This window comes from Neobacillus sp. BF23-41 (assembly GCF_041106275.1).
Map to the genome: position 1 here is coordinate 115343 of NZ_JBGBPR010000013.1, position 52917 is coordinate 168259.

62 protein-coding genes and 1 other annotated feature (1 of these 63 running past the window's edge) are annotated in these 52917 nt (G+C 37.2%); of the genes, 18 read left to right on the top strand and 44 right to left on the bottom strand.

The genetic code is table 11. The features are described from left to right. On the top strand, positions 1-496 hold the 3' portion of the coding sequence (modB, locus tag AB7942_RS19425; RefSeq protein ID WP_369448184.1) for a molybdate ABC transporter permease subunit. The gene continues 161 nt to the left of window position 1, outside the view; only the last 496 of its 657 coding nucleotides appear in the window; the start codon falls outside the window, past its left edge; the stop codon is at positions 494-496. Positions 497-538: 42 nt separating this feature from the next. Here the strand turns inward: modB and AB7942_RS19430 are convergent, their stop codons facing one another. Both AB7942_RS19430 and mprF read right to left on the bottom strand, forming a co-directional pair. Then, positions 539-1696, bottom strand: coding sequence for a D-alanyl-D-alanine carboxypeptidase family protein (locus AB7942_RS19430; protein WP_369448147.1), 1158 nt, complete (start codon positions 1694-1696; stop codon positions 539-541). A 145-nt stretch (positions 1697-1841) separates the two neighbouring features. Beyond that, complete coding sequence (gene mprF, locus AB7942_RS19435; RefSeq protein WP_369448148.1) at positions 1842-4370, bottom strand: bifunctional lysylphosphatidylglycerol flippase/synthetase MprF; 2529 nt, start codon at positions 4368-4370, stop codon at positions 1842-1844. A 291-nt stretch (positions 4371-4661) separates the two neighbouring features. On the opposite strand from mprF, the gene AB7942_RS19440 reads away from it, so the two are divergent. The 5 genes from AB7942_RS19440 to yidC all read left to right on the top strand — a co-directional run bounded on the left by AB7942_RS19440 (position 4662) and on the right by yidC (position 9786). After that, positions 4662-5114, top strand: a complete 453-nt coding sequence (locus AB7942_RS19440; RefSeq protein ID WP_369448149.1) for a cupredoxin domain-containing protein — start codon at positions 4662-4664, stop codon at positions 5112-5114. A 335-nt stretch (positions 5115-5449) separates the two neighbouring features. Continuing rightward, positions 5450-7675: a formate C-acetyltransferase gene (pflB, locus tag AB7942_RS19445; RefSeq protein WP_369448185.1), complete on the top strand. Its 2226-nt coding sequence runs from the start codon at positions 5450-5452 to the stop codon at positions 7673-7675. A 96-nt stretch (positions 7676-7771) separates the two neighbouring features. Beyond that, positions 7772-8521 (top strand): pyruvate formate-lyase-activating protein, encoded by a 750-nt coding sequence (gene pflA / locus AB7942_RS19450; protein WP_369448150.1) that lies wholly within the window; start codon positions 7772-7774, stop codon positions 8519-8521. 147 nt (positions 8522-8668) lie between these two features. Next, positions 8669-8959 carry a hypothetical protein gene (locus AB7942_RS19455; RefSeq protein WP_088088624.1) on the top strand — a complete coding sequence of 97 codons (291 nt, stop codon included), beginning with the start codon at positions 8669-8671 and terminating at the stop codon, positions 8957-8959. 32 nt (positions 8960-8991) lie between these two features. After that, positions 8992-9786, top strand: coding sequence for a membrane protein insertase YidC (gene yidC / locus AB7942_RS19460; RefSeq protein WP_369448151.1), 795 nt, complete (start codon positions 8992-8994; stop codon positions 9784-9786). Between the two features lie 39 nt (positions 9787-9825). Here yidC and AB7942_RS19465 read toward each other — a convergent pair whose 3' ends face one another. Further along, on the bottom strand, positions 9826-10176 hold the full coding sequence (locus AB7942_RS19465) for a fluoride efflux transporter FluC (RefSeq protein WP_088088626.1): 351 nt from the start codon (positions 10174-10176) through the stop codon (positions 9826-9828). Continuing rightward, positions 10173-10565 carry a fluoride efflux transporter CrcB gene (crcB, locus tag AB7942_RS19470; protein ID WP_369448152.1) on the bottom strand — a complete coding sequence of 131 codons (393 nt, stop codon included), beginning with the start codon at positions 10563-10565 and terminating at the stop codon, positions 10173-10175. Before crcB ends, AB7942_RS19465 begins: the two co-directional genes overlap by 4 nt. Positions 10566-10683: 118 nt before the next feature. On the opposite strand from crcB, the gene AB7942_RS19475 reads away from it, so the two are divergent. Further along, positions 10684-11277, top strand: coding sequence for a YhcN/YlaJ family sporulation lipoprotein (locus AB7942_RS19475; protein ID WP_369448153.1), 594 nt, complete (start codon positions 10684-10686; stop codon positions 11275-11277). Positions 11278-11332: 55 nt separating this feature from the next. Here the strand turns inward: AB7942_RS19475 and AB7942_RS19480 are convergent, their stop codons facing one another. Both AB7942_RS19480 and AB7942_RS19485 read right to left on the bottom strand, forming a co-directional pair. After that, positions 11333-11920, bottom strand: a complete 588-nt coding sequence (locus AB7942_RS19480) for a GNAT family N-acetyltransferase (protein WP_369448154.1) — start codon at positions 11918-11920, stop codon at positions 11333-11335. Between the two features lie 87 nt (positions 11921-12007). Further along, on the bottom strand, positions 12008-12211 hold the full coding sequence (locus AB7942_RS19485) for a DUF6501 family protein (protein WP_088088630.1): 204 nt from the start codon (positions 12209-12211) through the stop codon (positions 12008-12010). Positions 12212-12459: 248 nt separating this feature from the next. On the opposite strand from AB7942_RS19485, the gene sda reads away from it, so the two are divergent. Then, positions 12460-12594 carry a sporulation histidine kinase inhibitor Sda gene (sda, locus tag AB7942_RS19490; RefSeq protein ID WP_088088631.1) on the top strand — a complete coding sequence of 45 codons (135 nt, stop codon included), beginning with the start codon at positions 12460-12462 and terminating at the stop codon, positions 12592-12594. Positions 12595-12709: 115 nt separating this feature from the next. Here sda and mnmH read toward each other — a convergent pair whose 3' ends face one another. The 8 genes from mnmH to trpE all read right to left on the bottom strand — a co-directional run bounded on the left by mnmH (position 12710) and on the right by trpE (position 20532). Continuing rightward, the gene (gene mnmH / locus AB7942_RS19495) at positions 12710-13789 is read right to left on the bottom strand and encodes a tRNA 2-selenouridine(34) synthase MnmH (RefSeq protein ID WP_369448155.1); all 1080 of its coding nucleotides are present in this window, start codon (positions 13787-13789) and stop codon (positions 12710-12712) included. A gap of 343 nt (positions 13790-14132) precedes the next feature. Then, positions 14133-14918, bottom strand: a complete 786-nt coding sequence (gene trpA, locus AB7942_RS19500; RefSeq protein ID WP_369448156.1) for a tryptophan synthase subunit alpha — start codon at positions 14916-14918, stop codon at positions 14133-14135. A gap of 3 nt (positions 14919-14921) precedes the next feature. Further along, positions 14922-16121, bottom strand: a complete 1200-nt coding sequence (gene trpB / locus AB7942_RS19505; protein ID WP_369448157.1) for a tryptophan synthase subunit beta — start codon at positions 16119-16121, stop codon at positions 14922-14924. Positions 16122-16126: 5 nt separating this feature from the next. Next, entirely contained in the window at positions 16127-16744 is a 618-nt protein-coding gene (locus tag AB7942_RS19510; RefSeq protein WP_335713118.1) for a phosphoribosylanthranilate isomerase, read from the bottom strand. Beyond that, positions 16741-17532, bottom strand: a complete 792-nt coding sequence (trpC, locus tag AB7942_RS19515) for an indole-3-glycerol phosphate synthase TrpC (protein WP_369448158.1) — start codon at positions 17530-17532, stop codon at positions 16741-16743. Before trpC ends, AB7942_RS19510 begins: the two co-directional genes overlap by 4 nt. After that, positions 17533-18561 (bottom strand): anthranilate phosphoribosyltransferase, encoded by a 1029-nt coding sequence (gene trpD, locus AB7942_RS19520; RefSeq protein ID WP_369448159.1) that lies wholly within the window; start codon positions 18559-18561, stop codon positions 17533-17535. Beyond that, positions 18533-19144: an anthranilate synthase component II gene (locus AB7942_RS19525; protein WP_369448160.1), complete on the bottom strand. Its 612-nt coding sequence runs from the start codon at positions 19142-19144 to the stop codon at positions 18533-18535. The genes trpD and AB7942_RS19525 overlap by 29 nt, the downstream gene beginning before the upstream one ends. After that, positions 19141-20532 carry an anthranilate synthase component I gene (gene trpE / locus AB7942_RS19530; RefSeq protein ID WP_369448161.1) on the bottom strand — a complete coding sequence of 464 codons (1392 nt, stop codon included), beginning with the start codon at positions 20530-20532 and terminating at the stop codon, positions 19141-19143. The genes AB7942_RS19525 and trpE overlap by 4 nt, the downstream gene beginning before the upstream one ends. 60 nt (positions 20533-20592) lie before the next feature. Then, positions 20593-20843: a binding site (T-box leader), on the bottom strand. Between the two features lie 181 nt (positions 20844-21024). On the opposite strand from trpE, the gene bcbE reads away from it, so the two are divergent. Further along, positions 21025-22311, top strand: a complete 1287-nt coding sequence (bcbE, locus tag AB7942_RS19535; RefSeq protein WP_369448162.1) for a bacillibactin exporter BcbE — start codon at positions 21025-21027, stop codon at positions 22309-22311. A 28-nt stretch (positions 22312-22339) separates the two neighbouring features. On the opposite strand, the gene AB7942_RS19540 is transcribed toward bcbE, so the two are convergent. The 4 genes from AB7942_RS19540 to AB7942_RS19555 all read right to left on the bottom strand — a co-directional run bounded on the left by AB7942_RS19540 (position 22340) and on the right by AB7942_RS19555 (position 26273). After that, on the bottom strand, positions 22340-24202 hold the full coding sequence (locus AB7942_RS19540) for a PTS fructose transporter subunit IIABC (protein WP_369448163.1): 1863 nt from the start codon (positions 24200-24202) through the stop codon (positions 22340-22342). Positions 24203-24215: 13 nt separating this feature from the next. Beyond that, the gene (pfkB, locus tag AB7942_RS19545; RefSeq protein WP_369448164.1) at positions 24216-25130 is read right to left on the bottom strand and encodes a 1-phosphofructokinase; all 915 of its coding nucleotides are present in this window, start codon (positions 25128-25130) and stop codon (positions 24216-24218) included. Then, entirely contained in the window at positions 25127-25879 is a 753-nt protein-coding gene (locus AB7942_RS19550) for a DeoR/GlpR family DNA-binding transcription regulator (protein ID WP_369448165.1), read from the bottom strand. The genes pfkB and AB7942_RS19550 overlap by 4 nt, the downstream gene beginning before the upstream one ends. Before the next feature lie 238 nt (positions 25880-26117). Beyond that, positions 26118-26273 (bottom strand): hypothetical protein, encoded by a 156-nt coding sequence (locus AB7942_RS19555; protein ID WP_369448166.1) that lies wholly within the window; start codon positions 26271-26273, stop codon positions 26118-26120. A gap of 280 nt (positions 26274-26553) precedes the next feature. Here AB7942_RS19555 and AB7942_RS19560 point away from each other — a divergent pair, with 280 nt between their 5' ends. After that, positions 26554-26847: a DUF6509 family protein gene (locus AB7942_RS19560; RefSeq protein ID WP_088090517.1), complete on the top strand. Its 294-nt coding sequence runs from the start codon at positions 26554-26556 to the stop codon at positions 26845-26847. 43 nt (positions 26848-26890) lie between these two features. Here the strand turns inward: AB7942_RS19560 and AB7942_RS19565 are convergent, their stop codons facing one another. The 4 genes from AB7942_RS19565 to ku all read right to left on the bottom strand — a co-directional run bounded on the left by AB7942_RS19565 (position 26891) and on the right by ku (position 29724). Continuing rightward, entirely contained in the window at positions 26891-27094 is a 204-nt protein-coding gene (locus AB7942_RS19565) for a cold-shock protein (protein WP_179195903.1), read from the bottom strand. Between the two features lie 187 nt (positions 27095-27281). Next, positions 27282-27482, bottom strand: a complete 201-nt coding sequence (gene cspD / locus AB7942_RS19570; RefSeq protein ID WP_088088644.1) for a cold-shock protein CspD — start codon at positions 27480-27482, stop codon at positions 27282-27284. 325 nt (positions 27483-27807) lie between these two features. Beyond that, positions 27808-28773, bottom strand: a complete 966-nt coding sequence (locus AB7942_RS19575) for a nucleoside hydrolase (RefSeq protein ID WP_369448167.1) — start codon at positions 28771-28773, stop codon at positions 27808-27810. Between the two features lie 120 nt (positions 28774-28893). Further along, positions 28894-29724, bottom strand: a complete 831-nt coding sequence (ku, locus tag AB7942_RS19580; RefSeq protein ID WP_088088646.1) for a non-homologous end joining protein Ku — start codon at positions 29722-29724, stop codon at positions 28894-28896. Between the two features lie 131 nt (positions 29725-29855). Here ku and AB7942_RS19585 point away from each other — a divergent pair, with 131 nt between their 5' ends. Further along, complete coding sequence (locus tag AB7942_RS19585; protein ID WP_369448168.1) at positions 29856-31697, top strand: DNA ligase D; 1842 nt, start codon at positions 29856-29858, stop codon at positions 31695-31697. 7 nt (positions 31698-31704) lie between these two features. Here AB7942_RS19585 and dapF read toward each other — a convergent pair whose 3' ends face one another. The 6 genes from dapF to AB7942_RS19615 all read right to left on the bottom strand — a co-directional run bounded on the left by dapF (position 31705) and on the right by AB7942_RS19615 (position 35960). Next, on the bottom strand, positions 31705-32688 hold the full coding sequence (gene dapF / locus AB7942_RS19590) for a diaminopimelate epimerase (RefSeq protein WP_369448169.1): 984 nt from the start codon (positions 32686-32688) through the stop codon (positions 31705-31707). A gap of 79 nt (positions 32689-32767) precedes the next feature. Beyond that, on the bottom strand, positions 32768-33544 hold the full coding sequence (locus AB7942_RS19595) for a hypothetical protein (RefSeq protein ID WP_335402179.1): 777 nt from the start codon (positions 33542-33544) through the stop codon (positions 32768-32770). Positions 33545-33652: 108 nt separating this feature from the next. Beyond that, on the bottom strand, positions 33653-34432 hold the full coding sequence (locus tag AB7942_RS19600; protein WP_369448170.1) for an ABC transporter permease: 780 nt from the start codon (positions 34430-34432) through the stop codon (positions 33653-33655). Next, complete coding sequence (locus tag AB7942_RS19605; RefSeq protein ID WP_369448171.1) at positions 34429-35337, bottom strand: ABC transporter ATP-binding protein; 909 nt, start codon at positions 35335-35337, stop codon at positions 34429-34431. The genes AB7942_RS19600 and AB7942_RS19605 overlap by 4 nt, the downstream gene beginning before the upstream one ends. Further along, positions 35337-35534, bottom strand: a complete 198-nt coding sequence (locus AB7942_RS19610; protein ID WP_088088652.1) for a PLD nuclease N-terminal domain-containing protein — start codon at positions 35532-35534, stop codon at positions 35337-35339. The genes AB7942_RS19605 and AB7942_RS19610 overlap by 1 nt, the downstream gene beginning before the upstream one ends. A gap of 102 nt (positions 35535-35636) precedes the next feature. Further along, positions 35637-35960, bottom strand: coding sequence for a DUF4870 domain-containing protein (locus tag AB7942_RS19615; RefSeq protein ID WP_088088653.1), 324 nt, complete (start codon positions 35958-35960; stop codon positions 35637-35639). Positions 35961-36130: 170 nt separating this feature from the next. Between AB7942_RS19615 and AB7942_RS19620 the strand changes: the two genes are divergently transcribed. Further along, a complete protein-coding gene (locus AB7942_RS19620) occupies positions 36131-37258 on the top strand; it encodes an amidohydrolase (protein ID WP_369448172.1) in 1128 nt (375 codons plus the stop codon). A 303-nt stretch (positions 37259-37561) separates the two neighbouring features. Then, entirely contained in the window at positions 37562-38122 is a 561-nt protein-coding gene (locus tag AB7942_RS19625; RefSeq protein WP_088088655.1) for a GNAT family N-acetyltransferase, read from the top strand. Positions 38123-38182: 60 nt separating this feature from the next. Here the strand turns inward: AB7942_RS19625 and AB7942_RS19630 are convergent, their stop codons facing one another. Beyond that, a complete protein-coding gene (locus AB7942_RS19630; protein WP_179195904.1) occupies positions 38183-38341 on the bottom strand; it encodes a hypothetical protein in 159 nt (52 codons plus the stop codon). A gap of 91 nt (positions 38342-38432) precedes the next feature. Continuing rightward, the gene (locus tag AB7942_RS19635) at positions 38433-39203 is read right to left on the bottom strand and encodes an SDR family oxidoreductase (protein ID WP_335438469.1); all 771 of its coding nucleotides are present in this window, start codon (positions 39201-39203) and stop codon (positions 38433-38435) included. A gap of 183 nt (positions 39204-39386) precedes the next feature. Between AB7942_RS19635 and AB7942_RS19640 the strand changes: the two genes are divergently transcribed. Continuing rightward, positions 39387-39872 carry an Hsp20/alpha crystallin family protein gene (locus AB7942_RS19640; RefSeq protein ID WP_306298960.1) on the top strand — a complete coding sequence of 162 codons (486 nt, stop codon included), beginning with the start codon at positions 39387-39389 and terminating at the stop codon, positions 39870-39872. A gap of 44 nt (positions 39873-39916) precedes the next feature. On the opposite strand, the gene AB7942_RS19645 is transcribed toward AB7942_RS19640, so the two are convergent. After that, the gene (locus AB7942_RS19645; protein WP_098931803.1) at positions 39917-40375 is read right to left on the bottom strand and encodes a FixH family protein; all 459 of its coding nucleotides are present in this window, start codon (positions 40373-40375) and stop codon (positions 39917-39919) included. Positions 40376-40387: 12 nt separating this feature from the next. After that, a complete protein-coding gene (locus AB7942_RS19650; RefSeq protein WP_369448173.1) occupies positions 40388-40666 on the bottom strand; it encodes a hypothetical protein in 279 nt (92 codons plus the stop codon). Positions 40667-40765: 99 nt separating this feature from the next. Here AB7942_RS19650 and AB7942_RS19655 point away from each other — a divergent pair, with 99 nt between their 5' ends. Continuing rightward, a complete protein-coding gene (locus tag AB7942_RS19655) occupies positions 40766-41011 on the top strand; it encodes a DNA alkylation repair protein (protein WP_088088659.1) in 246 nt (81 codons plus the stop codon). A 64-nt stretch (positions 41012-41075) separates the two neighbouring features. On the opposite strand, the gene AB7942_RS19660 is transcribed toward AB7942_RS19655, so the two are convergent. The 6 genes from AB7942_RS19660 to deoD all read right to left on the bottom strand — a co-directional run bounded on the left by AB7942_RS19660 (position 41076) and on the right by deoD (position 48060). Next, entirely contained in the window at positions 41076-41897 is an 822-nt protein-coding gene (locus tag AB7942_RS19660; RefSeq protein ID WP_369448174.1) for a hypothetical protein, read from the bottom strand. Positions 41898-41982: 85 nt separating this feature from the next. After that, positions 41983-42897, bottom strand: a complete 915-nt coding sequence (locus AB7942_RS19665; protein WP_369448175.1) for a CobW family GTP-binding protein — start codon at positions 42895-42897, stop codon at positions 41983-41985. 75 nt (positions 42898-42972) lie between these two features. After that, the gene (locus AB7942_RS19670; protein WP_483310887.1) at positions 42973-44466 is read right to left on the bottom strand and encodes a lmo1851 family serine protease; all 1494 of its coding nucleotides are present in this window, start codon (positions 44464-44466) and stop codon (positions 42973-42975) included. 246 nt (positions 44467-44712) lie between these two features. Then, the gene (gene copZ / locus AB7942_RS19675) at positions 44713-44919 is read right to left on the bottom strand and encodes a copper chaperone CopZ (RefSeq protein WP_088088662.1); all 207 of its coding nucleotides are present in this window, start codon (positions 44917-44919) and stop codon (positions 44713-44715) included. 21 nt (positions 44920-44940) lie between these two features. Continuing rightward, on the bottom strand, positions 44941-47133 hold the full coding sequence (locus tag AB7942_RS19680; RefSeq protein WP_369448177.1) for a heavy metal translocating P-type ATPase: 2193 nt from the start codon (positions 47131-47133) through the stop codon (positions 44941-44943). Between the two features lie 222 nt (positions 47134-47355). Continuing rightward, positions 47356-48060 (bottom strand): purine-nucleoside phosphorylase, encoded by a 705-nt coding sequence (gene deoD, locus AB7942_RS19685; protein ID WP_088088664.1) that lies wholly within the window; start codon positions 48058-48060, stop codon positions 47356-47358. 151 nt (positions 48061-48211) lie between these two features. Here deoD and AB7942_RS19690 point away from each other — a divergent pair, with 151 nt between their 5' ends. Continuing rightward, positions 48212-48340: a hypothetical protein gene (locus AB7942_RS19690; RefSeq protein ID WP_088088665.1), complete on the top strand. Its 129-nt coding sequence runs from the start codon at positions 48212-48214 to the stop codon at positions 48338-48340. A 40-nt stretch (positions 48341-48380) separates the two neighbouring features. Here AB7942_RS19690 and AB7942_RS19695 read toward each other — a convergent pair whose 3' ends face one another. From AB7942_RS19695 to AB7942_RS19710, 4 genes are all read right to left on the bottom strand, one after another. After that, on the bottom strand, positions 48381-48689 hold the full coding sequence (locus AB7942_RS19695) for a YodL domain-containing protein (protein ID WP_282599728.1): 309 nt from the start codon (positions 48687-48689) through the stop codon (positions 48381-48383). A gap of 192 nt (positions 48690-48881) precedes the next feature. Beyond that, entirely contained in the window at positions 48882-49652 is a 771-nt protein-coding gene (locus AB7942_RS19700; RefSeq protein WP_335713294.1) for a sporulation protein, read from the bottom strand. Between the two features lie 11 nt (positions 49653-49663). After that, the gene (locus tag AB7942_RS19705) at positions 49664-50461 is read right to left on the bottom strand and encodes a serine/threonine-protein kinase (protein ID WP_369448178.1); all 798 of its coding nucleotides are present in this window, start codon (positions 50459-50461) and stop codon (positions 49664-49666) included. Positions 50462-50858: 397 nt separating this feature from the next. Next, the gene (locus AB7942_RS19710; protein WP_066256754.1) at positions 50859-51032 is read right to left on the bottom strand and encodes a YozD family protein; all 174 of its coding nucleotides are present in this window, start codon (positions 51030-51032) and stop codon (positions 50859-50861) included. A 194-nt stretch (positions 51033-51226) separates the two neighbouring features. On the opposite strand from AB7942_RS19710, the gene AB7942_RS19715 reads away from it, so the two are divergent. Continuing rightward, positions 51227-51394, top strand: coding sequence for a hypothetical protein (locus tag AB7942_RS19715; RefSeq protein ID WP_179195906.1), 168 nt, complete (start codon positions 51227-51229; stop codon positions 51392-51394). Positions 51395-51402: 8 nt separating this feature from the next. Here AB7942_RS19715 and AB7942_RS19720 read toward each other — a convergent pair whose 3' ends face one another. After that, positions 51403-52098: a hypothetical protein gene (locus tag AB7942_RS19720; protein WP_088088670.1), complete on the bottom strand. Its 696-nt coding sequence runs from the start codon at positions 52096-52098 to the stop codon at positions 51403-51405. Positions 52099-52224: 126 nt separating this feature from the next. After that, positions 52225-52449: a YozE family protein gene (locus tag AB7942_RS19725; RefSeq protein WP_210427180.1), complete on the bottom strand. Its 225-nt coding sequence runs from the start codon at positions 52447-52449 to the stop codon at positions 52225-52227. Positions 52450-52625: 176 nt separating this feature from the next. On the opposite strand from AB7942_RS19725, the gene AB7942_RS19730 reads away from it, so the two are divergent. Continuing rightward, the coding region (locus AB7942_RS19730; protein ID WP_369448179.1) for a helix-turn-helix domain-containing protein at positions 52626-52917 on the top strand (292 nt) is incomplete at its 3' end.

Here is a 52917-nt window from a genome sequence, read left to right on the forward strand (position 1 = left end):
ATTGCCTCCTACAGTGATCGGATTTTTACTGATATTCTTTTTTGGTGGGAATAGTCCGGTTGGTTCAATAATAAATAAACTATTTGATAGTTCCATTATTTTTACACCTTTTGCTGCAGTGATTGCTTCAACCATTGTTGCTTTTCCCTTAATGTATCAAACGGTAAAGATTGGTTTTCAATCTGTTGATAAGGGAATAGAAGAAGCAGCAAGAGTTGATGGTGCTCACGAACTGAATGTATTTTTACTTGTAACCCTGCCATTATCTACAAGATCGATTATTACGGGCCTTATTCTTAGTTTTGCAAGAGCATTAGGTGAATTCGGAGCAACCTTCATGTTCGCCGGCAATATTCCTGGAAAAACACAAACCGCTCCCACAGCCATTTATATAGCCATGGAATCTGGGAACATGAAATTAGCCTGGCTCCTTGTCATATCGATGATTATTATCTCATCCTTAATGTTACTTGCTACCAATGTAACACAAAAATAGCCATGAAAAGGTTTCATCCTTCCCATGGCTTTTATGATAAGATTAGTATTTTTTTATGAATTTCTTCCTTACACCTATAAAAATTCCCGCAAATGCGATGATAATGATCCCATATATCGCATTAAAATGGGAAACCTGTTGTTTCTTAACACTAATTTTATCGCTTTTAATTGTAACCTTCTCCGGAATTGGCTCTTTATATTTTAATGGTACTAACTGGACCACTTGCCCGTTAGTATTTTTTATCGATAGTTTCCCCTCAGTATTTACCTCTTTAATGGTCCCATTTATTGATTCAGTGATCAGGGTGTCCATTTCAGGGCAAAATTCTTTATTATCCTTTATGTAAATTTCATCTTGCTTTAATATTGAATGCTGAAAGTTCTTAAAACCATAATCAAACAAACGGGCTGTATCATCATATTTCTCTCTTTGTTGTTCAGAATTTAAAACGACTGCTGTCAACCCTAATTTTGCATTTCTAGCTGTAGTAGCCAGAGTTTGTTTTGCCTCACTTGTATACCCTGTTTTGCCGCCAGTTATTCCTGGATAAGCTAACTCTCCTTTAAGCATGCGGTGGTGGGTTAGGATATTCGTTTTCCAAGATTGCCCCTCCCATTTGAGGACTTTTGTTCCAAAGATGTCAGCAAAAATGGGATTCTTAATTGCATAATTAGTTATTATTGCTAAATCCATTGCTGTCGTATAGTGGTTTTTATCAAACAAACCGTTGGGATTGATAAAATGGGTGTTCTTGACGCCAATCGTTGATTTTAAATACCCATTCAAATGAACAGCAAACTGTTCGACACTTCCATCTAAATGTTCCGCAATTGCTACAGCTGCATCATTTCCGGAATTAATTAGCATGCCTTGGATCAATTTCTTTAAAGGGATCTTTTCCCCTTCATCTAAATATACCCTTGTTCCCTCTTGTCTAACTGCATTACCACTAACAGTTACGATACTGTCCAAGTTTCCCTTTTCAATTGCATAGATTGCAGTTGCTATTTTCGTTAGACTTGCAGGGTACATTCTTTGATTGGCATTTTTCGCAAAGAGAATAGCACCTGTATCTGAATCTAACAGAACAGCCCCCTTACTTTTCAGTTCTATCGGACCATTTATTGCCGCAAAGGTGTTTAAATGGTTAGAACAAATAAGTAGGATAAAAATAATTAACGATATTAACTTTTTCAATAGATAACACCCAACTTATACATTATTTCCTAATTAATATTACCAGATAGTTTTGCAAAATAATAGTTTCAAAATAGAAATTATTAATTAAAGATCAATTATAGGAAAAAGAAAAGCCGGCAGGTATCTTCCGCCGGTAATAGTTCTAATTTCTTTTTTTTGATATCAATAAAGTTATTTGAGCCATTATTAATGGTAATGACGATTTTCTGCGATAAGCCAAGTATTTAGGCTCCCATATGTTTGTATATTTCTGCTTAAATTTTCTCAGACCTTGGAAATGATAAATAAAGTGTCCGTGCAAGAAAATTTGAGCAGCAATTTTCTCGCCTAGAAAAGAAAACCTTGATAATCCTACATTCGCAAGTGGGGCCATCCCCATATTAAAGCGGCCGTACCCTTGTTCCTTTGCCCAATCAAATAAACAAAGGAAGAGATAATCAACAGTTCCTGATGATACTTCGGGTCTAAATCTCATTAAATCAACAGATATCGTCTGATAGTCATCGTATACATACATAATGCTCATAAAGCCAAGTGTTTGCATATTTTCATCTTTTAAAATAGCAATCGGCGCCTTATTTAAATATTCTTCATCAAAGAACCCCAAAGAAAAACCCTTCTCAGTTCGCCCTAGAAGCCACTCATTAGATATTTCTCTAAGTTCTTCCACCAGCCCTGGTGTAAATGGAGGGCCAACTACTTCAAAAGAATAGTTTGCTCGAGCAAATTTATTTCTTAATGTCCGTAAGCCCTTCATTTTGTTTCCAGAAAGGGAAAAATTCTTCAGATCAACAAACGCCTCTTCACCTAATTTAAAAAAAGCAAAGCCATGGCCGTGGAGATACGGAAGCATATCATCACTTACCTGATAAAAAACAGGAGTAAAACCATGTAAATCGGCTATTTCCTGAAATTCCTCAATTGCATTAGATAATTCGTTTTTTTCCCCAATCGGGTCGCCGAGAATAACTAACTTGTCTGCATATTGTTGATAGGATAATAAAACATTCTTTTTACTGTTCCAAAAGATTAATTTGTCATGTAAAAAAATTAAATGGGAAAGTACCTTTCCTTGATACTTGGTTAAATGAGCAATAATTTCTTTATCTCGACCATAGGACTTCTCCAATGACCACTTTTTAGGCAAACTGATTAAATAGCCAAACATAAGTATTAATAAAGCAATGACAAGTCCTATAACAGCACTCGTAAATAAATCCCGATAATCGACAATTACATAAGGCAAAAGCTTGGAAGGGATTTCTATTTTTGAGATCGGCAGGTTTGCATACCCTATTAAGAGATACATTGCAGTAATCATTAGAATAATCGTAATATCAAAGATCGTTTTTCCCCAAGTCAGTACATAACTCTCACGATAAAATTGACCTTTTGACATCCGTAGTAAAAGGGCGACAATAATTAAAAATATCGCTTCCTCATAATCAATCCCTTTAAAAATAGAGAATAGTGCCGCTAGAATTAGGGCGAACATTGTCAACTCATACGCTCTCTTCACACTATATTCAATTCCTCGAGATAATCCTAGTAATAAAAACCCTGCAGCCACCGATAATTGGTGTGATACGTTAATGATTGGAAACGATAAAAGCTCCTGGGCTACCTTTAGTCTGGACATAATTCCAGGGATACTTGCAGATAAAAGCAAGATTAAACCTGATAAAAAAACAAGCATCGTTAACAAGACATGACTAAGTCCTTGGACAACAGCTTTAGGAAGATCATTCCAGGTTTGGTTCCATTTTTCCCAATAAAGCTTAACAAAGAATACAAGGCTTAAAAGGAATGGTAAAAAATAATACCCAATCCGATAAAATAAAAGCAAAACAAGCACTTTTTCTTCGGGAATAAATAACTCTTGCATCCCCCAAATAAACACTAAATCAAAGGATCCTAGCCCTCCTGGAATCATACTTATGATGCCTGCACAAGCAGCTACAATATAGACAGGAAATAGACTGTCTGCAGTAATTGAAATCCCCAAAATCCTGCATAAGATCAAAATTGCAAAAAATACTGCGAGCCATTCGATAATTGAAACCAAGATAAGCTTCAATGTAATATTTGTACTTAATAGTGACTGACTGCCCTTATTTGATTTAATCATATGGATGATTATAAAAAGCGGTAAGTATAAACCGACTCCAAGAACAGCAAAATAGAGCCATCTTGTATCAACAAACAGTGGAAAATTTCGATGCTTTATTATAACGATCCATGATAAAACTGATACCCCTGTTAAATAAAATAAGGATACAGAAGCAATAACCCCCAAAAGCTTTCGCTTGTCCTGTTCGAGCTTATGAAAGAAGTACGTCCTTAACATTCCCCCTATTAATCCACCGAAGCCGATTAAATTTGAAAAGGAATTCGCAATGAATGATTGTTCCAAAAGATCCCGAATTGGGACTTTCAATTTTAATATCCTGACTAATATCACATCATATAGCAACATTGGTAAAACAGCGACAAAGGTGATTGCTATTATTAATAGAAGAAGCCCGATATTAAGCTGATTAAGTTCATCCTTCAGTAACTGTATATTTAAGTTTTGGGTGAATTTTTTTATTTCAATAATTGCAAAGATTAACAGTAACAACGGGAAAATAAATTTAGCGATTTTTAAAATCTTTTCTTTTCGAATCCCCAACAAGCTAACCACCTAATTTTTCAGCTAATTCAACCTAGTCTCCGCAAGTGTTCTTTTAATTCCTGATTTTACTATAAACTTTTCTATAGGAAAAACAAAGAAATATTTCCTCACATTGCTGGATATTAATACTCATTGTAGACATTTTTTTAAATGTTCAACCATTGATAGAGAACCAAGAGTAAAGAGATTTATTTATCAAAAGGAGTACAAAAATAATAAAAAAGAGACAAGTTTACTCACCTAATAGGCATATGAATAAAGTAGGACAAATATACGAGGGGGTACCAAATGAAATTTGTAGTATTTAAAAAGGAAACACTACTATTTTTTGCAGCTATTGGTGTTGTACTTGTTTCGCTATCGGCATGGTTCATATTAAAAGCTGGAGATACAACTGTCTTTAATCAGCAAGGAAAAGCAAATATCCGTGAAATTCACATGGTTACTGCGGAATTCAGTACAAAAATGAAAAACGGAAGAGAAATGGAGGCTTACCGCTGGGATCCTGGTACAGTTTTCTTAGAAAAAGACGAAAAAGTAAGGTTATTCATTAATGGGATTAACGGTGAAGAGCATCCTTTTTATATAGAAGGAACAAAAATAAAAGGGATAGTGAAAAAAGGAGAAGAAACCATTGTTCCTCTCCAGTTTGAAAAAGAAGGAACCTATCGATTGATTTGTGAGGTTCATTCAGACCGGTCACAAAATGGCCCAATGATTGCTTATATTGTGGTAGATTAACGCAGGAGATCTTTCTCCTGCTTTTTTTATTTCAATTGTAGTTCTGTTTTAATAATTAATACCATTGACACCTTGTTATTATTGGATTTTTTCTATATAACAGTTTATCTGTTACCCTTAATAATTATAGTACAGTTTTTATTTTTTAATCTAAATGTCAGAACGAATCAGCCTAGGATAATGAAAAATATCCCTTTAAATCAGACTTCACAAAACCTTAACAATTAGTTACTAATATGCGTACCTTTTTTTACAATATATCTGTTATACTCTATTCGTAAAGTAAATACCAAAACTGTTATATAGCTTTTATAAAAAATATGAGGTGAAATATGATGGAAAAATGGAATGGATTTACCAAAGGTGCATGGTCAAAAGAAGTTAACGTTCGCGATTTTATCCTAAAAAACTTTACTCCTTTTGAAGGAGATGAATCTTTCTTAGCAGGTCCAACTGCAGCAACTACTAAACTTTGGGATCAAGTAATGGAATTAACAAAGCAAGAGCGTGAAAATGGCGGAGTATTGGATATGGACACAGAAACCGTTTCTACTATTACTTCCCATGGTCCTGGATATCTTAATGAAGATCTTGAAAAAATAGTTGGTGTACAAACTGATAAACCTTTTAATCGTTCTATGCAGCCATTTGGCGGCATTCGCATGGCGAAAGCGGCTTGTGAGGCTTATGGTTACGAATTAAACCCTGAAATTGAAAAAATCTTTACTGAGTTCCGTAAAACCCACAACCAAGGTGTCTTCGATGCCTATACCGATGAAATAATGCTTGCACGTAAAGCTGCAATCATTACTGGACTTCCTGATGCATATGGCCGCGGTCGTATTATCGGTGATTACCGTAGGGTTGCCCTTTATGGTGTTGATTTCTTAATCCAAGAAAAGCACAAGGATCAAAAGAACACAAGCAAAGTAATGACTGAAGATAACATGCGTCTTCGCGAGGAACTCGCTGAACAAATTCGTGCGTTAAAAGAACTGAAGGAAATGGCAAACAGCTATGGATTTGATATCAGCCAGCCTGCTAAAAATGCTGCTGAAGCATTCCAGTTTGTGTATTTTGGTTACTTAGCAGCGATCAAGGAACAAAATGGTGCTGCGATGAGCCTTGGTCGTGTATCAACGTTCTTAGATATTTACGTAGAAAGAGACTTACAAAACGGTACATTAACTGAAGAAGCTGTACAAGAAATTGTTGATCATTTTATTATGAAACTTCGTCTCGTTAAATTTGCACGGACACCAGATTATAATGAATTATTCAGCGGTGACCCTACATGGGTAACGGAGTCAATTGGCGGTATGGCAAATGATGGTCGTTCTCTTGTAACGAAGAACTCCTTCCGTTTCCTTCATACATTAGATAATTTAGGTGCCGCACCAGAACCAAACTTAACGGTTTTATGGTCACCGCTGTTACCTGAGAACTTTAAAAAGTATTGTGCAAAAATGTCAATCAAAACTAGCTCCATTCAATATGAAAACGATGATCTTATGCGTCCAGAATATGGCGATGACTATGGAATTGCCTGCTGTGTATCCGCTATGGAAATTGGTAAGCAAATGCAATTCTTCGGAGCTCGTGCAAACCTAGCAAAAGCACTTCTTTACTCCATTAACGGCGGCGTTGATGAAAAATTAAAAATCCAAGTTGGACCACAATATCAGCCAATTACTTCTGAAGTATTAAATTATGAAGAAGTCATGCAAAAATTTGATCTTATGATGGAATGGCTTGCTGGACTTTATATTAACACATTAAATGTAATTCACTATATGCATGATAAGTACAGCTATGAAAGAATTGAAATGGCGTTACATGATACCAAGATCCTTCGTACGATGGCAACTGGTATTGCTGGCCTATCCGTTGTTGCTGATTCACTTAGTGCCATTAAATATGGTGAAGTTAAGGTAATCCGTGATGAAAATGGTCTTGCGGTTGATTTTGAAACGAATGGTGACTTCCCTAAATACGGAAACAACGATGACCGTGTGGATGCGATTGCTGTTGAAGTTCTTAAAACCTTTATGAAAAAGCTTCGCAAGCACCAGACTTACCGTGACTCAGTTCATACACTTTCAATCCTGACGATTACATCAAATGTGGTATATGGTAAGAAAACTGGTAACACACCTGATGGCCGTCGTATGGGAGAACCATTTGCACCAGGTGCTAACCCAATGCATGGACGTGACACAAAAGGAACATTAGCTTCCCTTTCTTCTGTTGCAAAACTTCCTTACAACTATGCAATGGATGGAATTTCAAATACCTTCTCAATCGTGCCTAAAGCTTTAGGTAAAGAAGAAGAAAGCCAAGTGCGCAACCTAGTATCCATCCTAGATGGATATGCTATCAAATCAGGTCATCACTTAAATGTTAACGTCTTTAATAGAGAAACATTAATTGATGCAATGGAACACCCAGAGCTTTATCCACAATTAACAATCCGTGTATCTGGTTATGCAGTAAACTTTATTAAATTAACAAAAGAACAGCAATTAGACGTTATTAATCGTACTTTCCACGAATCATTATAAAGCGGAAGCGCTGCTAGGCGCTGGAATCAGAGAACTAGTTCAATACCAGGAGCCCTTTATATCGGGCTCCTATTAAATTAAAGGGGGATCATCATCATGAACGGAAATATTCATTCAATCGAAACATTAGGGACAGTCGACGGACCAGGGATCCGATATGTAATTTTTACACAAGGCTGTCTATTAAGGTGCCAGTTTTGCCATAATGCTGATACTTGGGAAATCGGCAGCGGCAAAGAAATGGCTGTTTCCGATATCATGGATGATCTAATGTCTTACCTCCCCTTCATCCAATCGTCGGGTGGCGGTATTACAGTAAGTGGTGGAGAACCACTGTTGCAAATTCCTTTCTTAATAGAATTGTTCAAGGAATGCAAAAAGAAAGGGATTCATACTACCATCGATTCTTCTGGTGGCTGTTTCTCCCATTCCAAGCTTTTTATTGAACAGCTTGAAGAACTCTTACAGTATACTGACTTAATCCTTCTCGATTTGAAGCATATTAACCGAAAAAAGCATATCCAGCTAACTGGCATGGCCAATGATCATATCCTTGAATTTGCAACATTTTTATCAGACCATCAAGTTCCAGTTTGGGTACGCCATGTGCTTGTCCCTACGGTTACGGATGATCCTGAAGATCTGGAAAAACTCGGTGAATTTATCGGAACGCTTAAAAATGTCCAAAAGATTGAAATCCTGCCGTATCACAAGCTCGGTGTTTATAAGTGGGAAGCTCTAGGACTTGAATATCAACTTAACTCTGTCGAACCACCTACAGAGGAAAAAGTCGAGTTTGCTTATAAATTGATAACTGCAAGCTGGAAGGCACCGATTGGACACTGATTCACTTCTGAATCAGTGTTTTTTTAAGAACTTATTTGTCCAATTAGTAATGTCTTCAAAATATGGTATAATCGCAATTATAAAATTGATTCTTTACTCTTTCTACTATATACTCATATCATTGACAATTAAGTGAGGTGATAATTTTTGTTTCAATTGCTTATAGATATTTCAGATATCAATGCCCTAAACGCCCTTTACGTCAGTATTTATTTAGGAATTACTTTAAAATTCTTATGGGCTTGGAGTGTGGAATATTCTTTTCTTGGCTCCTTATCTAATCAAGCAAGAACAGAAATTATTCACCCATTGGCATTTTACCGTAAGAAAAGTTGTTTAAATGGAAGCTATATTCTGAAAAGAATTGTTATATATTTTCGTAGAAAAGAATATTCTCAGGATGATACTGAAGAGCCTATTTCCTTCCTATATACTTAACACAATTTATTTACAACATTCTAGGAGGAAATATGAAAACAAAACGATCTTCACTACTATTATTCTCACTGCTTGGCTTAATAACATTATTGCTATCGGCTTGTTCATCTCAAACACAAAAAGGAACTAACAATACTGGATTTTTTCAACATTATGTTGTCAATCCTTTTTCTATATCTATCCATTCCGTTGCTGAATTCTTTAACGGAAACTATGGTTTGGCCATAATTATTGTTACAATAGTTATCAGACTAGCGTTAATGCCGTTAATGCTTAGGCAGTATAAAAATCAAATGGGTATGAAGGAAAAGATGGATGTATTAAAACCCGAAATGGACGTTATTCAAGCAAAGATGAAAACTGAAAAGGATCCTAAGAAAAAGCAAGAACTACAAGCGGAAATGATGGGCCTTTATAAAAAGCACGGGGTAAATCCATTAAATATGGGCTGTTTGCCATTGCTCATTCAAATGCCTATTCTAACTGGCTTCTATTATGCGATTCGCGGTTCTGAAGAAATTAAAACCCACGAGTTTTTATGGTTTAGTCTCGGAAATCCAGACATTATTATTACAATCATTGCCGGGGTTATTTACTACTTCCAGTTTAAAGTTTCCCAGTCCAATATGCCAACAGCACAGCAAGACCAAATGAAATACATGGGATTGCTCTCTCCATTAATGATTGTCATGTTTTCTTTTAATGCACCAGCAGCCCTGCCTCTTTATTGGGTAGTTGGCGGTACATTCCTAATTGTACAAACTATGATTAGCAAAAGTCTTTATCAGATAAATAAAACACCAAAAGTCCAAGTCAAACAAAAATAATCAGATTGAAAAAAGAAGCATCCTTTGATGCTTCTTTTTTTAGATCCAGCTTCCTAACAATAGCCCACAAAAGGTAAGTATGATTCCTATCGTGAAACTGCTTAGCAAATAGCTGTAATAAAGCTTTTTCTTTTTTTCCTTTTTAAGATTTACCGATTCAAGCATTAATGTCGAAAAAGTCGTAAATGACCCCATAAATCCAATACCTATTAAGGAATATAATGACCCTTTTACATTCAGCCCGAGGAGTAACCCCAATAAAAAAGCACCAATTAAATTGACTGTTAGGGTAGCTGAGGGAAAGCCTGTTTTATTTTGGTTTCTGCTAATCGCAAAGCGGCTAATCGCTCCAAAAAAACCACCAATTGAAACAAATATAATCTCAATCATATAACTCTCCTCGATTTTTTTGCTTGTTCACTAAGTAACATTCCTGCCTTAGCCAAAAATAGACCTCCAAATAAACTAACAATTAAATAAAGGAAGCCAAATATGTATTTTCCTGTTTCAAGTAAATGAACTGTTTCAAAGCAAAAAGTTGAAAAGGTAGTATACGAACCAATGACACCAGTGGTAAGTGCGGTAAACAAATACGGATGAAGCTTATTGGAACTAACAAAATGATTTGTCATAAAACCCAATAGAAAGGAACCTGTTAAATTTATTAAAAGGGTTCCTATTGGAAATTCTTTCCCCCATACCACTACAGCAAAAACTGATAATAAATAGCGGAGCAAACTTCCAACGACTCCGCCTAATCCAACTAAGAAATATATCAAAAGCACACACCCCTAAACATTTTGCTTTTTATTATTATCAACTTAAACCGGTTAGGATAGTTTTTTACAAAAATGGCAACCTAATTGTAGTACTTTGACAAAGGAGTGTTAATACAACATGAGAAACAGCTTATTCGTCATTGCCACCCTCGTTTCGAGTCTTTATTTAACAGGTTGTGCAAAGAATAATATCGATGGTGATGTAGCAACCCGGCAACGAAATACAGATGAAATAACTAGAGTGAATTTTAATAACCCTAATCAGGTCGGACCAGCTATTTCAAGTGCAGATACTAGTGATCCGGAATTAGATCGCAGCAGAAATTATAACACTATTACCAATGGACGCAATTATAACCATGTTGGAAGCAATCAAACCAATACTAGAGTAGCGGACAAAGCTGCTGATAAAGTGATCAACTTAACAGAAGTAGACAACGCAACTGTTATTATAAACGATAATAATGCTTATGTTGCGGCTAAATTGGACGTTTCAGCTCGTAATGAATTGACTTCAGCTATTAAAGAAAAGATTGCTAGAGCAGTTAAATCTGTTGATCGGGACATTGACAATGTTTATATTTCTGTTAACCCTGATTTTTATGATCGAATGAATACTTATTCAAGAGATATTCGAAATGGTAGACCGGTTTCAGGTTTTATCGATGAGTTTTCCGATACCATCCGCAGAGTGTTTCCTAATGCGAAGTAATATAAAGTGGGTCGGGAAGTAAAATGCCTGGCAAATTGACCAGGCATCTTACTCTTCACTGCAGTTTCAATTTAACCTCAGTTCTTACATTGTCCCATTCATGACAAAGGATACTAAAAAAGACCGTGTCCCTGGTGTATCCATCGGAAATAATCCGATCTTTTCGTAATATTCCTTCCTTTACTGCTCCAATTCTTGCAATAGCTTGCTGGGACCTTTCATTTCGAGAGTCTGTTTTTAATTGAACACGCGTGAGGTTCCAATTTTCAAAGGCATGCGTTAATAACAGGAATTTACATTCTGTATTTACCTTTGTCCGCCATACATCTGGGTGATACCATGTCGAACCAATTTCAGCACTTTTATGTCGCGGGGATATGTCTAAGAATCGGGTGCTGCCAATCACTTGATTTTCGTTATTTACAACGGTGAAAGTGTATTCTGATCCATTCTCTCTAGCTTTCAATGCTGCTTTAATCATTTGTTCCATTTCATTTATCGATCGAACCTTGGTCGCCATATACGTCCAAATTTCATCTGGTTTGGCCGCTTCCCATAAGCCCTCTAAATGGTCCATACTGATTGGAATCAAATTTACATTTTCCCCTTGTAACGAAAAAAGGTTGTTCCATAATTTATCCATTAGTAAATATCTCCCCTTCAGTTACCGTATCTTTACCACTTTTTCCATATAAAAAGACTGCGGGCTATGCTCCACAGTCCTGTTTATCTATGCATCTTGGAAATATTCCTTGTAGAAGCCGCCTACTTTTCCGGTATTGTCAATAATGTAATAAAATTCTTCTGTCTCATTTTTCACATCATAGATTTTCCCAGCCGTTAAGGCGTTATTGACAAGGTATTTTTTTGCATCCGTGTGAACGCATTTTATTTTTTTTACTGTTTCACGATCACGCCATGATAGATGAATCATTGTTGCCACCGTTCCTTTCGATCAATGTCCAATTTCTAGTATAATCAATCGGGCCGGTCCTGTGCAACCATATCATGCGTCAATTCTGAAAGTATTAGTTTTTTATTTTCACCAATATCTGTTATTAATTTAAGAAATTTGAACTTTTTTCAAATTTTATTAATTTTGGGTTCTCAAACAGACTGTAAACCATTACAATTATAAAAACTGAATATTCATTCCATTTACCAAGGAGGCATTCATAAAAAATGAAAATTATGAGTAATGAGCAATTGGTTGTTTCGTATCGGGATGCATTAAAGTCTGACAAGGAAAAAGAATGGATTAAGATCTTAAAGGATGAAATCAAACGGCGTGGTTTAAAACCCTTTAAAAATCGTTAGCATAAACCCCATGAAAAAACCGCTGAAAGGATTCAGCGGTTTTTCAATAAATAATTTATCTTCATTTAGCTTACAGGATGTATTTATTCAAGATCTCGATTGGAAATGATCTAAATTAAAGTTGGTTATTTAACTCTCTAATAGGCCGAAAGCCTAACCCATTAAGTTTTGAAGCAATTTTGTCTGCTGCATCAACAGGGTGATCTGCAGATATTTCAAAGAATTCCCCTTCATACTCTTGTTTTGCATGGTCATAGCGTGGATCATAATAATGTTCAAGTAAAATTCGAATCATATCAGGATAATTACGATCTGTTAACATTTGGATGAGCGATTTTTTAATGTCTGGATCTTTAACACGTCTTAACACCTTTTCAATACCATCAGAAATCTTTTCGAAGTACCAGTGTTCTTCCTTATATGGCTGCACATACTCGGCGACAAGATGCTTTACCCGTTGATCAATGGGGGTGTTGAGATTGACGTTAATACCTTGCATTTTTTTATCCATTAATTGTTCAGTTTGGACAGCTTTTCCAATTCTTTTGCTTTCCGCTTCAACCAGAAAATAATCAGCATCTTGTATTTCTTGAAGACCTTTAAATAGAAGGGAGTCAAATGTTTTTTGGTTATGACCGTCACCAAGACCAATCGTTCCAAATATCGAACCGCGATGGCCCGCCATCTCTTCAAGGTCTAAGATCGGATATCCCTTCTTTTTCAATATCTTTAAGACCTCTGTTTTACCAACACCGGTCAGTCCGTGGAGGACGATTGCTTTGTTAGGAAGCATTGTCGGCAATTGTTCAAGAATATAGTGGCGGTATGCTTTATAACCTCCTACGAGTCGCCAAGAATAAATTCCGGCAAACTCTAAAAACGTAACCACTGCCTTACTTCGCATTCCACCACGCCAGCAATGGATAATAAGTTCCGTATTGTCTGAAACGTATTTTTTTATTGTTTGAAGGAGTTCAGGAATTTTAGGCGAGACAATTTCCATTGCCTTCCATTTCGCAATTGCCGACCCTTCTTGTTTGTAAATGGTTCCGATTACTTGTCGCTCCACATTTGTAAATAAGGGAACATTGATTGCTCCCGGAATTGCGCCATCTTTAAACTCGATCGGTGAGCGTATATCAATGATTACTGGGTTCTTTATCGTAAAAAGTTCTTCAACCGTCATGTCCTTCATTAATCTACGCTCCTTGTAAAAGTAATATTATCCGAAAAATAGTCATATCTAATGAAAACAAACAAAACTTCCACAACGGGAAGTTTCAGAAAAGTATACATCATGGAAATTTATTTTCTTAATAAAGTATAAACACCATTATACAGGATTTATCACTAGCTTTCAAGAAGCTGGGAATTACTGCTTGTTGTCAATATTTTTTCTACTTGTGAAATGGTGTACCTGTTAAAGTTTCAATAACAATTCCGTAAACTAAATTATATAAATTTAGAGGACTCACTCAGTAACAAATGACACTAACTATTAAAAAGTCTACTCTCACCATCGAGAGTAGACTTTTTACCTATACGATCTTTGATTTTGGTTTGAAGACTGACATCAACTGTTCCATCTCGAGCAAATTTTCACTATTAAATAAATCGACAATTTTACTGCCGACAATAACTCCATCACAGTATTTTGTTAGGTCAGTTATTTGATCTTGATTTGAAATGCCGAAGCCAGCCAAGACGGGAATTGGACTTACATCTTTTACAGATTTTAAAAATTGATTCAATTCCGAATCATATTCATTTCTTACCCCTGTAATCCCCTTAATTGTAACCGTGTATAAAAATCCCTTGCCCTTGCTTGAAATCTTTTTGATTCGCTCCATTGGTGTTGTCAGTGTTACGAGGCGAATCAACTCAATTTCTGCTTTCTCAAGTTGTAGCGTAATGATTTCCTCTTCTTCTATTGGCAAATCGGGAATAATACATCCATCCACACCAGCAAGACGAATATCTCGGACAAATTCATCGATTCCATAGGAATAAATGGGATTTAAGTAGGTCATGAGGAGGATTGGAACTGACACATCCTTTCTTGCTTTTCCTAGTTCTGCAATAATCCCCTTTAAGGTTGTTCCATTTTCAAGTGCCCTTATTCCAGCTCGTTGAATAGTTGGTCCATCAGCCACAGGGTCTGAAAACGGAACCCCAACTTCAATCGCGGTTGCACCAAATTTCTCCAACAGTGTTAGACGTTCAACCAAACATTCTAGCCCACCATCCCCGGCCATTATGTAGGGAACAAAAGCTTTTGTATTATTTTCTTTTAATGCCGTAAAAGTTTTTTCAAAACGGTTCATTTCTTATTTCTCCTCTCTCAGCCGTGTTTTCACGGTATCTACATCTTTATCTCCGCGCCCTGAAAGGCAAACTACAATCTTTTTTGAATCGTCCATTTCAGCGGCAAGCTTCACTGCAAAGGCTATTGCGTGAGCGCTTTCTAGCGCTGGGATGATTCCTTCAAGCTTGGATAAGAGCTGAAATGCCTCCAGTGCTTCTTTATCGGTAATCGATTGATATGATGCTCGACCAATGTCATGCAAATAGCTGTGTTCCGGTCCTACGCCTGGATAATCAAGACCTGCCGAGATGGAATGGGCTTCTTGAACTTGACCATCTTGATCTTGTAATAGATACATTAGTGCGCCATGTAGTACACCAGGACTTCCCTTTGTTAAGGAAGCCGCATGATACTCTGTATCTACACCCTGTCCAGCAGCTTCCACGCCATAGAGACTAACCATCTCATCCTCGATAAAAGGATGGAACATCCCCATCGCATTGCTCCCGCCGCCAATACAGGCAACCACTGCATCCGGAAGCGCCCCTTCGCTTAATTGGAATTGTTGTTTTGTTTCCTTACCAATAACACTTTGAAAATCTCTGACCATTTGCGGAAATGGATGTGGTCCCATTACAGATCCTAATAGATAGTGGGTATCATCTACATTTTCAACCCAGTATCTTAAGGCTTCGTTTACGGCATCTTTTAATGTTGCACTACCAGATGTAACACTGACGACCTTTGCACCCAGCAATTCCATTCGAAAAACATTTAGTGCCTGCCTTTTGATGTCCTCCTCACCCATAAACACGATACAATCAAGATTTAATAAGGCACAAACGGTTGCCGTTGCTACACCATGCTGACCTGCACCGGTTTCAGCTACAATTTTCTTCTTTCCCATACGTACCGCTAGTAGTGCCTGCCCAATCGCATTGTTAATTTTATGGGCGCCAGTATGGTTTAAATCTTCTCTTTTTAGAAAAATCTTAGCCCCGCCCGCGTGTTTCGTCAGGTTATCTGCATAATACAATGGGGTTTCTCTACCCACATAGTCTTTTAACAATTTTCGAATTTCCGCTTGAAAGGAAGGATCCTTTTTGGCGCTTTCATAGGCTTCACCAAGTTCAATTACTGCTTTCATTAATGTTTCTGGGACAAATCTTCCCCCGAAAATGCCGAAGTGGCCTTTCTCATTTGGCAATGTATATGTGTTCATTCCCTTTACCTCCCTACAGGTGTGCTTTTGGCTTTTTCTATAAATGTTTGAATCTTTCTTAAATCCTTTTTCCCATCGGTTTCTACCCCTGAGCTAACATCCACCATATATGGCCTAATAATTTTTATCGCTTCTTCAACATTGTCTGCATGCAAGCCACCAGCTAGGATGACTTTTTGGCTATTAATCAAGTGAGGATTGACCTCATTCCAATTAAATACCGTTCCATTTCCGCCTCTGTATTTTCCTTTGGGACTGTCGAGTAAAATAAAGTCACTTGGAAAATCAGCCAATTCTTCTAAGCTTTCATTCCCTTGAAAACTGATTGACTTAATGACAGGCAAGGAAAGCGATTCACTGAATGATGCTGTTTCATCTCCATGTAATTGGATATGTGTCAGACCCACAGTGGAAGCGATTCTTTCGATATCATCTTTTGTTTCATTAACAAAAACACCGATCTTAAACACCTCTTTAGGTATCTTAGCAATTATCTCACGTGCTTTCTCAATCGAGATCCTGCGCTTACTATCTGCAAAGACAAACCCAATAGCATCAGCACCATATTGGGCCGCCGCAACCCCTGTTTCGACATCAGTAATTCCACAAATTTTTACTTTCATCTATTTACACCTTCATTAAGCGGCAAGCGAAAGTCTAAAAAGGATTGTTTCACATTTGCACTTTTCATTAATGCTTCTCCCACTAAAATCCCATTCGCTCCTGCATTTCTAACACGTGCTACATCCTCTTGGTGATGGATCCCGCTTTCACTAATGAGATACGCACCAGTGCTTTTTACAATGGAAGCTAATGTCTCTGTCACCTCAAGCGAAACATGAAAGGTTTTTAAGTCGCGATTATTTACTCCAATCAGCTTTGCACCTGTCTTAAGTGCACTCTCCAATTCCTTCTGATTATGAACCTCCACCAGTACCTCCAAGCCTAAGTTCTTAGCATATTGAAGGAGTTCAACCAATCTCTGATCGTCTAATGCAGCTACAATCAGTAAAATGATATCCGCCCCATTGGAAGAAGCATGATTTATTTGCAATTCATCAATGATAAAGTCTTTACAGAGAATCGGCAGATTTACCTTGCTCCGAACAGCTCTTAAATCGGAGAAAGAGCCCTTAAAAAAGGTTTGGTCTGTTAGTACAGAAATAGCAGAAGCGCCATATTCTTCATATATCCCCGCCTGAAAGGAAGGCTCAATCATGTTATTAATGATTCCTTTTGAAGGAGATGCTCGCTTAAATTCAGATATAATCGATATTTGTTCTGCTGTTTTCAGTTTTTGAATTAAAGATCTTTTCGGCTGATTTGTACCTTCGAGTAGTTGGTTTCCCTCTCGAAGGAAGAGAACTTCTTTTTTCTTTTGGTCAATGATTTTATCTAAGATTGTTGCCACTTATATCGCCTCTTTCTGACCCGCTGCTTGAGATTTTTCAATCAAAGTAGTTAATTTTTCATAAGCAGCACCAGAGTCAATGATTTCTTTCGCAACATTGATCCCATCCTGAATGGAGTTTGCTTTACCTGCTGTATAAATTCCTAGTCCGGAATTAAGTAAAACCGTATCACGGTAAGCACCTTTTTCCCCTTTTAACACATTAATTAATATTTCAGCATTTTCCTTGGAGTCTCCACCCTTAATACAGCTGTTATCATATTGTGGGAGATTGACTTCTTCTGGGAGGAATGATTGATTAGCAATTTTCCCATCTTCTAAAATGGTTAAATAATTTTCCCCCTGAAGTGATGCTTCATCCATGAAACCTGCACCATTAATAACAATAGCCCGCTTGCGTTCTAACTTCAAAAGAACTTCAGCAAACACATTCAATAAATCTCTCCGATACACACCCAACAATTGATAGTCCAACTCAATCGGATTGGTTAGTGGTCCGATAAAGTTAAATATGGTTGGGATCTTCAATTGTTTTCGAACTGTCATGACTTTCTTTAACTTTGGATGAACGTTTGGTGCGAATAAGAAGGATAATCCTATTTCCTGAAGAATTTCTTCTGTTCTTTCTGCGGAAAGATTTAAATGGATTCCTAAGTATTCCAGCACGTCCGCACTGCCCGTTTTGCTCGAAACACTTCGATTGCCATGCTTGGCAACAGGAATTCCAGCACCAGCAATAACAAAAGCAGACGTAGTACTCACATTAAAACTGGAGGATCCGTCCCCTCCTGTTCCACAATTATCAAGAACGCCTGAAAATTTCTCATTAAATTTCAGCGTATTTGCCTTCATCGCTTTTACAATCCCCGTAATTTCTTCAACTGTTTCTCCTTTAGATTTCAAGCCCATTAAAAAGGCAGCAATTTCAGATTCGGAAACCTCCTCACCCAAAATGAAATGCACGGCTTCTTTCATCTGGTTTTCAGAAAATGATTCACGTTCAGCTAATTGGAGTAAATAATTCTTCACTTTTATTCATCCTTTCTATCTCATTTAAAAAGTTTTTTAGGATTTGTTTACCTGATGGAGTACCAATCGACTCCGGATGAAACTGAAGACCGAAAACGGGATATTGACGATGTTTTATGGCCATGATTTCCTGGTCATCATCAGAATGAGCAATGCACTCAAGTTCCTCCGGAATACTACTCTTCTCAATAATTAATGAATGATACCGCATCACTTCTAATGGGTTGGGAAGACCGTTAAATAATCCATCGCTCCGATGTGAAATCAATGATGTTTTACCATGTTTGATAAGGGCTGCTCTGTGAATCTCCCCACCGAAAGCTGCACCAATGGCTTGATGGCCGAGACAGATTCCTAAAATAGGGATTTTATTAAAAAACGTTTGAATTAACTCGATACAAATTCCTGCATCCTCTGGCTTCCCTGGTCCCGGGGAAAGAATAATGGCTGTAGGATTTAAATCTCTGATTTGGTCCATGCTTAATTGGTTATTTCGTAAAACCGTAATTTGTTCACCTAATTCCCCTAGATACTGATAAAGGTTGTATGTGAACGAGTCAAAATTATCAATCAGTAAAATCATTTCTCACCCTCCAAGAAAGAATTAAGTTTATTTATTGTCTCTTGATATTCGGACTCTGGATTTGAGTCATAAACGATACCAGCCCCTGCCTGTATATATGCTGAACCCTCTTTTAAAATCATCGTTCGGATGGCAAGGGCAAAATCCATATTTCCGTCTGCTGATAAATACCCAACAGCCCCTGAATATAACCCTCGTTTTGATTTTTCCAAGGAGTTAATAATTTCCATTGCCCGAACCTTCGGGGCTCCTGAAACAGTCCCAGCGGGCAGGCAGGCCGCGAGAGCATCTATTGCTGTTTTATCAGCATTTAAATGCCCGCTTACTTCAGAGACAAGATGCATCACATGCCGGTATTTTTCTACCGCCATATACTTATCTACTTGAACGGAACCAAAATCGCAGATCTTGCCAAGATCATTTCTGCCAAGGTCAACAAGCATCTTATGCTCAGCAAGTTCTTTTTCATCATTTTTTAATTCTTTTTCAATCAACAAATCTTCATCGTTTGTTTTCCCACGTCTTTTGGTCCCTGCAATTGGGTTTGAAATAACTGTGTTGGCTCTTGTTTTAATTAAACTTTCAGGGGATGATCCAATGACGGTATAAGCATCAAAATCAATATAAAACATATAAGGAGTAGGATTATTCGCACGATGTTTACGATATAGCGATAATGGTTCTCCGTTAAATGTTGATTTCATTCGTCTCGAAAGGACTACTTGAAATATATCACCTGCTAAAATATGCTCCTTCGCCATTTCTACATTTTTGATAAAGGCTTCTTTGTTTGTTTCGGATTCAAACCCTGAGAAATAAAATGGCTCCTCTGCTGGGTAGAAGGTAGGCTGCTTTAGCTCCTCTATCCTTTGATTGATTCTCTTTTCAATTAAAGCGTTATCGCTCTCCTTGACTAAAGGACAACCACAAATCAAGACCTTGTCTTCAAGATGATCAAAGACAATAACTTCTTCATAAAACATTAAGTGAACATCCGGCATTTCCATTCCGTTTGAAAATTCATCTCCAATTACTTCATATTGCCTGATAATGTCATACCCCACGTACCCGACCGCTCCTCCAATAAATGGAAAGGGAAACATCTCTTCATAGCTCATTGGCGGCATAAGTTTTTTTAATACTTCGAGAGGGTTGCCTTTTAAAACTTTCTTTTCTCCATTCCGCTGAATAATCTCATTATTATCCCCCTTCGAAATAAGTTCGAAAGCTGGGTCTGCACCAATAAAGGAATATCGCCCAGAGTCATTGTACTTATGAGAACTTTCCAATAAGAACTTCTTTTTCCCGCTAATTTTTTGTAATATGGAGATTGGTGTAAGCATGTCTCCTTCGATCTCGTTTATGATATAACTAGGTTTAATTATCATGTTTCGACTCCTTTCTAAATAAAAAAAAATCGTCCTCTATATGCGCAATTAATTACGCATATAGAGGACGATTCTATGGTCGTGGTGCCACCTCCGTTTGAAGCAGTGGATAAAACCTGCTTCCTCTTCAGATACGGAACAATCCGTTCGATATCCTATCCTTTTAACGGTGGAGTTCCGTGCATCCCTACTCTTACTTCAAGATGCCTCTCACAAGTCCATTCCACAAATCCTTTCTTATCGGGCTCCCACCTACCCCGACTCTCTTGGAAGAAATAAATTAGTGTACTCCTCTTGCTCAACGAGTTAAGTATTAAAATTTAGTGTTTGTTTGACTTTTATCCTACGCAAATTCCAAGTGAAAGTCAAGTGAAAGATTTAGAAAATTTCAAATCAATCCTCTTCCATTTAAAGGATGCCCTAACTAGGGTTTTTTGAGGTGATTAAGCGAATAGTAATAGTAGCAAATCATGAAGGCGGGATTGAAGATTAATGGAACATATTGAACATTTAAGCCAAAATCCAAAAGCTGTAAAAAAGAAACAATCTGCAGCCGGACAAAAGCGGTCCAATGAGATATCTAATCAAAAGTGGGCAATCGTCTCACTGTCTTCCATTCCTTTAGTCATGACATTGGGAAATTCAATGTTAATACCAGTACTACCTTCAATGGAAAAAAAATTATCAATTACATCTTTTCAAACGAGTATGATTATTACTGTTTATTCGATTGTCGCCATTTTTTTAATACCTGTCGCAGGATACCTATCAGACCATATTGGTCGAAAAAAGGTCATTATCCCCAGTCTCATCATCGCCGGAATTGGCGGTTTAATTTCAGGATTTGCCTCATGGAAACTTGATGACGCCTATTGGATTATTTTAGCTGGCAGAGCACTGCAAGGGGTCGGAGCAGCAGGGGCGGCTCCTATTGTCATGCCATTGGTTGGTGATATGTTTAAAAACGAAGATGATGTCAGTTGTTGTTTGGGTCTAATTGAAACATCCAATACGTTTGGGAAAGTATTAAGTCCTATTTTAGGGGCTTTTCTAGCGGGATTCATATGGTTTTTGCCGTTTTTTTCATTCCCTGTATTTTGTGCCGTTTCCGTTGTGTTGATCATATTTCTGGTCAAATGTCCAAAAACAACCGAGAAACCAATTCCTTTCAAAGAGTTTTTCATCAACGTGAAAAAAACCTTTACTGAAAAGGGCCGTTGGCTATACGGTATCTTTTTTATTGGTGGAATACTCATGCTAGTCCTTTTTGGGATTTTGTTTTATCTTTCGGAAATTTTTGAAAAAGAATACAACATTAAGGATATTAAAAAGGGATTTTTTCTTGCATTACCACTAGGAGCACTTTGCCTATCATCGTTTATAAGCGGTAAGGTGATTAAGAAAAATAAAATATTGATGAAATGGATCACGTTTGCCGGAATACTCGCAACAGCCTTATCCATTGGTGCACTATGGTTTTCGATTAAGCTTTGGTACATGATTACCATGTTTCTTATTAGCGGAATTGGAATCGGTGCAGGCCTTCCATGTCTAGACGCTTTAATTACCGAAGGCGTTGAAAAAGAAGAAAGAGGAACCATTTCATCAATTTATAGTTCCATGAGGTTTATTGGAGTTGCTGCTGGACCTCCGATTATTGCATTGTTATTAAAGCATGCGATCCATTGGATTTTTATCCTCTTAGGCAGTCTAAGTATCATTGCTGCACTTGTCGCATTAATGGCCATAAAACCCAATGCACAAGGACAAAAGAGCTGAGGAATCCCTCAGCTCTTTCATTTTGTAATTATTTCACTGGTTTTTTTAAGAAACCGATTAATAGTGCTGATACAACTGATCCAACTAAAATAGCTAGTGCGTAAAGAAGGGCACCATTTTCAACCAATGGGACTACAAATATTCCACCGTGTGGTGCACGGAGACCAATTCCGAACGCCATTGAAAGTGCACCTGCGATGGCTGAACCTGCCATAACGGAAGGAATGACACGCAAGGGGTCTGCTGCGGCAAATGGGATTGCCCCTTCGGTAATGAAGGATAAGCCCATTACATAACAAGCTTTACCAGCATCTCTGTCTTGGTCATTAAATTTATTTTTGAAGAATGTCGTTGCAAGAGCAATTGCTAATGGCGGAACCATACCAGCGGCCATAATTGCTGCCATTGGCTCATAGACACCACTTGCTAATAAGCCGGTTCCAAATACATAGGCTGCTTTATTCACTGGACCACCCATATCAAAGGACATCATCAGTCCAAGCACAATCCCTAATAGAACAGCATTACCCGTTCCAAGTCCTGTCAACCAATCCGCAATTGTTCCATTAAGCCAGGCAACTGGTTTATTCACTACATAAAGCATAATGAATCCTGTAATGGCAATTCCAAAAAGAGGGTATAGTAAAATACTCTTAATACCTTCTAAAGATCTAGGCAGTCCTGCAAATACTTTTTTCAAAAGAAGGACAACATAACCTGCTAGAAAACCCGCGACTAACCCGCCAAGGAATCCTGCTCCGCCACTTGCCGCCATCATACCGCCAACCATACCCGGAGCAAAACCTGGACGGTCTGCAATACTAAGGGCAATAAATCCTGCAAGAACAGGTACAATAAGCCCAAATGCGTTGCCGCCGCCAATCGTCATTAATGCTTCCGAAATTGGATTATAGGTAGCATCATCCGGTTTAAATGAGTTATAACCAAACATAAAACAAATCGCGATTAAAATCCCGCCGCCGACAACAAACGGAAGCATGTTGGAAACACCATTCATTAGGTGCTTATAAAAGCCTGTACGTGACCCTTTTTGATCAGATCCCTTTTCACTTTGTCCGCCATTTCCTCGAAAAATAGGTGCATCCTGCTTTAGCGCTTTGTCAATTAATTCTTCTGGGCGACGAATTCCTTCTGCTACTGCTGCTTGAATGACATGCTTGCCGTTGAATCGTTCCATTTCCACGTTGATATCTGCAGCAATAATGACTGCTGTTGCATTTTCAATTTCTTCCTTGGTCAGAATATTTTTTGCGCCGCCAGAACCATTGGTTTCAACCTTTATATCTACACCCATTTCAGATGCTTTGGCTTTTAAGGAGTCGGCGGCCATATAGGTATGTGCAATACCAGTTGGACATCCTGTAACAGCAACAATTGAATTCTTTTTACTTATTGTTACTGTTTCTTGTTTTTCTTCTTTATCATTTCGGTTAATGGTGTCAATGATTTCTTCAGGAGTGGTTGCCTTTAGAAGATCGTATCGGACTTCCGCTTTCATTAACAAACCAGAGAGTCGAGCTAATGCTTCTAAATGTGTATTATTCGCACCATCTGGAGCAGCAATCATAAAAAATAGATGTGCCGGTTTACCGTCCAATGATTCATAATCAACACCTGCAGCTGATTTACCAAAGACAATAGCGGCTTCTTTCACTACTTTTGTTTTAGCATGCGGGATTGCGATCCCATCCCCAATTCCAGTTGTACTTTGCTCTTCACGCTTTAGGATCGCTGCTTTAAATTCAGTACGATCCGATATTTTCCCCGCATTAAAAAGAACATCAACCAGCTGATTAATCGTGGCTTCTTTTTGATTGCCTTCAATATTTAAAAGAATCGTATTTTTTGATAACAATTCAGTAATTTTCATGGTTTTCTCTCCCTTAACGGATCTCTTTTATATGAACTTGTGGAAGGAGTTCTTCTACTTTTTCCTTAGTACATAAACCTAGTGAAAAGGCTGTTGCACTACCTGATGCCACACTGTAACGAAATGCTTCTTCAATATTTCTGGTCCGCACGTAGGCAGCCAGGAAACCAGCGACCATGGAGTCCCCTGCCCCAACTGAATTTTTCACTTCCCCTTTTGGAACTTCCGCAAAAAGTGTCATTTCGCTATTTATCAGTACCGCTCCTGCGCCTGCAAGAGAAATAATTACATTTTTCGCTCCCATATCCACGAGTCTTTTGCCATATGGGATGACTTCAGCTGGGCTAGCAATGGTGGTGTCAAATAATTCCCCCAGTTCATGATGATTCGGTTTGATTAAAAATGGGCTATAAGGAAGAACCTTTTTTAATAAATCACCTTCAGCATCAACAACAAATTCTGCTCCACTTTCACTGCAAATTTTCACTAATTCCTCATAGGTTGTTTTAGGTAAGCTAGCGGGGATACTTCCAGCTAGGACTAATAGATCATCTGCTCCTAAGTGGTGAATTTTTTGTTTAAGACGCTTGAAGTTTTGTTCTGAAATATTTGGACCGATAGCATTAATTTCTGACTCTTGACTGGTCTTAATCTTTACATTGATTCGAGTATCTTCATCAACCTGAACAAAGTCTGTATCAATTTTTTCATTATGAAGATATTGCTCAATATAAGCTCCAGTAAAACCACCAATAAATCCAAGTGCCTTACTTTTGGTACCAAATTGGTTTAATACCGTTGAGACATTTATCCCTTTTCCACCAGGAAACTTCGCCTCATTTATTGTTCGATTTAATTCTCCTAGCTGAAAGCTCTCTAATTTGACTATATAGTCAACTGACGGGTTTAAAGTTAATGTATATATCATGATGTCACTACCTTTATAGTTGTTCTATTTACGTATTGCTTCTGTGTTTCGTCATCTACATCATTAGTGATAATAGTTGCTTCATGGATATCGGCAATTTTGGCAAATGAGATTTCAGAAAACTTTGTATTATCTGCTAAAACATAGGTTTCTCTTGAAAGAGAAATTGCTTTTTGCTTCACCATTGCTTCCTCCTGGTCTGGAGTTGTAAATCCAAATTGTGGATGGATGCCATTAACACCTATGAAACATTTATCAAAACGGTAGAGGTCTAAGCCTACGAAGGCTCCCCTTCCGATGAAAGCATTTGTATTCGGCTTCGCCAAACCGCCAATTAAATAGGTCGATATGCCTTTTTCTAATAGTGGCTTTAAATGCATTAATCCATTCGTGACAACAACGATTTCCTTTAATGGCAGGAATTCAATCATTTCAATCACAGTGGACCCAGCATCAAGATAAATACAATCACCTTCCTCCACTAAATTCGCTGCAAATTGAGCAACCAATCGTTTTTCTTGAAGGTTTTTGGAGGATTTCTCAATCATACTTGGCTCTTGAAGTTTCCCCTGTAATCTTGAGGCACCTCCATGGATCCTCTTTAGAAATTTTTGGTCTTCTAGCAAAGAGAGGTCTCTTCGAATTGTTGACTCCGAAGACTCGGTTAACTCCATAATTTCATTGATTTTAATAACATTCTTATCTTTTAACAATTGTAGTATGATTCGATGACGTTCTGGTGTTAACAAGTAATCACCACCTATTTTTTTATTCTTCTTAAGTACATAATACTGAAAACGATTGCAAAAATCAATCATTTTCTTTCAAAATCATTCATAAAATGAATGATTTTGAACGTTATTTGAATTTTCTTCTCCACCTTACATATTCTTTCAAAAAACACGATGTTTTATCGTGTTTATATTAATATAAAAACCGCCAGAAATAATTTCTGGCGGTTTTTGCAGGTTCCTTATTGATAAGGACTTAACCATTCAGGGTCCCTATTAATACATAGAGGACATTTCTCCCTTGCAAACTGAAAGGTACCAAAAATAGCAAATGGAGGAGCTGATAATATTTTTTCCTTGATAAGAAAAACGGCTGTAACTGAATATGTATTGGCACTGTCGTTTTTGTCATCAATTCTCTCTCCTTATTTGTGAAACAATTCACATGGATATTTATAACCTGTTACCCACTTTTCCTATAAACCCATTTGTTTTTTTACAAATATATCTTACCTTATTTCTGTAATATAATAATCCCATTTATGGAATTATTCACATTTATTTCAAATTGATTTGAAATAATTATGTAAAATTAACACTATTCGAGAAAAATATTAATAACAGTGCTACTTCTAGTTTTTCTTGTTGATTTAAATATGTGTATAATAATTAGTATGAATAATTTGAAGAGGATGATACACTTGAACATTACTGGACACTCAGTTGAAAAATTGGAAGATCCATTCGGTTTATTATCAGGTGACCGATATGAGTTTTTCTTAGATCTTGATGTAGATGAAGAGGATGAGCTTTATTCGGATAAAGGAATTGGCCTAAGGGCCATTTTCGTCAGCGACGAAAATGGTGACAAAATAACCAACTTTTATCTTTATGAACAAGGGAGCGAAAAGGTGCTTGACTTTGATCTGGAAGAGGATGAAGAAGAACTGGTACTTGCCTATTGTAAAGATAACGCAAAAGAATAATAAAAAGGCAGGGAGAAATGAAACCTCCCTGCCGACAATTTGATCACATAAAATTCTTACTATGATTGTGAATTACTTGCAATTCTTTAGTACTTTCAGTCATTTCACTTTTGCAGATCGGACATAGTGGCACATCAGTGCTTTTAAAATTGTCGCGAATCCAGCATTTACAAGTCTCTGAACTACATACCCAAATTTTAGTTTCTTCTAATTTGATTTCCTCATCATTTTTTCTACCAAACGCCAAAACGATCACCCCTTGTAATTAGTGCATGACTGTTTTAAATACTTAGTTTGCTAGCTAAATAATATGGAAAATATCAAATACATCATTTAGCAGTATCCTGTTGACTTTAAAACCATTCTAATTGTGTATAAATCATATATATAAAAGGTGATGCTTAATCATGGTGCATCACCTTTTTTTAAAAGAATTAAACTGTTTTAACGTTAGAAGCTTGTGGTCCGCGAGCGCCTTCAACGATTTCAAAAGAAACTGATTGACCCTCTTCTAAAGTTTTGAAGCCTTCTGATTGGATAGCTGAGAAGTGTACGAATACGTCTTGACCGCCTTCAGCTTCAATAAATCCAAATCCTTTTTCTGCATTAAACCATTTAACTTTACCGTTGTTCATGGAAAAACCCCCAAAATATAGTTCACTTTTAATTTATCCTACATTTAAAAAAATAAAAAAGACGCACTAACACGTTTGGGCAATAGACATCACCCACATTTTCGTGCAGTTACGACTACTTAAACCAATAAATATTTAACTAACTTAAAAGCGTACCTTTATTTTATCTCATTTCGGCTATTCAGTCAACAAAATTTCAAAAACTAGGAAATTCAGAGAATATATATCAGTTAAAAATATAATAGTTTCCTATCACTAACCAGCAATCAGATTTTTTACGTTGGGGGTGAATTGTATTCCAAGAGCAATGAACCCCAAATTGAGTTCATAGGTCTTTTTTGAAATTACCTTGTAAAAATATTTCCATGAAATTGACGACAAATTTCTGTATATCCGCTTCCATGCCAATGTAATCAAGAGTATTAACCGGTTCTTTATCAGGTTTTGGTCGAAAATCAGCGATGCTTTTGCCTTTGGCATTACCAAATTCCTCCACTCTTACTCTTCTCGGGATATATTCTACGAAACCCGGTTCCGTTAATGCCATTAACGGGACCACATCATGTAGTGGTGCACCTTTAATTCCCGGCACATTCTTCTGATAGGCTTTATAGTAATAATCAAAGGCTGGTTTTAATAATGGTTTAAAGGGTGTCGGGCTATTTTTGCTAAGGAAGTCAATAATATCAGGAGTAATGAGTGCTTTATTCGTTATGTTTAGAGGAAAAAGATGAATATTATGAGCTTTTTCCATAACGGTATCTGCCGCAATTGGATCCACATAAAAATTCGCCTCAGCTTCAGAAGAAATATTTCCAGGGACCAAAAAAGCCCCTCCCATAATATAAAATGAGTTTACTCCCTTTAATGCGTCATTCCCATATAAGATAAACATCAATGCTAACTCAGTCAATCTTCCGACAGAAACAATCACAAGGTTTCCTTTATATTGAGTAACAATTTCAAGAATTTTGTTAATATCATAAACTTTTACATTCTGGATCGTATCTGGCGGCTTGATTGGTCCTAATCCCTCTTTGCCATGTATCTCAGGGTAAAACACTATTGATTCACCTGATATTGGTCCTGCTGCACCTGCTATGATTGGAATATCTTCTCTCCCACCTAAAGTTAACAGGTAAGCTGTATTCTTAACCGATTTTTCTTTCGGTGTATTTCCATAACCACTGACAATACCAACTAGGTTTATTTTCGGATTAAGTAAGGCATACATTATGGCAAACGAATCATCGATACCAGGATCAGCAATCATGAGCACATTATAAGCCATAGCCTCTCCTCCATTTTTCCAATTTTCGATATTTATTAAAATTATGCAAAGAAAATGGTTGAAAGAACATGAAAAACCGACCCGAGGGAATTCGAATCGGTCGTTAGCAAATTTCTTAGATTATGCTTCCTTTTTGACTCTTGTTGCTGCTTTCTTTCTAGGAGCTGCCGCTTTTTTGGGTTTTGTGCGATCAATTGATGCCTGTAATGCTGCCATTAAGTCAGTGACATTTGACGCTACTTCCTTCGTTGCCGCTGATACAGTTTCTTGTCCACTTCTTTTAGACTCAATCAATTCCAACAATGCAGTCCGATATTCATCAGTGTATTTTTCCGGCTCAAAATCTGTTGTTAATTGATCAATCAGTAAGATAGCAGTGTCTAATTCTCTTTTCGTCACTTTGTCTTCTGAAGGTACACTAGGTACATCACCGGCTTTACGAACTTCATCAGGATAATGAATTGTTTCCATGACTAAGACATTTTCATATACCCGTATAACGGCTAATTGCTCCTTTGATCGAATGATGATTTTGGCAAGTCCAACTTTTTGAGACTCCATCAATGCCTTTCGAAGCAAGGAATAGGCTTTTCCGCCCCCCTCACTGGGAGACATATAGTAGCTTCTATCATAATAGATCGGATCAATTTGTTCCATTTTTACAAAATCAATAATTTCGACCGCTTTCTCTTCGTTTTCTTTTCTTAACTTTTCGAGTTCTTCATTATCAAGGACAACAAACTTCCCTTTTGTATATTCATATGCCTTAACGATATCCTCTGGCTTCACTTCTTCCTCACATACAGAACAAACCTTTTCATATTTAATCGGGGCATGACATTTGTTATGCAGGGTCCGGAGCTTTATATCTTTATCTTCTGTCGCCGTATGGAGCTTGATGGGAATGTTTACAAGTCCAAAGCTAATACTGCCCTTCCACATCGTATGCATCGTTAAATTCTCCAATCTTTTTGTTAATATTGTACGTCACCAAAACAATCACATTCCTAAAAACAATTGGAAAAGGATGAATTCGACGATAATTAAACAAAATAAACTAAAAAAGAAGGGACATTATTACGATGAAACCGATGCTTCCAAGTCTTACATTTGATCTACCAGTTCATCCTGATTGGTTCTATGAAGTTAAATATGATGGATTTCGCGCTATTTTGGAATGGGATTCACAAGGAATTAAACTGACTAGCAGGAACGGAAAATCACTTCTCTCCCAATTTCCAGAAATAAGGGGATTTTTGTTAAAACATGAAAAACAATTCAAACCCTACATACCTCTTCAATTAGATGGGGAGCTCGTTTCATTAGAAAACACGCATAAAGCTAATTTCTCAATGATACAAGTCCGAGGCCGATTAAAATCGGAACGAAAAATTAAAGAACAAGCTAGCAAGTCTCCATGCCGCTTGATGATATTTGATGTACTTGTGATGACCGGAAAAGCATTACATTCTCTTGTTTTCCATAAACGGAAGAAGGAACTCATCAAACTGTTTCAAAAAATCGGATTGGAATTGGAGGCTGACCCCTATGATGAACAATTACTTCAGCTTGTCCAGGCTCATGATGATTTTGATTTGTTATGGGAAAAGGTTGTTTTAAATGATGGGGAAGGAATTATTGCTAAACACAAGAATAGTCTATGGGAAGAAGGAAAACGTTCCTTACAATGGTTGAAATATAAAAATTGGAAATATGTAAGCTGTTTTATTAATGCTTATGATAAAACAAATGGTTATTTTTACGTAAGTGTCTATAAGGAAAATAAGATCCATCCTATCGGCCAGGTACTTTTCGGCTTTAAACCGGAGGAAAAACAAGCTTTGCAACAGACAATTAAACAAAATATGCTCCGTGAAGATGCACAGATGATTATTGTTGAACCTGCCATTTGTATAGAAGTAAAATATTTAGAACTCTATGAAAATCAGCTGCGTGAGCCCCATTTTGATAGGTTTCGCTTTGATTTAGAACCATCCTTATGTACATACGATCGTTTTATTTTTGCACAAAAGAACCTGCCAGAAGACTTAGATATTACCCATCCTGATAAACCTCTTTGGGAAAAACTTTCCATACGGAAAGCCGATTATATCCTGTACTTACGAGAAATATCACCGTATATGCTGCCTTTATTAAAAGACCGCTTATTAACAGTCATCCGCTTTCCACACGGGATGTTCGGAGAAGCATTCTATCAAAAAAACTGTCCAGATTATGCGCCTGAATTTGTGCAGACACATTCAGGCGAGGGGATTGACTATATTCTTTGCAATAATCTTAAAACACTCGTTTGGCTTGGTAACCAATTAGCGATTGAGTTTCACGTGCCATTTCAAACCATTCATAGCAAGGGACCCAGTGAAATTGTCTTTGACTTAGACCCGCCTTCTATCGGCCACTTTCAATTGGCGATAAAAGCAGCACTTCTAATCAAAGAAGTCCTCGATCAATTAAATTTAATAGGTTTCATTAAAACCTCTGGGAACAAGGGGCTGCAAATCTACATCCCGCTACCCGAAAATGAATATTCTTACGATGATACCAGGTTATTTACAAGCTTTGTCGCTGAGTATTTAATTTCCAAGGATCCTGCCTCCTTCACGATTGAGAGGATGAAAAAAAAGCGGGGGAACAGGCTATACGTTGACTATGTGCAACATAGCGAAGGAAAAACGATTATTGCACCCTATTCGATGCGAGGAAACGAACATGCAGGTGTTGCCACCCCCCTTTATTGGGAGGAAGTAAATGAAAAGCTCGAGCTAGTATCGTTTAACATGGAAAATGCGATCAAGCGAATTCGCCACCAAGGTGATCCCTTTTCAAATTACTTTCAAACAAAATCAATCCAGGCGTTTGCACCTGTCTTAGAGATCCTAAAAAAAGGCACAAAAAAAGGATAGGAGGGCCCTATCCTTTTATTTCGTCTTCGAGATACCTTTTTGCTTCTGATTGTAACTTCTCATAAGAAGTCTGTTCCATCAATTCCGTTTTCGAAGTGACAGTAAACGCTCCTTGCTCGAGATCAACATTGACTGTCGCATTATAAAGATAGGTAGCATTTCCGATCAAGTCAATTGTGTATTTCCCCTCGCTTTCGTGGACTACACACTGAACTCTTCCACCATTATTATAGACATTAACAACTTTTTCGAACTTATTTAATTCTTGTAAACAAGTGACTAGCGTGGAGGCAGACATTGCAGTACCACAGGCATTCGTAAAACCAACACCACGTTCAAAGGTTCTGACATAAATTGAACCAGGTTGCAAGTGTTTAACAAAACTTACATTGACGCCGTCAGGAAACAAATTATTGGGACCATTCACCTTTTCACTAAGTTGTTTTTGGAGGTCACCTTTGAGCTGTTCCGCTTCAACAATGGCGATTAAATGCGGATTCGGTACTGCAAGAGCTGTGAACCGTAAATCCCCTGAAAGTTTTTCAATTCTTTCATTGTAAAGAGTTGGTTTATTTAAATTTAATGGGAGGGCTTTTAATTCAAACAGCACCGGTGAAATTTCCACTTGGTAGGTGTGGATATCTTGTAAAAGTTCGTTTTGTTTGCTTACCTTCAGATCGGCTTTCATCGTTTCGATCACAGCGCTATTTCGCCCTAGATGTTCGCAAACATATCTAGCCACAAGACGCAGTCCATTTCCACACATTGAAGCTTCTGACCCGTCAGAGTTAAATACACGCATTCTACCATCTGCGTTTTCGCTTTGCATAACGAAAAGAATCCCATCAGCACCCAAATCGGATTGACGGTTACATAATAACTTTGCGAGGTCCGCTCGTTCACTTTCCGTAAAAGCATATCCATTCGATTTTTCGTCGATTATTAGAAAGTCATTTCCCGAACCATGGCCTTTAATTAAATTGATTTGCATCGTAAAACCCCCACAAAATTGATAAACATGTTTTATTTATCATATCACTCAATGTTCATGAGGGAAACTGTCGGTACTTCTATCTTTCGATAAAATATTCGTTAACAATAAATGACATTCGGAGAAGCTTGTCCTCCTCTGATAAAGTCTCCCTTAGTGAGAGGACTGGTGTATTAGGTTCTGGAAACAGTGGACTCCATTCAACCGGCATCCATCCCCTGCGAAGCCGTCCGTCCGGAAGGTCATTTTTGTTTATTACTTGCTCATCCATAAAAGTAGATGACCCTTCTACTGCACCAATAAACCTGCCTTTCGAATCTAGTAATTCCTTCTTTTTTGTTCTCCAATCTAGTTTCCTTTTTTCAAAGCAGCCTAAATAATGCCTTTTATGGTCAAATACCTCAATCTTTTTGCCAGTAACCTTAAAATATCCGATGGCCTCGCTATCCAAATTATAGAGAGCATAAATTTTCGAAATCCTAAGCTTCTTTAAGCCCTGGTTATGAAACCTTTTAATCATCCCTGCTAGATGCCCGTCAGGAAAATAGAGTAGCAGGCGTGGGGAGTTTGTGTTCAGAAATAAGACAAGTAAATGTCGTGTTTCAAATAAAGACTCCCTAATGCGCTTTGAATTTGCCATATTTCTGTCAATGGATATCGACTGCCTAATTCTAAAAAGATAGATTTGAAAACAAATCAAGCTATAAATCAGGAAAGGTATAGTTAAGATCATTATTTCTTTGTTTTTAATAATAGAAAGATTGCCAGCAACTATCATAACAGCTGGAATCAGAGCAGCAATACTACCATTTAAGTTCAAATGAGCCGTATCCCGGTAATATTCATTTATTTTCATCTAGAAAACTCCTTATCAATTCCTCTAGTCTTAGTTTATTTACTATTCGACTAAAAAATGATAGGAGATTTCGATTAAAGAACAAAAAGAAGGGATGATATGACTTTGTTAAGAGGCTAGCTCTTTTTTTCTAAAAATAAATACACTAAACCCAAGGAGGACTATGATGCATGCGAATGCAATTAGACTAGTCGAGAGTGCCTGTTCAGGAACTGCCTTTGACAATAGCACCTCGTTTGCATAGCTGGTTAATTGGGCTGGGCTCCATTCCAGCCAAGTAGAAAACGTACTGCTGATTATATTGAATATAATAACGATAGCTATAGATAGAAATCCGGCAATTCCTGGGGTCATAAGTGAAGCACTGAAAAAGACCGTTAATGTTAAAACCACAGTAAGCCAAAGTCCATATAGAAGTAATGATTGGATAAGGTCTCCTGCCGGGATCCAGGCAAATAAAATTCCCGTATAATACCAAGTTGCAATGGAGCCAATAAAAAGAGAGAGCCACAATAATAAAATGCCACCAGCCCACTTAGCTGTAACAAAGGATAAATAAGAAACAGGTTTTACTAAAATCATTGCGGCAACCCCGCTTTTTCTTTCAGCAGCAATGATTCCCATTGTTGATAGGACGATTATTAATACACCTAGTGATGAATATTGACTTAGAGCTTGTATGAACACCTCAGCTGCACTTGGCGGGGGAATATCAATAACAGCTCCTTCTGGCAAGTCGCCAAATGATTTTATTATTTGCGGAGTATAATATGTTGTTATTGGTTTTGACACCCCTAATAATATAAAGGTAATCGGTACCCAAATCCATTTGAAATTCCTCCACATTTCTAATATTTCTTTTTGGAACAATGTCAGCCACTGGCTCATTTCTCCACCACCCTCATAAACACATCTTCAAGGGTCATACTGCTTATTTCAAATCTTTCTAGGGGCATGTTTTGTTCCGAAATCAACCTCAGAAATGCCTGTCTTGCATGTACGACGTTTGATACAAAAACACTAACCCTATTCCCTTCTACATTTGTGGAGAGAGTAAGTTCATGATTAGAAAATATGTCAGCAAACTCCCCAGACTTTCCTTTAAAAAACAAATCGATTTTTGGCTGTTGATGTCGTTCCCGAAGCTCTTCCATTGTTCCTGATTCCACAATTTTTCCATTATGCAAGAATAAAATCTCATCACATACTTCTTCCGCATCATTGAGAATATGGGTGGAGAATAGAATCGTGGTTTCCTCTTTTAACCCCTCAAGCAGATCCAATACTTCTCTTCTTCCGATCGGGTCCAAAGCAGAAACGGGCTCATCAAGCATAATAAGCTGCGGACGATGAATAAGGGCTTGGGCAATTCCTAGGCGCTGTTTCATCCCGCCTGAATATTTTGCTACCCTTCGATTTTTAGCATCCAATATTCCTACCAATCCTAAAAGCTCTAAGGAACGCTCCTTCGCTTCCTTACGACCCAAACCAGCTAATCTGCCTGCATAGGCCAAAAATTCAAGTCCCGACATCCATTCGTAAAACACTGGAAATTGCGGGAGGTATCCGATTAATCTGCGGTTGTCCTCTCCTTTTTTTGCATCAGTAAAAATGATCGTCCCTTCCGTCGGTTCCATTAGACCAGAAAGCATCTTTAACGTGGTTGTCTTCCCTGCCCCATTCGGACCTAAAAGAGCGATGCATTTCCCTTTTCTTAATTGAAAATCAATCCCTTTAATCACTTCCGTCCCTTGAAAGCTCTTTTTTAAATGATTAATTTCGATAAGAGACATCAGTTACTCTTCCTTCCAATCACGAAATAAAGAATCGGTCCAATAATGTTAATGAATAATATAATGAGTGCCCATAACCATTTTGGCCCATTTGTATTTTCGATTCGTACTAAATCAATAATCGCTACGATTATTAATATTAGTTGAATTATAAGGATTGGAGCTATTATAGGTAGATTATTTACCAGCGCATCCATGAACTTCCCTCCCTTGGTTTCTTCTAAATTACTTTATTTAACATTTATCCCAAAAAACCCTTTATAACCCGACAAATTTTTTGCCGGGTATATTTCTCAAGATTATTTAATTAGCCTAAAAATTAACGGAAACCGATATTCATTTCCTTCAAAGGCTTTGATTGCTGCAATAATGGTGAATACAAAGAGCATTACGCCTAATATCGCTAGTGCTACAAAACCAATTAAGATGAGTGTTAATAATCCGCTAACAAAAAAGTAAACTGTATAGGAAATCAAAAAGTTAAAATATTCCCTGCCGTGATAATCAATGAATGATGACTCATCCTTTTTTATTAACCAGATAACTAGCGGTGCGATAACTGGGAAAAATATACTTAACACATAAATACCAGCAGCAAACAACCTTTCATCTTGATTAACCATTTTCTATTCCCCCATTGGAATATATTTTTTACATTCGTTAATATTTACGGCAGTGCTTTTAAAAGGTTTCGTTATCTTTAAAAAAATTTATGGGGTCAAACTTCTCCCTAGGCACGTAAATTGGTAAAATTGATAAAATAACTATTATCAACGTGCAGAAAGGTTTTATTATGACAAAAATACTTTTAAAAAAAGCAACGGTATATCCAATTTCATCAGAACCAATCCATCACTGTGATGTCCTAATTGAAGCAGGGAAAATTAAAAAATTAGGCAAAAATTTAACGACAGACTTAAAAGTAAAAATAATCGATTGTGAGGATTTATTTCTTTTACCGGGCTTTATTGATGTTCATACTCACTTAGGTCTTTATGATGAAGGAACGGGCTGGGCTGGGAATGATGCAAATGAAACAGTCGAAGCCCTCACGCCCCATATTCGGGCAATTGATGGTGTTTATCCATTGGACCCAGCGTTCTCTGATGCCGTCAAAAGCGGCATTACAACCGTCCATGTCATGCCGGGAAGCGCCAACGTCATTGGCGGAACAACTTCAGTCATTAAAACTACTGGTAAAAATATAAAAAAAATGATTATTCAAGAAGTTTCAGGCTTAAAAATAGCCCTAGGGGAAAATCCAAAAAGAATTCATAGCCATGGGAATAATGATTCCATTACACGGATGGGGATTATGGGGATGCTAAGAGAAGCCTTCTACAAAGCCATCCATGCGGATAATCCCGAGGAGCCTAGAATTACTCCTATCGTGAAGGCCTTAAAAAGAGAAATTCCCGTAAGAATTCATGCTCATCGTGCGGACGATATTATTTCAGCGCTTCGTTTTGCAGAAGAGTTTAATCTGGATTTACGTATTGAGCACTGTACTGAAGGGCATTTAATAGCCAGTGAATTATCTGGAATGGGTTTAAAGGTTTCTGTAGGACCTACATTGACACGAAGATCCAAGGTAGAATTAAAAAATAAAACGTGGAAAACCTATCAAGAACTGACGAATCATGGTGTTGAAGTATCAATTATTACCGACCATCCTTATACACCAATTCAATACTTGAATATTTGTGCGAGCCTTGCTGTCCGAGAAGGATTATCCGAGCAAAAAGCACTAGAAGGAATCACCATATTACCAGCCAAAAATTTAAAAATAGACAATACCGTCGGAAGTATCGAAGAGGGTAAGGATGCAGATTTAGTGCTTTGGAGCCATCACCCATTCCATTACTTAGCAAAGCCAAAGTGGACGATGATTGGCGGTGAAATGATCTATCAAGAAAGATAGATTAATGTTGAAAATTGGTAAAAAATATTATCGAAAAATACACAAAAAACCTATTTATTTTTTGGCTTTTTTCTTGTATTATACTCTAAGTGAAATGTTTTAGACCTGAATACTTTGGGGGTTTACGAACACAATTTGTTAACAAAAAAATGATATAGGGAAGGCAAATGGTGCGCCACCAGTTTTACTGGTTCTAGTGGGTTCGATTCCCACCCCGAAATTTTTTAGTAACTTTATAAAAAATTTCGAGGGTGGACCGCTTCTTTTGACATGGGATCGGAATGCCCTAATGGAGGGATTTTCATGCTTAAAAAACGTGATCTTCATGACAGCCACACATTGTACGAATTAATGACGCACCCTGATGTCTTCCCTTTTGTACGCCAAAAAGCTGATTCTTATGAAGAATTTTTATTTATGACAAAACAAACCATAGAATCCGAAGAACGCGGTGAATTAATTTCACGGACCATTCTCGATGAATGGGGAGCGCCTATCGGAACAATTAATCTATTTGATATTGAGGACAACGCTGGTTTTTTAGGAACATGGCTTGGCAAGCCCTACCATGGCAAGGGTTATAATAGCCCGGCTAAGGATGCCTTTTTTCAAGAACTTTTTTATGAAACGGGAATTGAGACAGTTTTTATGCGCATCCGCAAGGTTAATATTCGCTCAATAAAAGCTGCTGAAAAACTTCCTTATGTAATAAAAGCAAATGAAAGTAGAAAATCTATTTATGAGCAATTAAACGCTAATGGTGAAGTATATGATTTATATGAGATTCCAAAGGATCAATACACCTTTTACCTTATGCGAAACGGTGCTGTTCAATCAGACGATTCACAATTGCTGGAGGCATAAAAAAACAATCGGCCCTCGCCGATTGTTTTTATTTAGTTTTCAAGGAAAGAAGTCTTCTTATTATTCCGTTAAATTTTGTTCCATGCTTTCGTTTACGTCATTAAGACCCATTTGGAGCAAAAATTCATCTAATTCCTCATTCGTCAATGTTTCAAAGCGGCCATCATGAAAAAATACTTGGGTTTGATTTGGGTTAATTCTGTTCATGTTAAAACTCATTTTCTTTGCTCCTTTCATAGATGATTATTTTCTATTGTCCACAAAAGAAGCTGTTTTCATTCCTGAAAATCAAATAGTTCAAAAAATTATACTAATTCTTAAGTACTTTACCTAATACGTTTAGTCCACCTGTGACAGGTATTATACTCCCAGTAATTAAATCGGATTTTTCATCCGTAAGGAAGGCAATTACTCTGGCAATATCTTCTCCTGTTCCTTGCCTTCCAATAGGGCTGTCACCCATTGCAGCTATAGCATCCCCGATATTACTGTCTTTCCATTCATTTATTATATCACCTGGACAAACCATATTAGCGGTTATCCCATGTTCTGCTTCTTCAATTGCAATTGTTCTTGTAAGTGACGCTACTCCTGTCTTCGCTGCAGCAAACGCAGAACGAAATATCCAACCTGGCGCGGTTTCGACTCGGTCATATCCGATTGTAATAATTCTTCCCCATTTTTGGTTTCGCATCGAAGGAATAATAAGTTTTGACAAATAAAATACAGCACTTAAGTTCCCTTGTAATATATAGTTCCATTCATCGAAGGAATAGTCTGTCAGCTTCTTTCTTTCATGTATGTATGGACCTGCATTATGAACTAAAACATCCACGGTTGAAAATAAAGCAAGGGCTTCATCGACAATTCGGATACAATCCTCCATGTTCGAGACATCACCTTGAATCGCAATGTTATGCGTTCCATAATATTTAGTCAATTGGTTTGCTAAAGAAATAGCTTCTGCTTTACTATTACGATAGTTAATGACTAGCTGATACCCATTTTCCGCGAGATATAAAGCAGTTTTTTTGCCAATACCCGAAGCTCCCCCCGTAATCAAAGCCGTTTTCTTTTTCACAAATCATTACCTCTCAATGTTTAGAATTTCTCTCTTAACTATATGTTAAAAAGAAACAATTATTTATGCAAATTTTAGTTCCATCTCTATCGTGAAAACTTGTTCCTCTGTAAAGGATCTAAGTTTTAATAACGAATGGGCAAATATTGGCATAGGATAAGATAGCTACAAAAGGTGGAAAGGATGAGATCATTGTTCCCTTGGGATAAATTTCCTTTTGATAACGATTTGAAGGATAAGATAACAAAAATGAAGCCTGAAGAAATCAATAACTATGTTCAGGATATTATGGGGAAAATCATGCCCGCTAACATGAAAGGTGTGATGAACCCTCAAGAGATGTTTAAGGGTTTCCAATCGTCGGTATCCCCGCAGGAGCCAACGAGGAGTATATTGAATTCAACGGCCTTTGAGACCCATGATTTTGTGTATGTTAGAATTCCAATCAAAAAAGAGGAATGGGTTAAACAGCTCCGTATTTTTCATACAGCTAATCAACTAATTGTTGAGCATATTCCACAACATGAAGATAAACACACGATCATCCTTCCTGCAATTGTAAAAAAGAAGGGGGCAACTGCTACCTTCAAGGATCATATGCTTGAGGTGAAAATCCCCAAAAATGTTGATATGCAGTTTTCTCAAATTGATGTTACTGAAATTTCATGAACGTCATTAGAGTAAAGGACAGCCAATTTTTCTGTCCTTTAGATTTAATGACCTTCATCTTCCATCTTCATACCATCCATGGAGTTTTTGGTGTTGGGATCCTCAGGTGCACTTGGGGTCCCAATGGTAAATTCTTTCTTAGGCATATTATGCATATCTCTTGCTGTAACGTGAGAAATGATATAATAAGTACCTTCTTGTGAGAAGGATCTTTCTAAGCGATATATTCCTTTTTCAGCATGCTTAATTTCTACCTTTTCATGCTTGTCATCCTTTGCACGCCAGATCTCAAAAATAACCTCAGCATCCTTCACTTGATCATTCCCCTGAGTAACCTTCGCTTCAAATGAAATCGGTTGATTCATTTTGCCTGGGTCCGGGTTAATAGATAACTCTACTTCTACCATTTGCGGTAGATTATCGGCTTGTTCTTTTTTATTACTGCACGAAATAACAATACTTAAACATAGAACAGTCACCAAAAAAACGAAAAGCTTTTTCAAGGTTCCTCTCTCCTAACTTAATTCTTCCATTACTTCATTATGAATTTTAATTAACAATAGCTTGGCTTCTAGAGAAATCGTAGAATTAATCACTCTTTTGATTGCAGAATAGTATTTCTCATACTTGTTTTTCCGGATCCTCGGGTGAGAGTTTTCATCTTGAAGCTCTCTTTTTATCGCTTCAACTAGAGTCACCTTACTACCTTTTCCTTCTGTTTCTAGTATACGATTATTCCAAATCTGCCGATATTCCTCTAGTAATTCATCGAAGGACACTCTTTCTTTCGACAAACAATCCCTCCCCTTTTATGTCTACACTTGCATTGTTACATATTTACTAACATTATTGCAAAAAATACAATTTAACAAGTCAAAGAAAGGAGAAACCTTATGTCTACCCCTTATAAATGTCCAAATTGCAAAACGAATCGGAGCCGCTTTAATGTTATTCAACAAGTTTCCCAATCTGTTAAACTTGACCCTCAATCGGGAGCAGTAATCCGAGAATATGGTGAAAATGATTTAGAACCCTTCCACCTCCCTTACAATGGACCAGAAATTCGAGTCCAATGCGGTGCCTGTGGTTTAATTGAGGATGAACGTACGTTTATCAAATTTGGCGAACAGCCGATATAGTCTTCTTCTTTACATAAAAACATCCTAATTATTGGGTTGTCCCGTAATTAGGATGTTTTTTTGTTTAGTGAAGATTATTTTCTTTTAGAAAATCCTTTGAATCCACTTTCCAAGCATCAATTGGTGAAAATCTTACCAGATGAATATCCCCTCTAAAGGATTGTCCGCCTCTGTTTTTTATAAACCAATCAATTTGGATGGGGACATCTAAACTAATTTCCTCGGTTAAATCCTCTGCTGGCAAAAGCTCCATTCGAGAAATTCTAACACTTTCTACATTCCCTAAAATCGGCTTCCAGTTTATTTTTTGTAAAGAAGCTTGGGAAGTAATCTGGACATCCTGCTGCTTCAATCCTGCAACATAGGCATTTATGACCTCATAGGGATTCGCCTTTCCTAAATACTGATTTAATTTGCCAGAAGCCTTCAAAACCATGAGCATATGTGATAAGTCCATTGAGTTGGTGCGATGAGTGGTACTACCATAAAAATGAATACAAAAGTGACCTGGAAAGCTATTCGCTAATGCTCCAGCACCATGCGGCATTCCATGCATCGAGCCCGCTATCCATTGATCCTTATGAATAACAATAATAGCTCGGCGTTTCCAACTCCATTTACCCCCGTATATTCTTTTCATTACCTTCGTGTCTTTTGTGGTTAATGGCTGTACATCCGCATGGTGGCTTCCCGCTCGTCGTTGCACCTTGAACTTTCTTCCCGTTTCCACGTCCATTACCGTAAATTTTGTGTACTTTGGCAGGATTTGATTAACTTCTTTCCAATTTAACATCTCAATTTTATAGCTGATTGTTGATGCTGCTTTTACCCCTTGGCCATTTAGGAGGATATGAATTAACATTAAAAAAATGACTACCCTCTTCATCGTATCCTCCTTTTACAAAAAACTTGCTACATTAAAAGAGTTACCTGAAGAGGAAATTATCATTCATTCAATCATGGTATTTTTCTTACTTTTCAAGATTTTTTAATTGTGTTTCAATCCCATTCCAATTTATACCTTCACCAATAAACACAAGGTTTAATCGCATATTCATGTCTTCTTTTAGATAAATCGGCATGCCATAAGAAAACTGAAATAAAAAAGGCAGGTCCGAATGATCAAACTTAACATAGCCCTTTATACGGTAAATTGTATCTGGTAAATGTTTTAAGAAATTCTCAAATTCAGCATGGCTAATGGCAGTTTTAAATTGATAAACAAATGTCGTTAAATTTATAGTTACTCGTTGTGACTCTTTCTTTTCCTTTTCAAAGGATACAGAAAGCTTTCTCAGCTGTTCAATTGACACCTGTGAATAATTAGTAAGAAGGCATCTTGCATTTGCATTAATGGATTGAATCTCGAATATTATCTTTGCTTGCTCACTCTCTTTTAATTCATCCATTTTGTTGATAATAATGAAGTCAGCATGCCTTACTTGCTCAAGGATCAATTGCTGGAGCTGGGGACTTAAGGATTTTCTTTCCATCCATCTCTTGCCATCGACTGTTGTTAGGATGCCTTTAATCAATAATTTATCTGCAAACAATGGGGAAAGGATCGCATCCAAAACCTCCACAGGGTGGGCAGCACCGGTTGTTTCGATATATATCACTTCTGGTTTTTCATCTAATAATAATCCTTGCAACTGGGCTTCAAGTTTGTCTTGGATGGAGCAGCAAATACATCCTCCTAACAATTCTTTTAAGGAAACATCCTCGCCCTCAACTGCATCAGAGTCTATGGAAACCTTACCTAGTTCGTTCATCATGACAGCTGTTTTTCTTCCTAACCTTTGTTCATCTTCTAACAATCGTTTTAAAAGGGTAGTTTTCCCGCTTCCCAAAAATCCTGATAAAATATAAACCTCAGCTTTTTTCATCCTTAATTCCCTTCCAATGGTCATTAATTGTACTCTAAAAAAATGACCCAACTCCGGGGAGTCGGGTTACTTTTTTTATTTCATTGTTCCCTTTAATACTTTAATCGCCTCTTGCATTTGTGTATCACTTGTTTTTATTTTGTCCCTTAATAACTCCATTAGTTTCATGGTGGAATCACCTTTTAAAACACCATTGACTGGGAGTTTTTGAGCTTTTTGGAACGCAGTAACAGCATCTTTTGTCTTTTGATCGAAAAATCCATCTGTCCGACCTGGATCAAAACCAATCGCTTTGAGCATTTTTTGGGCAGTTTGAACTTCCGTAGATGATGTAGATAGTTTCAGTTCCTTATCGGGATTAATAATTGTTAGAGTTGCATATTCAGGCAGGGCTACAGCTATATCAGGATTTATCCCCTTTTTATGAATCCAATTCCCGTTCGGTGTCAACCATTTCGCCGTGGTGAATTTAAGATTTGAGCCATCCTTGAAGTCAGAAGCAGTCTGGACTGTTCCCTTACCAAAAGACTTCTCTCCGACTAGCTTAACATTAGCAGATTCTTTTACAGCTGCAGCAAGTATTTCTGATGCACTGGCACTACCTTTATCAATTAATACAACCAAAGGAAGATTTGGGTTCCCTTCATTTTGAGAAGGATATTCCTTAATCTTTCCATTTCGGTCTTCTACTTTTAAAATAAGTTTCCCTTTTGGAACGAACATGCTCGAAATCGAGATGGCTTGGTCCAATAAACCTCCTGGATTTTGACGCAAGTCTAATACTAGCCCCTTCATTCCTTTCTTATTCAAGTCATTCAAGGTCTCAACTAGCTCCTTAGACGTATTACTGGAAAAGCTCGTAATTTGAACTTTAGCAATCCCGTCTCCCACCATTTCACCATAAACAGTTTCAATTGGTATCTCATCACGGATAATTGGCACAGTCATTGGAGCTGCTGTACCAGGGCGTTGGACAGACAACTCAACCTTTGTACCCTTTTTCCCACGAATCAGTGTTACTGCTTGAGTAGAATTCATCCCCTGGAGGCTTTTTCCATTTACGGACATAATCATGTCATTTGGTTTTAAGCCAGCTTTTTCCGCAGGAGATCCTTTTATGGGAGACACAATCACGATGTGCCCATCCTTTTCCTGAATTTCAGCGCCAATCCCTTCAAAAGATGAAGAAATGCTGCCATGAAAGCTTTCTGCTTCTTCATTACTCATATAGTCTGAATAGGGATCATCCAGCGACTCCACCATCCCATTTATTGCACCATTAATGACCTTTTTTTGATCAATATCCTTAAAATAACCACTTTTCAATGTATCATATGCTTCATAGAGTTTATCAAATTCTGGTCTTTCTGTTCCAACTGTAACGACCTTTTCTTCTCCAAATGCTAGTGCAAACGCTGTAATTCCCGCAGATAGAAACACAACCATAAACAATAGCATGATAAAATGGAATTTTTTTAAACGAATGTGTCCTGATTTGTTTGCTGATCCTTGCTCTTGTTCAACGTTTGCTTCTTCCGCTTTTATCTGTTCAATTTTCTCGTCTTTCAAATCCTTCACCACTTTCATTAACCATAAAAATAAGAAATGATCCAGCGAAAATTTTCTTATTAGGTGCTAGATGGATTTCCAAATTTTCAAAAGCTATTATCAGATACTTTTAAAAAATAACCCTTAGTGATTAGAATAACATCTTTCGTATAAAATTAACAAAGAAAAGTTAATGAAATTATAATAAGATCACAAATAAAATTTCACAATAAACGGCACCTACCAAATGGTAAGTGCCGTTTATTTTTATCCTACATCATAACCTTGATCTTCGACGGCCTCTTTAAGCTTCCCAACTGAGGCTTTGCTTAAATCATGACCAACCATAACCTTGCCATCTTTTAATGAAACATTAACTTCTGTTACACCTTCTAAATTGAGAAGGGCTGTTTTCACTGCCTTTTCACAATGTCCGCATGTCATTCCTGTAACCTGTAATGTTGTTTTCTCCATGAAAATTACCTCACTTTATATTTATATTTTCACTCGCTTCAAACGAAGGGCATTGGACACTACTGATACTGAACTAAACGCCATAGCCGCACCAGCAACCCAAGGGGCTAACAAGCCAAGTGCCGCAATTGGAATCCCCCCTGAATTATAAACAAGTGCCCAAAAGAGGTTTTGGCGAATATTTTGCATCGTTAATTTACTTAAACCCATTGCCTTTGGAATCAAGGTTAATTCCCCGCCAAGAATTGTTATATCAGCCGCTTCAATCGCTACATCAGTACCCGTACCGATTGCAATCCCTATATCAGCTACGACAAGGGCTGGTGCATCATTTATTCCATCGCCAACCATGGCCACTTTTAGACCTTGCAGCTGTAATTCTTTGACATGATTGGCCTTTTCCTCGGGAAGGACTTCTGAAATAACATTAGTAATGCCGACTTGATTCGCAATCGCTTTAGCCGTACGTTCATTATCACCAGTTAACATAAACACTTTAATTCCTAATTGGTTTAATTGTTGAACCGCCATTTTAGCTGTCTCTTTTACTGTATCGGCAACAGCAACTACACCCATAATAGTGGAATTTATGGCAATAAACATAGCTGTTTTCCCTTCGTTCTCCAATCGGGTTAGGTCTTGGTCTCCCGTAATGCTGGGAATATTTTTTAGAGCCATAAGTTTACTGGTGCCTACAAATATTTCATCATTGCCTATTTTTGCTTCAATTCCATAACCAGGTACTGCCTTAAACCGTTTGACAGGCAGGGTACTTGATCTTTTTTCAATCCCATATTTTACGATCGCTTCGGCAAGTGGATGTTCAGAAGACTTTTCTGCTGAAACGAGGTATTGGAGTACTTTTTTCTCGTCCTGATAGGCTATAAAATCTGTTACTGTAGGATGTCCTTTTGTAATCGTGCCGGTTTTATCAAGGACGATTGCATTAATTTTATGGGCTGCTTCTAAATGCTCTCCACCTTTAAAAAGAATCCCCATTTCAGCTCCTTTACCTGTACCAACCATGATAGATGTTGGAGTGGCTAGTCCTAACGCACATGGACAAGCTATAACAAGAACAGCAATCGCTGTTTCTAATGCGGAAGGGAAATCTCCAGGATTCACAAAGAAATACCAAATTAAAAATGTAAACATTGAGATTGCAACCACAACAGGCACAAAATAACCTGAAATTGTATCTGCTACGCGTTGGATTGGGGCTTTGCTGCCTTGCGCTTCTTCGACAATTTTAATTATTCCAGCAAGTGCTGTGTCTTTGCCAATCTTCATTGCTTTTATGGTCAGGGTGCCATTCTTATTGATCGTTGAACCAATGACATTGTCCCCAACAGATTTTTCCACTGGAATTGACTCACCGGTTATCATTGCTTCATCAACAGAAGATTGCCCAAAGGTTACCATTCCATCGACAGGAATTTTTTCCCCTGGCTTTACCAATAAGTAATCAGAAACTTTCACTTCCTCAATTGGAATTTGAAGTTCCTTACCTTCTCTTAGTACAGTGGCTTCTTTTGCTTGGAGACTTAACAACTTCGATATGGCAAGCGTTGTTTTCCCTTTTGCCATCGTTTCAAATAATTTCCCTAATAGAATTAAAGTAATCAGTACAGCACTTGTTTCAAAATATAGATGTGGCATATAGTTAGTGTTACCAATTGTTTTCATTCCTTCAGCTAAGCTATAAAAATATGCTGCTGATGTTCCTAACGAGACAAGGACATCCATATTAGCACTTTTATTTTTCAGGGCCTTAAAAGCACCCATATAAAACTGACCACCTATATAGAATTGCACAGGCGTTGCCAATAGTAATTGAAACCATGGATTCATCAAAAAATGTGGCATTGGTAAACCAAAATCAACTGGCAAATGGGAAAGCATCGTATATAGAAGCGGTATTGCCAGAATTACCGACAGAAGAAATATACGTTTTTTTTGTTTAATTTCTGCATCTTTATTCTGCTGTTTGGTATCCCTGTGAACCTTTTCTGTTGCTTCATAACCAAGATTTTCTATTTTAGTAATAATATCATTACTTGAAACCAGTTCTGTATCGAAAGAAATAGCTGCACTTTCCATTGCCAAATTGACATTTGCCTCAACACTGTCCATTTTATTGAGGACTTTCTCGATTCTCGTTGAACAGGCTGCACAGGTCATTCCAGAAATGTCTAATTTGAGCTGCTCTTTCATTTGGATCACCTCTTTTATATACTATACCCCCGCAGTGTATATTTGGTCAAAGGATTTTTGCCGAAAATTATACTATATTTAATTTAAGCCTTATTTTAACGTCTTTCGATGATTTTTGTCACAGAGGAGTTTTGTTTTTTATTTATTCTCCATTTTGGTAGTGAGTTCCTGTTAATTACTAAAATAAAAAGCCTCATCCAATTTGGAAAAGGCTCATTTTGATTATTCTTTTATCGCTGCTTCTAAAGCAACTTCTATCATATCGTTAAAGGTTAATTGCCTTTCTTCGGCTGTTGTTTCTTCACCTGTTAAGATGTGATCACTAACTGTTAGAACGGAAAGTGCTCTTCGATCAAATTTAGCGGCTAGTGTATAAAGGGCTGTGGTCTCCATTTCGATCGCCAGGATTTGATATTTAGCCCATTTTTCAAGTTCAGCGTTATCATTATAGAATGAATCTGCTGTAAAAATATTTCCTACTTTCAAGTTAAGTCCTTTTGCCACCCCTGCATCATATGCCTTACGAAGTAAATCAAAGTTTGCTGTAGGGGCAAAATCGACATGACCAAACGTTAAACGATTCATATTTGAGTCGGTTGAGCTTGTCATTGCCAAAATGACATCACGAACCTTTACATCTTTTTGAATGGCTCCACATGTTCCAACACGAATTAGATTTTGGACATTATAGCTTTGCATAAGTTCATTTATATAAATTGAGATGGAGGGAACACCCATTCCAGTCCCTTGTACAGAAATTCTTTTTCCTTTATACGTTCCAGTAAACCCGAACATATTTCGAACTTCGTTGTAACATTTTGCATCTTCTAGAAATGTTTCTGCAATATATTTTGCGCGAAGCGGGTCCCCTGGCAGTAACACTGTTTCAGCAATTTCGTTTTCCTTCGCACCAATATGTACACTCATCTATATTCCTCCAATCAATAACTACAGCGTATTAAAACTGTTTCTTTGACAATATATCATAAACAATTTCTAATGAGAAACTCTGCGATGAAAAAGACATGAATTTATTATTTTGTGGGAAGCTATTTTTAAGATTGGAGGGAGATCATTCATGGGTAAAAAACATCGAAGCCGCACTAATTCACCGAAGAAAAATAATCACATCCCTGCTGAGGCTATTGTGGCTGAACATGAGGCACATGCAAAAGAGCACAATGCAACTGGTGGAAGAAAGCACTGAGCTAAAAAAACCTAAGGAATATTGTCCTTAGGTTTTTAGTTTACAGAAGAACTATTCTGTTAATAGGAAACCAACCACCAGGTTTTAATTGATAATAATGCTGTCCTCCCCTGCCTTGGTCAATTAACACAATATCCCCGGTTGAGAGAAATCTGCCTTGATAATCTGCAGGGATTCTGTCAGTAACATTAAAGCGGCTGAAAGTTTCCTCTAAGCATTGCACTCGGCTATTTGCTGGAATAGTGGTTCGAAAAACCTCTTTATGCCCTTTATTTTCACGGTATTTTGGAGTTTGAAAGATCGTCACATCATATTGTATACATGCTCTTTTTGTTAATACTTTGATCATCATATACCTCCAATTATTAGAATTAATTGCTTATTCTAATAATTAGCGATGGACATTGTCGATTCCTTCTTGAAAATCCCATTATTTTTGTCGAATTGCACTTTTTTTATCCAGCAAAGATGATTTTTATCGAATCAAGCGTTTCAATATACATAAAAACAATAGGACCAAAATGGCCCTATTGTCAGGATTTTATGAATATCGTTGAATTACACTTTGAATTTTTTGTTGTAAATTCGGGACATCTGCATTTGAAACTGACAAGCGTACATTGGTCTCATCTGCACCCATTGCCTCTGAAAACAATCCTGATAGCCCTCTTGCCCGACGGTCCACTTGGAACATGATATCAAGCATGCCATTTCCAGAAGGGAAAAAGACTACTTCTAGTTCATCTAATCTGCCACGAAATAATCCTGCAGTAGGTACAAACTCAAATTCTTGAACAAACGGTAAACGTCCCCGTAATCGCCGCGGTGCTTCTTCACAATCGGCTTCTCGAATCCTAAATCCTAAATTATCAATAGCATTAAACACAGCAGACATAAGTGGGTTAGGGACAACTTTTAGATAATCTTTATCGCTTGGGTCCACACCGCCTTTAATATCTAGACCGGTAGTTACCCAAATCTTTGACCTGCCAATGGAAAGTGGCGTATCAAAAGGAAGTTGAAAGGAAAATGGAATGTCTTTTTTCTCATTTGCACGAATGACAAAAGGAGTAGTTAATCGAAACTTTTCGATCGCAGCGGTGACGGTATACTTTTTGTCATCTGACTCTCTTAAATAGGTGGTATTTAAGGTGAGATAGATCTCATCAACCTGCTGATCGATCTTGCCTCCTTTAATTTCAACTACACCGTTAACAGTCTCCCCCGGCATATAAGTATCTTTTTCAAGCTTTGTGTCCACTGCTGCTGACCCAATTCCTACGCTGGCAAATACTTTGTTAAAAAAAGACATTTTTTATCCCCCTAGATTAAGTATAAATTTATTATTTCAGCTCTTATTTGGGCACAGTTTTCATATGCTGGTTCAATCTGTAAGAGCTTTCTAATTATGTGTTTGGCCTGGTTCGAAATTTCCAATTCCTCTTCCCAGCTCTTTTCCTGTTTGTGTTGTGGAAAAGTAAAATTTGAATACAGTAAAAACAATAGGAAATGTCCCAATCCATAAAAATCCGCTTGGCAGTTAACCTCTTTACGGATATTTTTTTCCTTTGTTGTCTGAACTGCTGTTTTAAAATTAAGATGTCTTCCTAACCCTAAATCAATTAGCCTAATCTTAGCACCATCCGAAATGACATTTGGGATTCGGATATCTCTGTGGATTATTTTATGATTGTGCAGATATTCAATCGGATTTAATAATTCATAGACGATTAGAAAAGCTTCTTTTTCAGTGACTTTCTTTCCTTCAGCAAAAATAAGCTGTTCAAAGTTCATCCCCTCAATAAATTCCATTGTGTAAAAAGGAATGTTGTTAAAGGAACCACCCTCAAAATACCTTGGAAATCCAGGATGTTCAATCGAACTTAACAGTTCTTTCTCATATTCAAAGTCATTTCGACCCGATTGCGTTAATCTTTTATGGAGTCGCAAGGCTTTTAGAACCTTTTTTTGCTTTGATTCCAGATCATATACCAAGTAACTATGACCGTAACCACCTGCTCCGAGATGTCTAATGACCTTGTATCGATCAGCGATGAGCTTATTATTTGGGAACAGTTGTTCAAATAAATTGGAAAATAGGAATGCAATTCTTTTTATCATGAGAAGGGCACCTTGCTAGCTGCTAAAAAAACTTCTACTTTTATACTTCTTTTTATAATGATGATGTCCTAGGTTGTTGTGCTTATAATGATTTCTTCTCTTCCAGGCATCACTTGAAGAACTATATTGATGGTGATGGTGAAGCTTACTTTTGAAAATTAATTTAAGGATTTTTTTTAACAATTCTTTCCCCTCCTTAGCTTCGTAAACATTCATACGTTTAGAAAAAATAAAGGTTTCATGATTAGCGAAATTTATTAAATATGATGATCCAATGTACTTTGGCTAATGTTTTTTTTAACGAGCACAACAAAAAGCGAGCACCGAATGCTCGTCTTCTGTATTAATCTATATTAAAAGGAAAAGACTATTTCCTTCTATTTGATTAATTAATTTTTTATTCATCCTCTTCTTCTTCGTCGATAATACTCTTCTCAATTAAATATTCGAAAGTTATGTCTGCAATTTCCTCTAATTCTTCTTCACTAGGAACGTATCCCCTTTTTACAAGCTCATGAAAGAAAAATTCGGCAATCTCTTCAGTATCAATAAATACTTCAATTTCTCTCATAGCATCGCCCCCTTTTTAGAGAATGTATGATGTATATGGCTTTTTCATGCTATTTACTTTAAGGACCTAACTGAATATCCATTTCCAAAGAGAAAGAGGATTTATTAACCCTTTAAACTTCAATAAGAGATGAAGTCTTTTTTGGATTGGACAAGCATAGGATGAATGAAAAGAACTTTCCCTGAGGTGATCTGATGTTAAATTTACAATTAAAATTAGAGGCATGGATAAATGATGTTAATCGGGAGGATGGTCTCACCCTCCAAACATTTGAGAAGATTCTAGATGTGATGTTTTTTCTTATTAAATGGGCTGGTATCCCGTTTGTTGTTTATTTACTATTTGAAATTTCAAAGTGGTAGCTTCTCTCTTAGACGTGACTCTTGCCATCGTTACTGACAAGACTTTCTAATTTCCTAAGAATCACACGCATTACTTGATAATATTCCTGATCCTGAAACATTTCATATAAAATCCGGTAATCATTAAATATGTCCAATAAGTTGTCAATTAATTCCTTTTTTTCCTTTTTGCGTTCAATTTCTTCGAATTCTGCTTTTCTAATAATGTTCTGGACTTTTGGATTATCGACTGCCTTTTCCTGCTTATTCACTAAGTATAGGAGACCCAGTTTTTGAATAAATGTGTCAGCATTTTCAGCATCTGCAACAAGTGTCAATTCTTCTTCACCAGCTTCAAGCCATTCACCATCACTTACCCTAGATAGCTCATAAATGACATCTTCCCAGGCATCTTCTTTATAGCGCCAAATTTCTGTACGGAAGCCTACAACTTTAAACAAGTCTGCACCATAACCGCTTACTTGAACTAAATCGCCGAAGAAAAAACTATATTCGATGTCAATTTGTTCTTGTTCCATTACAACGCCATCGAATTCTGATAGTAATTGTAAGGCGGATTCAATGAATAATCCGTCACTTTTATTCACTTCATATACATACTTCCCGTCTAGCCACTTTACATCTGTTACCTTGCCAACTGTTCCATAGATTGTAATCACGACCGTATCACCGATCTTATACTTCGGTTTTTTTCTATTTCCCATTTCCTCCCATCCTCTCAATAATAAGTCGTGAATTTTGATTACAATAGTATATGCGCCGTTTAAATAAAAGCGCATGTGAATTGTAAAATGAAAAAATCGCCTCATTTCTGAGACGATCAAATTGTGTTATATTTTGCTTTCAGTAATCAAATATTGCTGCCATGCCTCATCAAAAACGGACATTGATTCTAAGTATTGACCATTCAGTTCTAAATAAGAACTTAACTCATGATAGTCCTCGGAAGTTTTCGGAAAACTATGATCTAAATAGGCATGATTGGCAAAGTCACTAATAGCATCCTTTGGAGCAGGATGCCTATATTTCATTAAAAAATGATAAAATGATTTAATCATTTATAAACGCCTTCCTCATCCAGATTCACTCTATATGTATTTCTTATGAAATACTATAACGGATACTATGGTAAGCGTCCAGTGATTAGAAATACCAAAAAGCATAAAAGCAGCCTACAATTGTAATGCACCCCAAAAGTTAGAGTAAAATCTTAACTTTGGGGTGCATTTTTATGGCTAAATATAGTGAACAATTTAAGTTAATGTTAGTCAAAGAGTATCAAGAAGGGAAATTGGGATATGACTCTTTAGCTAAGAAGTATGACATGAAAGACAGTACCCCCATTTTGAGATGGGTAAAAGTATACGAGAAATTCGGTGTGGAAGGTTTAAAGAGGAAGAAACATAGAGAATCATATTCTGTTCAATTCAAGCTAGATGTATTAAGCTTTATGAAGAGAACAGGGTCTTCAGAAACTGAAACAGCTCTTGTATTTGGGCTAACAAACGCTCCCTTGATAGCCT

What these genes read in the sequence shown, in the direction of transcription:
- AB7942_RS19440 (WP_369448149.1), top strand. Translation starts at nt 4,662, where the DNA reads ATGAAATTTGTAGTATTTAAAAAGGAAACACTACTATTTTTTGCAGCT.
- pflB (WP_369448185.1), top strand. Translation starts at nt 5,450, where the DNA reads ATGGAAAAATGGAATGGATTTACCAAAGGTGCATGGTCAAAAGAAGTT.
- pflA (WP_369448150.1), top strand. Translation starts at nt 7,772, where the DNA reads ATGAACGGAAATATTCATTCAATCGAAACATTAGGGACAGTCGACGGA.
- yidC (WP_369448151.1), top strand. Translation starts at nt 8,992, where the DNA reads ATGAAAACAAAACGATCTTCACTACTATTATTCTCACTGCTTGGCTTA.
- AB7942_RS19465 (WP_088088626.1), bottom strand. Translation starts at nt 10,176, where the DNA reads ATGATTGAGATTATATTTGTTTCAATTGGTGGTTTTTTTGGAGCGATT.
- AB7942_RS19475 (WP_369448153.1), top strand. Translation starts at nt 10,684, where the DNA reads ATGAGAAACAGCTTATTCGTCATTGCCACCCTCGTTTCGAGTCTTTAT.
- AB7942_RS19480 (WP_369448154.1), bottom strand. Translation starts at nt 11,920, where the DNA reads ATGGATAAATTATGGAACAACCTTTTTTCGTTACAAGGGGAAAATGTA.
- AB7942_RS19485 (WP_088088630.1), bottom strand. Translation starts at nt 12,211, where the DNA reads ATGATTCATCTATCATGGCGTGATCGTGAAACAGTAAAAAAAATAAAA.
- sda (WP_088088631.1), top strand. Translation starts at nt 12,460, where the DNA reads ATGAAAATTATGAGTAATGAGCAATTGGTTGTTTCGTATCGGGATGCA.
- mnmH (WP_369448155.1), bottom strand. Translation starts at nt 13,789, where the DNA reads ATGAAGGACATGACGGTTGAAGAACTTTTTACGATAAAGAACCCAGTA.
- trpA (WP_369448156.1), bottom strand. Translation starts at nt 14,918, where the DNA reads ATGAACCGTTTTGAAAAAACTTTTACGGCATTAAAAGAAAATAATACA.
- trpB (WP_369448157.1), bottom strand. Translation starts at nt 16,121, where the DNA reads ATGAACACATATACATTGCCAAATGAGAAAGGCCACTTCGGCATTTTC.
- AB7942_RS19510 (WP_335713118.1), bottom strand. Translation starts at nt 16,744, where the DNA reads ATGAAAGTAAAAATTTGTGGAATTACTGATGTCGAAACAGGGGTTGCG.
- AB7942_RS19525 (WP_369448160.1), bottom strand. Translation starts at nt 19,144, where the DNA reads ATGATTTTACTGATTGATAATTTTGACTCGTTCACATACAACCTTTAT.
- trpE (WP_369448161.1), bottom strand. Translation starts at nt 20,532, where the DNA reads ATGATAATTAAACCTAGTTATATCATAAACGAGATCGAAGGAGACATG.
- bcbE (WP_369448162.1), top strand. Translation starts at nt 21,025, where the DNA reads ATGGAACATATTGAACATTTAAGCCAAAATCCAAAAGCTGTAAAAAAG.
- AB7942_RS19540 (WP_369448163.1), bottom strand. Translation starts at nt 24,202, where the DNA reads ATGAAAATTACTGAATTGTTATCAAAAAATACGATTCTTTTAAATATT.
- pfkB (WP_369448164.1), bottom strand. Translation starts at nt 25,130, where the DNA reads ATGATATATACATTAACTTTAAACCCGTCAGTTGACTATATAGTCAAA.
- AB7942_RS19555 (WP_369448166.1), bottom strand. Translation starts at nt 26,273, where the DNA reads ATGACAAAAACGACAGTGCCAATACATATTCAGTTACAGCCGTTTTTC.
- AB7942_RS19560 (WP_088090517.1), top strand. Translation starts at nt 26,554, where the DNA reads ATGATACACTTGAACATTACTGGACACTCAGTTGAAAAATTGGAAGAT.
- cspD (WP_088088644.1), bottom strand. Translation starts at nt 27,482, where the DNA reads ATGAACAACGGTAAAGTTAAATGGTTTAATGCAGAAAAAGGATTTGGA.
- AB7942_RS19575 (WP_369448167.1), bottom strand. Translation starts at nt 28,773, where the DNA reads ATGGCTTATAATGTGCTCATGATTGCTGATCCTGGTATCGATGATTCG.
- ku (WP_088088646.1), bottom strand. Translation starts at nt 29,724, where the DNA reads ATGCATACGATGTGGAAGGGCAGTATTAGCTTTGGACTTGTAAACATT.
- AB7942_RS19585 (WP_369448168.1), top strand. Translation starts at nt 29,856, where the DNA reads ATGAAACCGATGCTTCCAAGTCTTACATTTGATCTACCAGTTCATCCT.
- dapF (WP_369448169.1), bottom strand. Translation starts at nt 32,688, where the DNA reads ATGCAAATCAATTTAATTAAAGGCCATGGTTCGGGAAATGACTTTCTA.
- AB7942_RS19595 (WP_335402179.1), bottom strand. Translation starts at nt 33,544, where the DNA reads ATGAAAATAAATGAATATTACCGGGATACGGCTCATTTGAACTTAAAT.
- AB7942_RS19600 (WP_369448170.1), bottom strand. Translation starts at nt 34,432, where the DNA reads ATGAGCCAGTGGCTGACATTGTTCCAAAAAGAAATATTAGAAATGTGG.
- AB7942_RS19605 (WP_369448171.1), bottom strand. Translation starts at nt 35,337, where the DNA reads ATGTCTCTTATCGAAATTAATCATTTAAAAAAGAGCTTTCAAGGGACG.
- AB7942_RS19610 (WP_088088652.1), bottom strand. Translation starts at nt 35,534, where the DNA reads ATGGATGCGCTGGTAAATAATCTACCTATAATAGCTCCAATCCTTATA.
- AB7942_RS19615 (WP_088088653.1), bottom strand. Translation starts at nt 35,960, where the DNA reads ATGGTTAATCAAGATGAAAGGTTGTTTGCTGCTGGTATTTATGTGTTA.
- AB7942_RS19620 (WP_369448172.1), top strand. Translation starts at nt 36,131, where the DNA reads ATGACAAAAATACTTTTAAAAAAAGCAACGGTATATCCAATTTCATCA.
- AB7942_RS19625 (WP_088088655.1), top strand. Translation starts at nt 37,562, where the DNA reads ATGCTTAAAAAACGTGATCTTCATGACAGCCACACATTGTACGAATTA.
- AB7942_RS19630 (WP_179195904.1), bottom strand. Translation starts at nt 38,341, where the DNA reads ATGAGTTTTAACATGAACAGAATTAACCCAAATCAAACCCAAGTATTT.
- AB7942_RS19640 (WP_306298960.1), top strand. Translation starts at nt 39,387, where the DNA reads ATGAGATCATTGTTCCCTTGGGATAAATTTCCTTTTGATAACGATTTG.
- AB7942_RS19655 (WP_088088659.1), top strand. Translation starts at nt 40,766, where the DNA reads ATGTCTACCCCTTATAAATGTCCAAATTGCAAAACGAATCGGAGCCGC.
- AB7942_RS19660 (WP_369448174.1), bottom strand. Translation starts at nt 41,897, where the DNA reads ATGAAGAGGGTAGTCATTTTTTTAATGTTAATTCATATCCTCCTAAAT.
- AB7942_RS19665 (WP_369448175.1), bottom strand. Translation starts at nt 42,897, where the DNA reads ATGAAAAAAGCTGAGGTTTATATTTTATCAGGATTTTTGGGAAGCGGG.
- copZ (WP_088088662.1), bottom strand. Translation starts at nt 44,919, where the DNA reads ATGGAGAAAACAACATTACAGGTTACAGGAATGACATGCGGACATTGT.
- AB7942_RS19680 (WP_369448177.1), bottom strand. Translation starts at nt 47,133, where the DNA reads ATGAAAGAGCAGCTCAAATTAGACATTTCTGGAATGACCTGTGCAGCC.
- deoD (WP_088088664.1), bottom strand. Translation starts at nt 48,060, where the DNA reads ATGAGTGTACATATTGGTGCGAAGGAAAACGAAATTGCTGAAACAGTG.
- AB7942_RS19690 (WP_088088665.1), top strand. Translation starts at nt 48,212, where the DNA reads ATGGGTAAAAAACATCGAAGCCGCACTAATTCACCGAAGAAAAATAAT.
- AB7942_RS19695 (WP_282599728.1), bottom strand. Translation starts at nt 48,689, where the DNA reads ATGATCAAAGTATTAACAAAAAGAGCATGTATACAATATGATGTGACG.
- AB7942_RS19700 (WP_335713294.1), bottom strand. Translation starts at nt 49,652, where the DNA reads ATGTCTTTTTTTAACAAAGTATTTGCCAGCGTAGGAATTGGGTCAGCA.
- AB7942_RS19705 (WP_369448178.1), bottom strand. Translation starts at nt 50,461, where the DNA reads ATGATAAAAAGAATTGCATTCCTATTTTCCAATTTATTTGAACAACTG.
- AB7942_RS19710 (WP_066256754.1), bottom strand. Translation starts at nt 51,032, where the DNA reads ATGAGAGAAATTGAAGTATTTATTGATACTGAAGAGATTGCCGAATTT.
- AB7942_RS19715 (WP_179195906.1), top strand. Translation starts at nt 51,227, where the DNA reads ATGTTAAATTTACAATTAAAATTAGAGGCATGGATAAATGATGTTAAT.
- AB7942_RS19720 (WP_088088670.1), bottom strand. Translation starts at nt 52,098, where the DNA reads ATGGGAAATAGAAAAAAACCGAAGTATAAGATCGGTGATACGGTCGTG.